Genomic DNA, 57,671 nt, shown 5'->3' on the forward strand with positions numbered 1-57,671 from the left:
ATTGGGTTGATAGGCCGGAGATGGAAGACCAGTAATGGTTGGAGTTGACCGGTACTAATAGGCCGAGGACTTGTCATGAAGACGCTACGCATCCACTGTGCGGTTCTGAAGGAACCGAACCGACCATCACCGGTCGCTGACTGATCCCCTGGTTGGGGGGTTGGGCGCGACAGGGTGGTGCTGTGTGGTTGGTTATCTTCATAGTGTTTCGGTGGTCATTGCGGTTGGGGAACACCCGGTCCCATTCCGAACCCGGTAGTTAAGCCTTCCAGCGCCGATGGTACTGCACTCGTGAGGGTGTGGGAGAGTAGGACGCCGCCGAACATTCTTTCCCTGTGGGGGTGCACGGTTTTCCGTGCGCCCCCACAGGGCTTTTTTGCGTTAACCTCCCTGTTCATGGTCGACGTGGTGGTGCACGAAGATCCCGCCGGGTTCTGGGCGGTGGCCGGGGACTTCTTCCGCGCCGATCCCGTCCGGCACACCGTGCCCATCGCCGTGGTCGAGCAGTGCTTGCGCCAACCCGAACGCCCGTCCGTCGTGTGCGTCACCGTCCACGACGACGGGCAGCTCGTCGCGGCGGCCGTGCGCACCCCGCCGTGGGGCGTGAACCTCAGCGGGGTCCCGGCGCCGTGGGCCGACCTCGTCGCCCAGGCCTACGCCGAGCGCGGCGACCTGCCGGGCGCCGGTGGGCCGCGCGAGCACGTCGAGGCGTTCGTCCTGTCCTGGTCGGTCCGCACCGGGGCCAGCGCCTACCAGGCCAAGGAGCTGCGGCTCTTCCGGCTCGACGCGCTCACGCCGCCCGACGTGCCCGGTGAGGTGGCGGTCGCCGACGAGTCGGACTTCGACCTCTTAGTCGGCTGGCGCGCCCGGTACGCCGTGGAGATCGGCGAGGCCGACCTGCACGACGAGGAGGCCGCCGCCAAGGCCATCCGCCACCGGGCAGCTGCGGGCTACACCGACCTGCTGTGGCGGCACGGGGGCGAACCGGTCTCCTGGGCCGCCGTGAACCCGCCCAGGGCGGGCATGTCGCGCGTGGGCCCCGTCTACACGCCGGTGGAGCACCGCGCGCACGGCTACGCCTCCGCGATCACCTCGGCGGCCTCGGCCTGGGCGCTCGACCGGGGCGCCGAGCACGTGCTCCTGTTCACGGATCTGGCCAACCCGACCACCAACTCGATCTACCCCGGGCTCGGCTACGAGCCGGTCCAGGACGCGGTGGACTTCGTGTTCTCCCCGCGCCGCCCCTGAACGCACCCACCGTCCTGAACGCACCCACCGCCCTGGGCGACCCCACCGGCCCGGACGTCCCCACCGGCCCCGGTCTGCCCGCGCCACCCCGGATCGGTCCCGCCCCCCGGACTCGCTGGCGTTCCAGACCGCCCGCGCTCCCCGAACGGCCCCCACCGTCTTCGGACCCGCTGAAGCCCCAATCCGCTCGCGCCACCCGGACCGGTCCCACCACTCTCGAACCCGCCGGCGCTCAGGACCGGCTCCGCCACCCCCGGACCCGTTGGTGCTCAGGAGCGGTCCCCACCCTCGGACCCGTTGGCGTCCGGGATCGGCCCCCATCCCTGCCCTGTCCCACCGTCGCCCAGGACCAGCCGCCCCACCGCCGTCGCGGCTAGTCCACCACCACGTCCGCCGCCGTCGCCCTGGTGATCGGCCGGTTGCGGGCGTGCGAGGAGAACACCAGGGACGTCGTGGTCTCCCCGTAGCGCAGGGCCAGCTCCACGAACACCTCCAGCTCCGCCATCGACCGGCACACCACCCGCAGCAGCCAGCAGTCGTCCCCGGTCACGTGGTCGGCGTCCCGGACCTGCGGCATGGTCACCACGCGCTCGCGGAACCGGGGCGTGTCCAGGCTCCGCACCCTGACCCGCACCACCGCCTCGATCACCAGCCCGAGCCGCTGGGGGTCCACGGTCGCCGCGTAGCCGGTGATGATCCCGGCCTGCTCCAGCCTGCGCACCCGCTCGGTCACGGCGGGCGCGGACAGCGACACCCGGCGGGCCAGCTCGCTGAACGAGGTCCTGCCGTCCTGCTGGAGCAGCTCCAGCAACTTCCAATCCAGATCGTCCGGTTCCACCGGGGAATCGTAGGCGTCCGGCCGAGAACGCCTGGGTTTCCGCCTGGGCTCCACGGGGTCCGCGCGGGGAGGATTTCCCCATGTCGAACGCACTGCGCTTCCCGCCCGCCGACCCCGCCACCGCCGCCGCCTTCTTCGCCGCCGAACTCGCCTTCGAGGCCGACCCGGACGACGTGGCGCGCGACCTGGCCGCAGGGACCGCCACCGGCTACCGGCTCGTGGAGACCAGGAGCGCGGAGCGGTTCGCGGAGCTGCGCGTGCCCGGCGCGGTCAACCTGCCGCACCCCGAGATCACCGCCGAGACCACGGCGGACTGGGACCGCGACCTGGTGTACGTCTGCTACTGCGAGAGCAGCCAGTGCAACGCGGCCACCAAGGGCGCGCTGAAGCTCGCCGAACTGGGCTTCAGGGTGAAGCGCCTGTCCGGCGGCATCACCGCCTGGCGCGCGGCGGGCTTCCCGGTCGAGGGCGCTGCCGTCGGGAACTCTGCCGTCGGGAGCGCTGCCGTCGAGAGCGCCGCTCCTGCGGGGACCGCCCCCGGTGAACCTGCCGAACCAGCCGGACCGGCCCCGGTCCTCGCCTGCGGCTGCTGACCTGGGCGCCCGCCCCGCGCGGGCGCCCAGCGCGCCCGGTTCGGCGGCGGCCCGGACCGGTGCTCCCGATCTCCCCGCCACAACCCCCGGTCACCCCCTGACTAACCTCGTCCGGGTGACCCGAATCCTCGTGATCCAGCCCGGCGCCGACGACCCCCTCGGCCCGCTCGGCGACTGGATGCAAGCCGCAGGCGCGGAACTGGACCTGGTCAAGCCGTACGAGCAGCCCGTTCCCGCCCTCGACGGCTACCGGGCCGTGGTCTGCCTCGGCGGCGCGATGGGACCGCTGGACGACGTCGACCACCCGTGGCTCGCCGACGTCCGCAAGCTGCTGTCCGGCGCGGTCGCCAAGAAGGTGCCGGTGCTGGCGCTCTGCCTCGGCGCGCAGCTGCTCGCGGTGGCCACCGGCGGCCAGGTCCGGCGCGCCCCCTCCGGTCCCGAGGTCGGCCCGCAGCTGGTGGCCAAGCGCGACTCGGCGGTCCGCGACCCGCTGTTCGCCGACCTGCCGTTCACGCCCGACGTGATCCAGTTCCACCGGGACGAGGTGGGCCTGCTGCCGCCGTCCGCCGAGCTGCTGGCGTCCTCGCCCAAGTGCGACAACCAGGCGTTCCGGGTCGGGCAGAGCGCCTACGGCCTCCAGTTCCACATCGAGACCACGCCCGAGGTCGTGCTGAGCTGGGCCGAGGGCTCGCCCGAGGTCGCCGACAGCGGCCGTCGCGGCTGGCAGGACCCCGTGCGGCTGGCCGAGGCGCACGCCGACGTCGCCGAGGTCTGGCAGCCCTTCGCCGAGCGCTTCGTGCGGCTGGCGTCCGGCGAGCTGACGTCCGCCGTGCCCGGTATGCCGCTTCCGCTGGTGTGACGAACATCGGCCGACGCACGAGTTAACGGAGTGTGCATGTAGCGTTCACCCGCAAACCCTTACGCAACCTAATCGGTTGAGCCGAAGGACTTTACGGGTGGACGTCTCACTCCTCGTCGTCACCGTCATCGTGACCGCTCTGGTCTTCGATTTCACGAACGGCTTCCACGACACAGCCAACGCGATGGCCACCTCGATCGCCACCGGAGCGCTCAAGCCGAGAACCGCGGTCGCGCTGTCGGCGGTGCTGAACCTCGTCGGCGCCCTGCTCTCGGTGGAGGTGGCCAAGACCATCTCCGGCGGCATCGTCGACGACGCCATGATCACACCGGCGGTGGTGTTCGGCGGACTGGTCGGGGCGGTGCTCTGGAACCTCGTCACCTGGTACCTGGGCCTGCCCTCCAGCTCCTCGCACGCCCTGTTCGGCGGCCTGATCGGCGCCGCCTGGGTCGCGGCGGGCGCCGACTCGGTGCACTTCGCCAAGGTCCTGGACAAGGTGGTCGTGCCCGCGCTGGCCGCGCCGCTGGTCGCCGGGATCGTCGCGCTGCTGGCCACCAGGCTCACCACCCGGCTGACCGCCGGCGTGCGGGGCTCGGTGGCGGGCAAGGGCTTCCGCGCCGGGCAGATCGCCTCGGCCGCCCTGATGTCGCTCGCGCACGGCACCAACGACGCCCAGAAGACCATGGGCATCATCACCCTCACCCTGATCACCGCGGGCACCCTCGCGCCCGGCGCCGAGCCGCCGATGTGGGTCGTGGTGAGCGCCGCCGTGGCGATCGCGCTCGGCACCTACCTGGGCGGCTGGCGGATCACCCAGACCCTCGGCAAGGGCCTGACCACGATCGAGCCCGTGCAGGGCTTCGCCGCGCAGACCAGCTCCGCCGCGGTGATCCTCGCGTCGTCCAACCTGGGCTTCGCGCTGTCGACCACGCACGTCGCGTCCGGCGGCATCACCGGCGCGGGCCTGGTCAACGGCCGCGAGGCGGTGCGCTGGGGCGTCGCGGGCCGGATGGTCGCGGCCTGGGTGCTGACCCTGCCCGCCGCCGGCCTCGTCGGCGCGCTCGCGGGCTGGGTCGCCGACAGCGGCACGGCCGGGGTGGTGGTCGTCGCGGTCACCGCCGTGCTGGTGTCGCTGGGCATCTACGTGCTCTCGCGCCGGGAGCCGGTGCTGCCGGAGCAGATCGTGGACGAGGGCCCCGCCTCCGCGCGGGAAGTGGGAGGGGTGGCGGCGTGACGGTCGACTGGGGAGCGCTCGGCTCCGTCTTCGGCGTGAGCCTGGTGGTCGTGCTGGGCCTGGTGGCGCTGTTCTCCGCCGCGCTGCGCGGGCTGTCCGCGCGGGAGGTCGCCCGCGAGGGCGGTGGCAGCGGCGCGCCGGGCCTGTCCGTGGCCGTGACCTGCTTCGCGGCCTGCGCGGCCGTGGTGCTGTTCGGGATCTACTTGATCGTTGCGCGCTGATCCCGCTGCGCCGGGCGACGACGGGACTACGGTGTGCTGCGATGACCGATCCAGCCCGCTCCTCCACGTCGCCCGCGCGCTTCGGGCTCACCGACCCGCGCAGCGGTGAACACCTGCGCGACGCAGGCTGGTGGGACGACCGAGGTCCCACCGGCGGCGTCGACCCGGTCCTGGCCGCGCTGGCCCGCAGCCCCGACCCGGACCTGGCCCTCCTGGGCGTCGACCGGCTCCGCTCCTCGCTCGGCGACCGCTGGCCCGCGCTCGACGCCGCGCTGCGCGCCGACGAGGTGGTGCGCGGCAGGCTCCTGGCGGTGCTCGGCTCGTCCACCGCGCTGTCCGACTTCCTCGCGGCCAACCCGGACCGCTGGACGGCGCTCGCGGGCGCCGACCCGGTCGACCAGGCCTCGTTCGTCCCGGCCCTGGTCCGGGTGGTCGGCGCGGACGACCCGGTGCGCGAGCTGAAGCTGGAGTACCGGGCGCTGCTGTGCCGGATCGCCGCCGAGGACCTGGCGCACGTGGTCGAGCCCGAGCTGGCGTACGTGCCGTACGACGACGTCGCTGGCCTGCTGTCCGACCTCGCCGTCGCCGCGCTGCACGCCGCGCTGGAGGTCGCCCGCACCAGGGTGCCCAGGGCCGACGAGTGCAGGCTGGCCGTGATCGCCATGGGCAAGTGCGGCGCGCGGGAGCTGAACTACGTCAGCGACGTCGACGTGGTGTTCGTCGCCGAGGGCGACACGGGCGTGGCGACCCGGCTGGCGAGCACGCTCATGCAGGTCGCGGGCAAGGCCTGCTTCGAGGTGGACGCGGCGCTGCGGCCCGAGGGCAAGGCGGGCGCGCTCGTGCGCACCCTCGACGGGCACGCCTCCTACTACCGGCGGTGGGCGCGCACCTGGGAGTTCCAGGCGCTGCTCAAGGCCCGGCCGGTGGTCGGCGACGCCGAGCTGGGGCAGCGGTACCTGGAGGTGGTGCGCCCGCTGGTGTGGACGGCCGCCGAGCGCGAGGACTTCGTGCCGGACGTGCAGGCCATGCGGCGGCGGGTGGAGCAGCACGTGCCGGTGGGGCTGGAGGAGCGCGAGCTCAAGCTCGGCCGGGGCGGGCTGCGGGACGTCGAGTTCGCGGTGCAGCTGCTCCAGCTCGTGCACGGGCGCGGTGACGAGGAGCTGCGCATCCAGGCCACCACGCAGGCGCTCGCCGCCCTCGGGCGCGGCGGGTACGTGGGGCGGGCCGACGCGGCGGACTTCGGCCGCGCCTACCGGTTCCTGCGCACCCTGGAGCACCGGTTGCAGCTGCAGAAGCTGCTGCGCACCCACCTGTTCCCGGCCGAGGGCGACGAGGCGGCGCTGCGCTGGCTCGCCCGCGCCTCCGGGCTGCACGCCGAGGGCGGGCAGTCCGAGTCGCAGGTGCTGCTCGGCGAGTTCCGCAAGCGCGCCAACCAGGTGCGCAGGCTGCACGAGAAGCTGTTCTACCGGCCGCTGCTCCAGGCGGTGGCGAACGTGCCGACCGAGGCGCTGCGGCTGACCACCGGCGAGGCGGTCAACCGGCTGGCCGCGCTCGGCTACACCGCGCCGGACGGGGCGCTGCGGCACATCGAGGCGCTCACCAAGGGCGTGTCGCGGCGGGCCCGCATCCAGGGCGCGCTGCTGCCCGTGCTGCTCGACCAGCTCGCCGAGACCCCCGACCCGGACGGCGGGCTGCTGTCGTACCGGAAGGTGTCCGAGGCGCTCGCCGAGACGCCCTGGTACCTGCGGCTGCTGCGCGACGAGGGCGCGGTCGTCGACCGGCTGGCGGCGCTGCTCGGGTCCTCGCGGCTGGTGCCCGACCTGCTGGTGCGGGCCCCCGAGGTGCTGCGGCTGCTCGCCGACACCGAGGCCTTGGTCGGGCGGGACCCGATGACCGTGGGCAACCCGCTGCGCAGCACGGTGTCCCGGCACCACGACCTGGAGCGGGCGGTGACGGCGGCGCGCTCGCTGCGGCGGCACGAGCTGCTGCGGGTGGCGTGCGCGGACCTGCTCGGGCTGGCGACGCTGCGGACGGTGTGCGTGTCGCTGTCCGAGGTGTGGGTGGCGGTGCTGGAGGCCTCGCTCGACGCGGTCGTGCGGGCGGCGGGCGAGCCCAGGGCGCGGATAGCGGTCATCGGGATGGGCAGGCTCGGCGGGCGGGAGCTGGGGTACGGGTCGGACGCGGACGTGGTGTTCGTGTGCGAGGCGGTCGGCGGGGCGAGCGACTCCGAGGCGGTGCGGTACGCGAACGGCGTGGTCGAGCGGGTGCGGCGGCTGCTGAGCGCGCCCAGCCAGGACCCGGCGCTCCAGGTCGACGCGGACCTGCGGCCCGAGGGCAGGCAGGGGCCGCTGGTGCGGACGCTGGAGTCGTACCGGGCGTACTACGCGCAGTGGGGCGAGCTGTGGGAGTCGCAGGCGCTGCTGCGGGCGCGGGTGATCGCCGGGGACGCGGAGCTGGGGGCGCGGTTCGTCGAGATGATCGACCCGGTGCGGTACCCGGAGCGCGGGCTGGACTCCGGGCAGGTGCGGGAGATCCGGCGGATCAAGGCGCGGGTGGAGGCCGAGCGGCTGCCGCGCGGGGCCGACCCGTCGACGCACACCAAGCTGGGGCGCGGTGGGCTGGCGGACGTGGAGTGGACGGTGCAGCTGCTCCAGCTGCGGCACGCGGCCGAGGTGCCGGAGCTGCGGACGCCGTCCACGGTGCGGGGGCTGCGGGCGGCGCAGGAGGCCGGGCTGGTGTCGGCGGAGGACGCGGAGGTGCTGCGGGAGTCGTGGGTGCTGGCGACTCGGGCGCGGAACGCGGTCGTGCTGGTGAAGGGCAAGCCGGGTGACCAGCTGCCCACGGTGGGGCGGGACCTGGCGGCGGTGGCGGCGGTGATGGGGCACGCGCCGGACGACGCGGGGGAGTTCCTGGACTCCTACCGGCGGGCCACGCGGCGGGCGCGGGGTGTGGTGGAGCGGGTGTTCTACGGGTCGTGAGGCGGGCGGGGCTCGTTCGGCGGGCACGGCGGCGGCGGGACTGCGGTCCGCTCGCGCCCCGGAGCGTTCCGGCGCCCGGCCCCGACTCCCGACCCCCGACCCCCGACCCCCGACCTGGCCCCGGTGGTGCTCCGCCGCGTTCCGGTCTCGATCGGTTCCGTAAGCCTCGACCACGATCCGTCCCGCGCGAGGGCTGGGGCCGTGGGGTGACTGCTGCCACACTCGGGGTGTGGAAGCGATCACGCAGAGCGAGTTCGGCGACGCGGACGTCCTGCGCCTGAGCGAGGTGCCCGACCCGGTGATCGGCCCCGACCAGGTCCTGGTCGAGGTGCGCGCGGCGGGGGTGAACCCGGTGGACCGGCTGGTGCGGGCCGGGCTGCTGCGGGACGTGGTGCCGCACCACTTCCCGCTGGTGCCGGGGTGGGACGTGGCCGGGGTGGTGCGGCGGGTCGGCCTGGCCGTGGAGGGGTTCGCGCCCGGTGACGAGGTGTTCGGCTACCAGCGCAAGGACCACGTGCAGCACGGCGCGTACGCGGAGCTGATCGCGGCGCACGAGCGCGGGCTCGCGCACAAGCCCGCCGGGTTGTCGTTCGAGGAGGCCGGCGGGCTCGCGCTGGCCGGGTCGACCGCGCTGCAGGCGCTGCGCCGGATCGGCGTGGGGCCGGGCGACCGGGTCCTCGTGCACGCCGCGGCGGGCGGGGTCGGGCACCTGGCGGTGCAGGTGGCGCGGCTGCTCGGGGCCGAGCGGGTGCTGGGCACGGCGTCGCCGCGCAACCACGCGTTCCTGGCCGGGCTCGGCGCGGAGCCGGTGGCGTACGGGGACGCGCTCGTGGACAACGTGGCCGAGGTGCTCGGCGGGGACGCGCGGGTGGACGCGGTGCTGGACTGCGCGGGCGGCGCGGCGCTGAGCGACTCGTGGGCGCTGGTGCGCGACCCGGCGCGCGTGGTGTCCGTCGTGGACCTGAACGTGGTCGCGCTCGGCGGGCTGTACGCGTACGCGAAGCCGGTCGCCGACGACCTGCGCTGGCTGGCCGACCGGGCGGGCGCGGGGGAGCTGCGGGTGGAGGTGCAGCAGGTCCTGCCGCTGGCGCGGGCCGCCGACGCCCACCGGCTCATCGAGGGCGGGCACGTGCGGGGCAAGGTCGTGCTCGCGGTGGGGTGAGGTTCAGCGGGGTGAGGCGTGGTGGGGTGAGGCGCGGGTGCGCGCTGCTCGAACGTGCGCTGCTCGAACGCGCGCTGCGGTCACCCGCTCCCGCGCGGGCGGTGGTTGTGGGGCGGGTCCTGCCGACGTCGGACCCGCCCCGCTGAACGGCTGGTCACGCCTCGTCGGGCGCCTCGTCGGCGGTGGGGACGGTCGCGAGCAGGTCGACGACCCACTCCTCGACCAGGGTGTCCTCCTCGCCTTCCTCTTCCAGCACGAGCCGGTTGAACACCCGGACCCCGAGTCCGAGCACGTCAGCCGCGGCGATGGCCTCGATGGCCTCCGCGGCGGAGTCGTAGATGTTGGTGGACAGCACCTGCGCGGGGGTAGCGACGTCTTCAGACACGGCGTGACAGTAGCCCGCCGGGCCGCCCCTGGCGCGGTTCGCCGCGCAACGACTTTGTGTGGGACTGCGGTGACGCGCTGTACAACTGGGGTCGTTTCCAGGGCACTCAGCATTGACTGAGAGTGATTTCGACCCGACACTGAAGGTCCCTCTGCTGGGTGACACCCATGCGCCCGAACGAAGGACGCTATGAACCGAGAGCAGACTTCGCACCACCGGAAGAAGGGTGGCGCGGCCCTCAAGACCACTTTCGCCGCACTGGGCGTCCTGGTGCTGCTGGGCGTGGTCCAGGCCGCCACGGCGGGCACCGTGGGCGTCGGCGCGCTGAGCGTGGACCTGCGCGGTTCCGCCACCCCGCCCACGTCCGCCGCCGCTCCGGACACCCCCGAGGCCCTGCTGCCCGCGAACACCCCGGCCGAACCGGGCCCGAACGCGGAGACCAAGGCCGTCGAGGGCTCGTGGAAGCAGTCGAGGGGCCTGCTCACCGCCGAGATCACCAAGGTCGAGACGGTCGACGGCCGCGTCCGCCTGCACCTGACGGCGGTGAACGCGAGCACGGCGAAGATGGACATCCCGCTCACGTCGATCACCGCGAAGGACGACGCGGGCGCCGAGTACGCCGCCACCCCCACCAGCCGCTGGTCCGGCACCCTGGCCAAGGGCGCGACCACGACGGGCCAGATCGACCTGGACGAGCCGAGGTCCCCCGGCGCGACGGCCCTGACCGTGACCCTGTCGGACATCGTGGGCCCCCTGGCCCCGACCGGCGGCGCGATCGCGGTCCAGAACGTCCCGCTGCCGTAACCCCCCCGCCAAGGCCCCGCCCTCCCCGGAGAGCGGGGCCTTCACGCACCCCCGGAAACCCCCCCGAACGCGGAACGGCCCGCCAACCACGAGGGCTGACGGGCCGTCCTGCTGCCGGGACCCGCTGGGCGCGGGAACCGGTCACACGTCGTAGTACAGCGCGAACTCGTACGGGTTCGGGCGCAGGCGCAGCGGGTCGATCTCGTTCTCGCGCTTGAACGCGATCCAGGTGTCGATCACGTCCGGCGTGAACACGCCGCCCTCCAGCAGGAACTCGTGGTCCGCCTCCAGGCTGTCCAGCACCGCGTCCAGCGTCGCCGGGACCTGCTTGACGTCGCGAGCCTCCTCGGGGGGCAGCTCGTAGAGGTCCTTGTCGATCGGGGCGGGCGGCTCGATCTTGTTCTTCACGCCGTCCAGGCCCGCCATCACCATGGCCGAGAAGGCCAGGTACGGGTTGCCCGACGAGTCGGGGCAGCGGAACTCGATGCGCTTGGCCTTCGGGTTGTCGCCGGTGATCGGGATGCGCACGCACGCCGACCGGTTGCGCTGGGAGTAGACCAGGCTGACCGGGGCCTCGTAGCCGGGCACCAGGCGGTGGTACGAGTTCACCGTGGGGTTGGTGAAGGCCAGCAGCGACGAGGCGTGGTGCAGGATGCCGCCGATGTAGTGGCGCGCCGTGTCCGACAGGCCCGCGTAACCGGACTCGTCGTGGAACAGCGGCTGGCCGTCCTTCCACAGCGACTGGTGGGTGTGCATCCCCGAGCCGTTGTCGCCGAACAGCGGCTTCGGCATGAAGGTGACGGTCTTGCCCGCCTGCCACGCGGTGTTCTTGATGATGTACTTGAACAGCATCAGGTCGTCGGCCGCGTGCAGCAGCGTGTTGAACTTGTAGTTGATCTCGGCCTGGCCGCCGGTGCCCACCTCGTGGTGCGCCCGCTCGACGGTGAAGCCCTGGTCCTCCATGTTGAGGACCATCTTGTCGCGCAGGTCGGCGTAGTGGTCGTTGGGCGAGACCGGGAAGTAGCCGCCCTTGTACTTGACCTTGTACCCGCGGTTGCCGCCCTCCTCCTCGCGGCCGGTGTTCCACCAGCCGGAGATCGCGTCGATCTCGTGGAAGGAGGCGTTCGCGGTGGTGTCGAAGCGGACGGAGTCGAAGATGTAGAACTCCGCCTCCGCGCCGAAGTACGCGGTGTCCGCGATGCCCGACTCGGCGATGTACTGCTCGGCCTTGCGCGCGATGTTGCGCGGGTCCCGGCTGTACGCCTCACGGGTGAACGGGTCGTGCACGAAGAAGTTCACGATCAGCGTCTTCTCGATCCGGAACGGGTCGAGGCGCGCCGTGAACAGGTCGGGCAGCAGCAGCATGTCCGACTCGTGGATGGACTGGAAGCCCCGCACCGACGAGCCGTCGAACGCCAGGCCCTCGCTGATCGCGTCGGCGTCGAACGCCTTCGCGGGCAGGGTGAAGTGCTGCATCACGCCGGGCAGGTCGCTGAAGCGGACGTCGACGAACTTCACGCCCTCGTCGGAGATGAACTTCAGGACCTCGTCGGGATTCTTGAACACCCTCGTCGACTCCTTCTTCTGCGGTGGGGGCGTGGTGTGACGCCGCTGGTCAAGGCGGCCTACCCATCGGGCGCGACGCTATGGCCGGGGTGTTGCCCGGCAGTCACCCTCGTGTTTCGCCAGTGTTAACGGGCCCGCCGGGCGGGGCAACCCGACCTCGACACCCTCACCCGCTGAGCACGCCCTTACTCTGGTGGGGTGAGCAGGTGGACCGGTTCGTGGCTGTCAGGACCCCGCGCGGCACTGGAGCCGGGCGCCGACTCCGGCGACGGGACCGGGCAGCGCTGGAAGGGCGAGCGCCTCGGCCTGCCGGAGTCCGGGCCGGGCGCGGTGGCGGGCACCGGGCGCAGGGCGATGGCCATCCTGGTCGACTTCGCGCTCTCCGCGGGCGTCGCGGGCCTGCTCACCTACCCCGACCTGCCGCGCAACTGGAGCCTGCTGGCCTGGTTCGCGATCACCGTCGTCGCGGTCGGGTTCTTCGGCTTCACGCCGGGGCACGCGCTGTTCGGCCTGCGCGTCGCGCGCGTGGACGGCGCCGCGCTGGTCGGCCCGCCGCGCGCCGCGCTGCGCACCGCGCTGATCTTCCTGGTGGTCCCGGCCGTGGTGTGGGACGCCGACGGGCGCTGCCTGCACGACAAGGCCTCGGGCACCATCGTCATCCGGGTCCGCTGACCGCGCGGATCACCCGTTCCGGTCCTCTTCCCGCCGCTTTCCCGTCCCGGAAACACCTCGGCCGTCCCTGCGGGAAACCGCAGGGACGGCCGAGGTGAGCCGGAGGAGCGGAGGATCAGCGGCGGCGCATCGCGCGCTGGATGTTGCGCATCTTCGCGCCCTGCGGGACCGGGCCCTTGGGCATCGCGGCGCCCCGGCTGGCCAGTGCGGTCAGCCGGTTCTCCACGGTGTCGACCTGCGCGGTCGAGATGTTGCGGGGGAGCTTCATCAGGTGGCCCTGCAGCTTGCGCAGCGGCACCTGGCCCTCCTCGTGACCGACGATCACGTCGTAGATGGGGGTCTCGCCGATGACCCGCGCCACGCGCTTCTTCTCCTGCGCGAGCAGGCCCTTCACCCGGTGCGGGGCGCCCTCGGCGACGAGCACGATGCCGGGCCTGCCGATCACCCGGTGCACCATGTCGCCGCTGGTCGTGCCCGCGACCGCCTGGGTGACCCGCCACTTGCCGCGCAGGTTGTCCAGCGCCCACGCCGCCGCGCCCGGCTGCCCGTCCGCCTTCGCGAACACGTTCCGCTGAACGCGCCTGCCGAAGATGACGATCGCCAGCAGCGCGCCGACCGCGATGCCCATCGGGAGGAACACCCAGTGCATGTCCCAGATGAGACCCAGCAGGAACGCCGCGGCCGTCGCACCGAGCAGCGCCAGCAGCATGAGCGGCACCAGCGCCTTGTCCTCGCGGCGCTGCATCTTGAACGCCTCGAAGATCTGCCCGCGCTTGGCCCTTGATTCGGCGCGCCTGGCCTTCGCCGCTTCCTTAGCGGCGGCCTTGTCCTGCTTTCCAGCCATGCGGGCAAGGATACGGCGCGGCGCGCGGGGCCAGCACGGGACTGCCCAGCGGCAATGCGAGGATGCAGCGCATGGACCGGCTGCTGGAGGGACTGGACCCGGAACAGCGGGCGGCCGTCGAGGCCCCGAGGGGGCCGGTGTGCGTGCTCGCGGGCGCGGGCACGGGCAAGACCCGGACCATCACGCACCGCATCGCGCACCTGGTCGCACGCGGTCACGTGGCCGCCGGGCAGGTGCTCGCGGTGACCTTCACGGCCCGCGCCGCAGGCGAGATGCGCACCCGGTTGCGGGCGCTCGGCGTGCCGGGAGCGCAGGCCAGGACCTTCCACGCCGCAGCGCTGCGGCAGCTCAGGTACTTCTGGCCCAGGGTCGTCGGCGGCGACCAGTGGCAGCTGATCGACGGCAACAAGCTGCGCATGGTCGCCCAGGCCGCGAACCGGGCGGGCCTGTCCACCGAGTCCGACTCGCTGCGCGACCTGGCGAGCGAGATCGAGTGGGCGAAGGCGTCCCTGATCGCCCCGGACGACTACCCGGCCGCCGCCGAGCGGACCCAGCGCGACACGCCCGCGCCCGCGCCGCAGGTCGCGCGGGTGTACCAGGGGTACGAGCGGATCAAGAACGAGGCGCGGCTGCTCGACTTCGACGACCTGCTCCTGCACACCGCCGCCGCCCTGGAGGAGCACGGCGCGGTGGCCGAGGAGTTCCGCGACCGCTACCGGTGCTTCGTGGTCGACGAGTACCAGGACGTGACGCCGCTCCAGCAGCGCGTGCTCGACGCGTGGCTAGGCCAGCGCGACGACCTGACCGTGGTCGGCGACGCCAACCAGACCATCTACTCCTTCGCGGGCGCCTCCCCGCTCCCGCTGCTGAACTTCGCCCGCCGCTTCCCCGAGGCCGCCGTGGTCCGCCTGGAGCGCGACTACCGCTCGACGCCGCAGGTCGTGGCGCTGGCCAACGACGTGATCAAGTGGGCGCGCGGCAGGCCCGCGGGGTCGCGGCTGAAGCTGATCGGCCAGCGCCCCGACGGCCCGGACCCGGTGTTCACCGAGTTCGACGACGAGCCGGGCGAGGCGGGCGCGGTCGCGCGGCGGGTCCGGGAGCTGCTGGACGGCGGGGTGTCGGCGAGCGAGATCGCCGTGCTCTACCGGGTCAACGCCCAGTCGGAGGCCTTCGAGCAGGCGCTGGCCGAGGTCGGCGTGCCGTACCAGGTGCGCGGCGGCGAGCGCTTCTTCCAGCGCCCCGAGGTCAGGCAGGCCGTGCTGGCCCTGCGCTCGGCGTCGACGGGCGGCCGGTACGCGGCAGGGCTGGGCAACGGTGGCGCTCCGGCCACAGGTGCCGGGCCGGGCCCGGTTCCCGGCGCCCGGCCGGGGACAGACGCCGGTCGGGTGTCACCGCTCAGGACGGGGCAGGCCGCAGCAGGCGTCTCGACCCAGGGCCTTCCCGCCGCCGATGCCCCGACTCCCGGTGGCGTCCCGGCTCCCACCTACGCCCCGGCGCCCGGTGACGCCTCGCGTCCCGGCGCAGCCTCGGCCTCCGGCGCCCCTCAGACCCGCTCCCAGGTGTCAGCGCCCGCGCCCGCCTCCGCCTCCGCCTCCGCCTCCGCCTCCGCCTCCACCTCCACCTCCACCTCCACCTCCGCCTCCGCCTCCGGTCCCGTTCCCGCCGCGTCGGCGCCTGTTTCCGGCTCCGCGTCCGCCCCCGCTCCCGCTTCCGCGCCCGCGCCAGTTCCCCCCGCCTCCAGGTCGAGCGAGCTGCCCGGCCTGGTGCGCCGGGTGCTGGCCGTGGTCGGGCTGACCGACGAGCCGCCCGCCGGTGGTGGGGCCCAGCGCGAGCGGTGGGAGTCGCTGCTCGCGCTGGTCGAGCTGGCCGAGGAGTTCGCGTCCGTCGTGCCCGACGCCGACCTGCGCGCCTTCGTCGCCGAGCTGGACGTGCGTGCCGAGGCGCAGCACCCGCCGACCGTCGAGGGCGTCACCCTGGCGTCGCTGCACGCCGCCAAGGGGCTGGAGTGGGACGCGGTGTTCCTGGTCGGGCTGGTCGACGGGACCGTGCCGATCCAGCACGCCGACGGCGACGAGGCCGCCGTCGAGGAGGAGCGCAGGCTGCTCTACGTCGGCGTCACGCGCGCCCGCGTGCACCTGTGGCTGTCCTGGGCGCTGTCCCGCGCCGCCGGTGGCCGCCGGTACCGCAGGCGCAGCCGGTTCCTGCACGCGCTCGTGCCCGAGGGGCACCCGGCGTCGCGGGTCGCGGCGGAGCCGCGCGAGCCGGTGCAGCGCAAGCCGAGGCCCGAGTGCCGGGTGTGCGGGTCGGCGCTGACGGACTCGCGGGCGGTGAAGCTGGGGCGCTGCTCCTCGTGCCCGTCCGACGTCGACGAGGAGCTGCTGGTGAAGCTGCGCCGGTGGCGGGCCGGGCGGGCGCGCGAGCTGAAGGTTCCCCCGTACGTGGTGTTCACCGACGCGACCCTGCTGGCGATCGCCGAGCAGCGGCCGGAGGACGTCGCCGGACTGGTCTCGATCGCGGGCATCGGCGCGTCCAAGCTCACCCGCTACGGCGACGACGTTCTGGCCCTTGTCCTGGGGAAACGCTGATTCGTCACACGATCGACAGGGATTTTGGAAAATCGGTTGCACCCGTCGCGCACGGGGTCATAACCTGCTCAGGCCAGGCGCGAGAGCGCCTGCTGGGGACCTGAACCACTCACGACGCCTGAGGCGTCCCGCACGCACCGAGGGAGGTGGCCATTGTGAAGACCCTGATGTTCCTCACGATCCCGAGCCGCCTCCTGCCCGCCGCTGTCGAGTGCACTGCCATGCCCTCGACCGCTGCCCCCGCAGTTCTGGTGGATTCGATTCGTGAGCGCCGGTCACGTCGTGGCTTCGCACAACTGAGCACCCAGCGTGTTCTGGGCTTTGCCATGAACGTCGAGGCCGTTCTGCCAAACGGCGCCCCCACCCCGAACGAGTACAAGCACGTCGCGACGTCCGCACCAGGGCGATGTACCTGACACAGGTGTAGTCAGGGCACTCAGCTCACAAAGGCCGCGGACCAGCGACATGGTCCGCGGCCTTTGTGCTGTTCACAGCAGTTTTCGTCAACCCCATGAGCAAGACCTCGACAGGAGTCCACCAGATGTTGACCGCGACCGTCCCGACCATAAGCGGGACGAGCACCAGCGAGTCCGACCTCACCGGAGCGGGCGTCGCGACGCTGATCGACACCGCTCCCGACGCAGGCCTGGAGCTGCCCTGCCGCACCAACAACCCCGACCTGTGGTTCGCCGACGCACCCGTCCAGCTGGAGGAGGCCAAGAAGTTCTGCGCCGCCTGCCCGGTGATCGCGGAGTGCCTGGCGGGCGCCCTGTCCAGGCACGAGCCGTGGGGCGTCTGGGGCGGGGAGATCTTCGAGCGCGGCGCGGTGATCGCCCGCAAGCGCCCCAGGGGCCGTCCGCGCAAGGACGCCACCCCGGTCGCGCCCGCGGCCGTCGTCCCCGCCCAGAAGCCCGCGACCGTCACCCGTCGCGCCGCTGACCAGGAGGTCGCAGCGTGACCGACTACCCGAAAACCAACGACACCCGGACAACGACCGACCCGGCCGTTGAGCTGAACACCAGGGGGAATCCGATGCTGCTCGAAGAGACGCTCGCCAGATCCAGGATGAGGGATGCGGAGGCCTTCGCCCGACAACACAGGCAACACCGCCAAGCCCGCCGCGCCTCGACCGCCGCGAGGTGGCGCAGGCTGGCGACCTGGGCCGACCGCAGGGCGGCGAACACGGCCTGACCGGCGGCGCGGGGCGAGGGCGGCGAGTTGTGCCCGGTGGACTCGGGGGAGACCACCGACGGGCACGCACACCAACCTGAGCCCCGCGCGCCCGGACCAGCCCGGTCATGACCGGGCTCCCGCACGACCGGGAACCGGACATCGGCGGAACAGCACCTCACGCCCTGCGGGCAGACCAGAACGCGACCGACCCCCGCAGGGAACTTGCCCGGTGAGGGCGCTGGAAAGCCGGTGTCCGGCTCCGACTCCCCGGCCACCGAGCCGTGTTCAAGCGCGCGTGCCCACGTCCGCGCGCTCATGCGCCCATCCCGCCCGTCCGTGCTCATGCCTACTCGCGCCTGTCCGCCCGTGCTGCTGCTCAGGCCGGGTGCGGGTGTTCGCAGGCGCCCGCGCGACCGCAGGCGTGCCCACCCACAGGCGTGTCCATCCGCAGGCGTGCTCCACAGACGTGCAGAGACTTGCCGCTTCGCGCGGCTGCCCAAGACCGGCCCCGGTGTGTTTGCCTGGGGTCGGTTTTGCCTTGCCCTGGGTGTCTCGGGACTCCTGCGGTGGGCTGCTGCGTTCGCTCCGGCTCGGTACCGTGCGGGGTGTGGCCGCTCACACAGCTGATGGAATCGATTGGAACTCCCGTCTCGCTGACCTGCGTCGGGCCGATGGGTTGCAGGCTGACGCCGCGCGCCTCGTCGCCGCTCGGCTCGTCGACGGGCTGCCCGACGCGCCGACCGTGGTCGACGTCGGTTCCGGCGCTGGTGGGATGGCGCTGGTGCTGGCCGAGGCGCTGGCCGCCCGAGGTGGTGGCACGCTCGTGCTGGTCGACGCGGTGCCCGAACTGCTCGACGCCGCCACCGCCGCCGCCCGCACGGCCGCCGCCTACGAGACGGACTCGCCCACCACCTCCGTCCGGGTCAAGCCCGTGCTCGGCGACCTCACCTCCGAACAGCCCTCCTCCTTCCTGCCCACCGCCGACCTGGTGTGGGCCTCCGGCGTCGTCCACCACCTGCCCGACCAGGCGGCCACGGTGTCGGCGCTCGCCGCCTCGCTCGCGCCCGGCGGACTGCTCGCCCTCGCCGAAGGCGGCTTGGACGCGCGCTTCCTCCCCTGGGACATCGGGGTCGGCAGCCCTGGGCTGGCCGACCGGCTCTCCGCCGCGCGCGGGGAGTGGTTCGCGCGGATGCGCGAGAACATCCCCGGTTCGGTCCGGCTCACCAAGGGGTGGGGAGCCGTCCTCACCGCCGCCGGACTGCGCGACGTGCAGGCCTTCAGCCACCTCGTCGACCACCCGGCGCCGACCACGCCACAGGTCCGCGACTGGGTGCTCGCGCACGTCCGGCGACTCGCCGAGTCCTGCGGCGAGCGGTTGCACGCCGCCGACCGGGCGGTGCTCCGAGACCTCCTCGACCCTGGGCACCCCGCCTACCTCGGGGCGCGCGACGACCTGTTCCTCTTGAGCGCCAACACCGTCCACACCGGGCGCAGGTCATGACCCCGGCGCCGGTCTGCTCCCGCTGCGGCGCGCAGCGGGTGGACGACTCCCCGACCGGGGAGGCGCTCGCCTGGGTGCGCGAGCAGGAGCGGGGGAGGGAGCGCTGGCTGTGCCCCGACTGCGCGCGTGCGCACGTGCGCGACATCGAGGCCAAGCTCCCCACCGAGTACTGGTGACCGCACCCCCTGACGCCCCTGCCGGAACACCTCCTGGAACACCTGCCTGACTGGAACACCTGCCTGAGTCGAGCGCGAACGTCCCGCAGCAAGTCGGTGAACGTGCAGGGAAGTCGGTGAACGTGCCGGGAGGGCGGCGCACCACCCGGAACCCGGTGACACGCACCGGGTTCGGTGCCGGGACCGGAATGAGGGGTGGAGCGCGGAACCGGCGGTCGGCCTGCAGAACCGATCGCCGGTCCACGTCCACGTCCACGTCCACTTCGGACTGCGGGGCGGTGCCAGTTGCGACCGAATCCACGGACCCGGCCCTGACCACCTGCGAACCCGAACCCGGCCACGGATGACCAGGGCCATCCCCAACCCAACCCCTCCCCGAACCACCGCGCGGCTTCAGGTCGCTGGCAGCAGGGTGTGCAAGGTCGCTCTGGGCGCCGCCGTGCCCCGCCTGCTGCCCGCGTCCAGTTCGGTCAGCAGGGCTTGCGCCGTGCACAGGCCCGCGTGGACCACCGCCGCCAGCAGGTGGTGCAGGCGCAGCGGGTGCGGCTCGCGGCGGGCCGCGTCCAGGACCGCCCTCGCCGGTGGGGCCAGGGACAGGCCGTGCCCGCGCACCGGCTGCGGTAAGCGGGTGGTGCGCTCCAGGAACACGTAGTCGTAGCCGGTCAGGCGGCGGGACTCCGGTTGCAGGACGTGCACGCGCCCGCTGTCCGGCAGACCCCGCACGCCCTGCGCGCGCAGCGCCGCCACGCCCGTGATCACCGAACCCGGCCCCGCGTACGCCTGGGCCGCGCGCAGCCGTTGCAGGAAGGTCGGCGGATCGGCGCTCAGCAGCACCACGCCGGGCAGCACGCGCTGCCACCGGCCACCCGGCCTGCACCGGGCCTCGATCACGTGGCTCGGCACCCCGGACGCCCGCAGGTCCACCGTTCGGATCACGTCTTCGCTGGTCATGACTTGATCCTGCGGGACGGGAGGAGCGGGGGCCAGGAGGAGGACCGGGGGCTGTGGACAAGTGGTCGGGCTGTGGAGAACCGGTTGGCCGACCGTGCGGGAGGTGCTAGGTCAGTCCGCGAAGCCGGGCTGCCAGCGCGCGACGATCGCCCGCGCGGGCACCTCGGCGTCCAGCTGGCACAGGATGCCCGTCGCGCCCAGCGTCACCCGGTGGATCAGCAGGTACTGCGGCGGCAGGTTCAGCGAGCGGCCCGTCTGCGAGTCCGGGTTGCGCAGGTCCGCCACCCGCTCCGCCTGACCGCGCAGCCACGTGCGGGTGAAGTGGAAGACCTCCTCGCGCAGCGGCTCCACGAACGGCCCCAGGAACGCCTGGATCTCCTCACCGGGCAGCGTCGTCCCCGGCCGCACGAAGTGCTCGCGGCGCAGCACCCCCAGCAGGTCCTCCGGCCGGTTCTCCAGCGCCAACCTGGTCAGCTCGCCGAGCGTGCGCGGCAACCCCTCGGGCAGCCTGGCCACGGCGCCGAAGTCCAGCACCCGCAACCGGCCGTCCGCGCCCAGCATGAAGTTGCCGGGGTGCGGGTCGGCGTGCAGCAGGCCGGAGCGGCTCGGCGCGGAGAAGTGGAACCGGGACAGCAGCGTGCCCGCCAGGTCGCGCTCCTCGCGCTCGCCCTCCAGGATGATCCGCGCCAGCGGCTTGCCCTCGGTCCACTCGCTGACCATCACCTTCGGCGAGCTGGCCACCACCTTGGGCACCAGCACCTCGTCGTCGCCGTCGAACGCCTTGGCGAACGCGCGCTGGTTGTCGGCCTCGGTGCGGTAGTCCAGCTCCTCGACCATGCGGTCGTGCAGCTCCTCCAGCAGCGGCTTGACCTCCGCGCCGGGGATGATCGCCTGCATGAGCCTGCTGAAGCGCATCAGCTGGCGCAGGTCCGCGCGCAGCGCCTCGTCGGCGCCGGGGTACTGGACCTTCACGGCCACCTCGCGGCCGTCGTGCCACACCGCGCGGTGCACCTGGCCGATGCTGGCCGACGCCGTGGGGGAGTCGTCGAACTCCGCGAACCGCTTCCCCCAGGACGCGCCGAGCTGCTCGGCGAGCACCCGGTGCACGGTGCGCTCAGGCATCGGCGGCGCTGCGGACTGGAGCTTCGTCAGCGCCTCGCGGTACGGGGCGGCCAGCTCGTCGGGCACGGCGGCCTCGAACACGCTCAGCGCCTGGCCGAACTTCATCGCCCCGCCCTTGAGCTGCCCCAGCACGGCGAACAGCTGCTCGGCGGTCTTCGCGGACACCTCGGCGTTGACGTCCTCGGAACTGCGGCCCGCGAGCCGCTTCCCCCAGCCACCCACCACGCGGCCCGCCACCCCGATCGGGAGGCTGGCCAGCTTGGCGGTGCGTTGCACGGCCTTGCGCGGGATCTCGCTCACCGGGTGACTCTCTCCCTGGCCGGTCTGCGGTGCGCCGTGTTGCGCGCCCAACCCAAAACCTACACAGGGGGCGTGTGAGGCACCGGGAAAGTCGGCGGACGCGCACCGCCAGATAGGGGGTGGGGGAGAGGAAAGCGCAGGTGGGGGCGGGGTGCGCGCAGGGTGGTGCGCGAGATCGGGCGAATGCGGCGGAACGCGCGAACCCGGCGGTGGCGGGGGGCTGCCGGGGACCTTCGGGCGAGTGGCGAGCGGTGGGGGACGAGGCGGTGCGCGGGGACCGACGAGCGTCCCGGCGCGGACCAGGGCCCGCCGACCCGCGCGTGCCACCGCCCCCGCAGGCCGCCACCGGCGTCCCCGCCGACCGCCACTGCCTCACCCACCCGGACCGCTCCGCGCGAAGCCGCCCCAGGTGGACTCCAGCCCCCTCACCCGGACTCCCCACCTCCCCCGCGCGCACCGCCCGACCCGCAGCGGTGAACGGTCCCGGCCAGGCGGAATGATCTTCGTTCGCTTCCCCCGGACGGGCGCGTCCCTCCGGGGCGCGGGCCCGCGCGAAACACCACCTCACGGACCACGCGCGCTCCGGACGGACGCGCCCCGGCGGGTGTCACTCGGGCCCCCCGAACGGCCCGCGCCCGTCCGGGGTCCTGGTGTGGCAATAGCAGCGCGGATGCGGTGGGGCGGGCACCCGCGTCAGCACGCCCCCGTACGCGTCGACCTCCAGCACGTGGTCCCACGTCGGCGGACGGCCCGAGGCCTGCTCCTCCCCGTCCAGCGCGAGCAGCGCCTGCGCCGCCGCCACGCCCGCCGTCGCCCCCGTCGTGGCCAGGTCGGCCAGCTGCGGCCGGTCCACCAGCTGCGCCAGCAGGTCCGGCCAGTCCCCGTCCTCCTCGGCCTTGCGCAGGTCCCCGCACCGCACGCAGCTCGACCGGCCGGGCACCACCAGCGGCCCCACCAGCCCCACCCCCTCGCGGGCCCGCGCCACCAGGTGCGGCGTGCCCTCCAGCAGCAGCGCGTGCAGCACCTCCGGCGGCGGCACCAGCGCGTCGGCCAGCACCACCAGATCGGGCTGCCCGGTCACCACCCCGCCCCGCACCGAGGGCTCCGCCCGCCGCACCGCCTCCCACGCCGCCTCGCCGCGCGGCCTGCCCACGTCCGCCGCCCGGTACCCGCCGCCGCCGACGTCCCCCGCCGCCACGACGCCCCGCGCCACCACCTGCACCCGGCCCACCCCGGCCGAGGCCAGCAGCGCGGCGATCGCCACCGCCAGCCGCCCGTCGCCCCTGACCACCACCGCCAGCCCCGCGCGGGCCTCCACCAGCCCGGCCGCCGGGCGACGCCCCCGCAGCGCCCACGTGGTCGCCTCCGGGACCAGCCGCTCGTGCCGGTGCGGCACGGCCTCCTCCACCAGCCCCCGCCCGGCCAGCGCGCCCAGCACCTCCAGCAGGTCGTCCCGCTCCCCGCCCACCCGCTCGCCCAGCTCGGCCGAGGTGCGCTCGCCCCGCAGGTCGAGCAGCACCTCGAACAACCCCCGCCCGACCTCCCCCAGCACCACCCCGTGCCTGGGGTCGGTGCCGATCTGGAGCACGTCGGCGGTGCGGCGCAGCACGGGCAGTCCGGGGAGCACGCGAGGGCGGTGCGGAACGGTCATGCCACGAGCCTGCCCGGCCCGCTGACCTGCGCAAAAACCTCTGTCCACAGGTCCTTCGGCCATCCACAGGCCACGATCGGGCGACTTGACGCCGAACCGGGAGCCGGGCTCGGCCGAAAGCCGAACCGGGTGGGAAGCGGCCCGTCGAGCGGCCGGGTGGCCGGGACCGGCCCGCCCCGGCCACCCGGCGGTCAGACCTGGGCCTTGCCGAGGATCCTGGTCACCGTGGTGCCGCACACCGGGCACTTGCCCTTGGCCATCCGGCGGTTGTTGCTCTCGCTGACCTCACCCGTGAAGTCGCGCTTCTCCCGGCACTTGACGCAGTAGCCGTTGTAGCTCTCGGCCACGGCTTCCTCCCTTGCTTCGAGAGTGCGGGCGATCTGCGCCACACTCGGGGGTGGGTGGCACGCTACCTGCGACTCCCCTCGTCCGCGCACGTCAAGACCCGCGTGTCCAGCCGCCTTTTGGGGTAATTCGATCAGCCGCCCCCGGACGCACCGCCGCTTGGCCGCCGCGAATTGTCGGTCCGTGGGCTTACCGTGAACGCCATGCCCGAACCGCAGGTGGAGGTGCGGCGCAGCGCCCGGCGCCGCCGAATGGTGAGCGCGTACCGCGAGGGGGACACGGTCGTCGTCCTGCTGCCCGCACGCATGAGCAAGACCGAGGAGAAGCACTGGGTGGCGGAGATGCTCAGCCGCCTCCAGCGCAGCGAGACCAAGCGCCGGTCACCCACGCGGGTGTCCGACGCGGCACTGGCGAGCCGCTGCGCCGAGCTCGCGGGCCGCTACCTGGACGGCCTGGAACCGACGAGCGTGCGCTGGGTCCCGCCCATGCGCACGCGCTGGGCGTCGTGCACCCCCAGCGAGGGCACGATCCGCATCAGCGAACGCCTGCGCGACGTGCCCCCGTGGGTGCTCGACTACGTCCTGGTGCACGAGCTCGCCCACCTGCACGTGCCGGGGCACGGGAAGGACTTCTGGGAGCTGGTGCACCGGTACCCGAGGTCGGAGCGGGCGATGGGCTACCTGGAAGGCCTGTCCGCCGCCGCCGGCCTCGGCATCACCGAGGAGGACTGACCCCTACTCGCCGCGCCCGCCCGAACCCGAGGCGCCGTCCTCGGGCTCGGAGGGCCCGGTGCCCTTCCCGCCCGAGTCCTCCGCACCGGAGTCCTTCGCGTCGGAACCGGCGCCCGGCTCGCGCATCGCGCGCTCCAGCTCCTCCATCGGGTTCTCCAGCGCCGCCCGCGTCCTCCCGAACCGCTCCGCGAACTCCATCGGGTCGTCCAGGTCGGCGGCCGTCGGCACCAGGTCCGGGTGCTCCCACAGCGAGTCGCGCGCCTCCAGCCCGTGCTGGTCGCCCACGAGCTTCCACAGCGCCGCCGCCGAGCGCAGCCTCCGGGGCCGCAGCTCCAACCCCACCAGGGTCGCGAACGTCTGCTCCGCCGGACCACCGGACGCGCGCCGCCGCCGCAGCGTCTCGCGCAGCGCCTCCGCGCCGGGCAGCCGCTCGCCAACGGCCTCGGCGACCACCACGTCCACCCAGCCCTCGACCAGCGCGAGCAGCGTCTCCAGGCGCGCCAGCGCGGCCTTCTGCTCCTCGGTGGTCTGCGGCTCCAGCATCCCGGACTTCATCGCCTCCTCGAAGCTCGCCGGGTTGGCCGGGTCGACCTGGCCCGCCAGCTGCTCCAGGGCCGAGGTGTCGACGGTGATGCCCTTGGCGAACTCCTCCACCGTGTCCAGCAGCCGCTGCCGCAGCCACGGCACGTGGCTGAACAACCGCTGGTGCGCCGCCTCGCGGGTCGCCAGGAAGACCAGCACCTCGCTGGAGGGCCGCTCCAGGCCCTCGGTGAACTTCTCGATGTTCGCGGGCAGCAGCGCCGCCGTCCCCTCGGGACCCAGCGGCAGCCCCACCTCGGACGAGGTCAGCACCTCGGAGCCCAGCTGGGCCAGCGCGCCGCCCAGCTGCGAGCCGAACGCCATCCCGCCCATCTGCCCGAGCATGGACAGCAGCGGCCCCGCGGCCTGCTTCGCCTCCTCGGGCATCGCCTCGACCCACGCGCCGGACACGCGCTGCGCCACCGGGTCGCACAACCGCTGCCACGTCGGCAGGGTGCGCTCGACCCACTCGCGCGCGGTCCAGCTCTGCACCACGCGGCTCGCCGAGGGCAGCGCCGTCGCCGGGTCCAGCCACATCTCGGCCAGGTGCACCGCGTCGGACACGGCGCTGCCCTGGTCGGGCCCGAACCCGACCGAACCGCCCTTGCCCGCGAGCTGCTGGAAGGCGATCTGCTTGGCCAGGTCGTAGTTCACCGGCCCGGACGTGCTGCTCGCGTTGCTGAACATCGCGCCGAGCTGGCTGAGCATCGCGCCGAGCTGGTTGAAGTCGAAGGGGTTGCCCGCGCCCCCCTGGTCCTCGGGTTTGCGGCCTCGGTCATCCGGGTCCTGCGGGCTGAACCCGAAGGGCAGGTCACTCATACCACCACGGTACGCGGGCCCGGCGTGCCGCGCGGTGCCGGTTCGCGGAGGGCGAGCGCGGTGCCCGTACGCTGGGGCGGTGAGCGAGCGCAGCGACACCGGACACGACAGCGCGCCCGAGGAGACCCTCCAAGCCGACCGCCCGCCGGTCGAGGAGGCCCCACCGCCGCCACCGCCGCCGCCCGTGCCCGGCGCCCCGCTGCCCCCGCGCAGGACCGGTCTGACCAGGCGCACGTGGACGCTCGTGATCAGCCTCGTGCTGGTGCTCGTGCTCGGCCTGCTCGGCGGGTTCGCCCGCGTCCCCTACGTCGCGCTCGGCCCCGGCCCCACCTACGACACGCTCGGCGAGGCGGGCGGCCACCAGGTCGTGTCCGTCGACGGCCAGGAGACCTTCCCGACCGGCGGCACGCTCACCATGACCACGGTCTCGCTCACCGACGACGTGTCCCTGTTCGGCGCGCTCGGCCTCTGGCTCAGCGGCCGGTACGCGCTCGCCCCGCGCGAGGAGTTCTTCCGCCCCGGCGAGTCCGAGCAGCAGGTCCGCGACGAGAACACCCGCGCGTTCAAGGACTCGCAGAGCAGCGCCGAGGTCGCCGCGCTGAGCTACCTCGGCTACCCCAAGAAGGTCCTCGTCGCCGAGCTCACCAAGGGCACCCCGGCCGACGCCGCCCTCCAGCCCGACGACCAGCTCGTCGAGGTCAACGGCAGGCAGATCACCGCGGCCGACCAGGTGCGGCCCGCGCTGGAGTCCACCAAGCCCGGCGACCAGGTCGACCTCGTCTTCCTGCGCGACGGCGAGCGCAAGACCGCGCGCGTCACCCTCGCCCAGGCGGGCGACCGCGAGACCGGCTTCCTCGGCATGGTCCCGGCCGACCGCGCCGACGTGCCGTTCGACATCACGATCAGCCTGTCCGACGTCGGCGGCCCCTCCGCGGGCCTGATGTTCGCGCTGTCCATCGTGGACAAGCTGACCCCCGGCGAGCTCAACGGCGGCAAGCACGTCGCGGGCACCGGCGAGATCACCCAGACCGGCGAGGTCGGCCGCATCGGCGGCATCCCGTTCAAGATGGTCGCCGCGCGCGAGGGCGGCGCCGAGGCGTTCCTCGTGCCCGACGGCAACTGCGAGGAGGCCAGGCAGAACGCCCCCGACGGGCTCCGGCTGATCAGGGTCAAGACCCTGCAGGACGCCGTGACGTCGCTGGAGGCGCTGGCCAAGGGCGAGGACGCGCCCGGCTGCTGACCCCGAGCACGCCGAAGGCCCCCGGTCGGTCCGACCGGGGGCCTTCGGGCGTCACGGGCAGGTCAGGGGCGCAGCGTCTCCAGCAGCGCGCTGGTCAGGTTCGGGGCCAGCTCGGGGTGCTCCACGACCTCCTCGGGCACCTCGGTCGTCCCGCGCAGCCGCAGCACGCACGCCGCCGAGCCGTCCCGCAGCACCGCGGCGACCAGGCGGGCCTCCCGCCGGTCCGGGTGCGCGGCGGCGAACTGCTTCGCGGCCTCGTCGTCCAGCTGGCCGGAGGACAGCTCCTCCTCGGCGGCGGGCGGCAGCACCACGATCTCCTGGGCGATCGCGCACCCGGACACCACGTCCGGCCACTCGATCCCGGCCAGCGCCCGGTCGAGCTCCGAGTCGGGCAGCGAGTCCTGGGCGATCGGGGTCAGCGGCGAGGCCTCCGGGTCCAGCTGCCCGGCGAGCTCCGGCTGCTGCGCGAGCAGCGCGGCCGTACTGACCAGGGCGAACAGCTGCACCGGCTGGTTCCAGCCCCCGGTGGAGACGAACTCCTCCACCTCACGGGCTACTGCGGGCAGGACCACGGGCGGGGTTTCACTGGCAGGCACGCGGGCCATGGTCGCATCCGCCCAATCGGTCGACCGAACGGGGAACCCCGCGCCACCTCCGTAGAGTTGGACAGAACGTACGCAACGCCACAACCCGCGATACCCAGGAGTGTGCCACGTGGCCACACGGCCCCCGGTCGGACTGCCCAGGCTGTCCCGTCGCAGCCGGATCCTCCTCATCATCGGCGCGGTGGTCCTGGTCGGTCTGATCACCGGCTCAAGGCTGCTGGGCACCTACGTCGAATGGCTCTGGTTCGGCGAAGTCGGCTTCCGCAACGTCTTCACGACCGTCCTGCTGACCCAGTTCGGCCTCTTCGCGGGCGTCGGGCTGCTGGTCGGCGGACTGCTCGCGGTCAGCCTGATCGTCGCCTACCGGACCCGCCCCGTCTTCGTCCCCGTCGCAGGCCCCGACGACCCCGTCGCCCGCTACCGGTCGGTGGTGTCCAGGCGGCTGCGCCTGTTCGCCATCGCCATCCCGGTCGTCGTCGGCGTGGTCGCGGGAACCTCGGCGCAGGCGTACTGGCAGGAGTTCCAGCTCTTCCTGAACGCCACGCCGTTCGGGTCCACCGACGCCGAGTTCGGCCTCGACATCGGCTTCTACGCCTTCAAGCTCCCCTTCTACACGTGGCTGCTGTCCTGGCTGTTCATCGCCACGGCGATCGCGTTCGCGGGCGCGGTGGTGGCGCACTACCTGTTCGGCGGCATCCGGCTCGCCGGTCGCGGCGGCCAGCTCTCCGCCGCGGCCAGGGTCCACCTCGCCGTCGTCGCGGGCGTCTTCGTGCTGCTGAAGGCGGTGGCGTACTTCCTCGACCGGTACCAGCTGCTGTTCTCGGACCGGAACGACAAGTTCGACGGCGCCACCTACACCGACCTCAACGCGGTGCTGCCCGCCAAGCTGATCCTGCTGTTCATCGCGGTCTTCTGCGCCGTGGCGTTCTTCGCGGGCGCGGTCATGCGCAACCTCCAGCTCCCGGCCATCGCGACCGTGCTGCTGGTGCTGTCCAGCGTCCTCGTCGGCGCGGCCTGGCCCGCCGTGCTGGAGCAGTTCTCGGTGCGCCCCAACGCCATCGAGAAGGAGGCCGAGTCGATCAGCCGCAACATCGCGGCCACCAAGGAGGCCTTCGGGCTCACCGACGACAAGGTCGAGACCAAGCCGTACGAGGGCAAGCAGAACGTCTCCCTGGAGGAGCTGAGGGCCGACCAGGCCACCCTCGGCAACATCCGCCTGCTGGACCCGGCGGTCATCTCCAAGACCTTCACCCAGTTCCAGCAGCTGCGACCGTTCTACGCGTTCCCGGAGAAGCTCGACGTCGACCGGTACAAGGTCGAGGACGAGATCCAGGACTACATCGTCGCGGTCCGCGAGCTGAACACCAGCGGCATCCCGCAGGGCCAGCGCGACTGGATCAACCAGCACCTCATCTACACCCACGGCAACGGCATGGTCTTCGCCGAGGCCAGCGTGGTGAACTCGCCCGCCGACGAGAACGGCAACGGCGGCAACGGCGGCTACCCGGTGTTCGAGGTCGCCGAGGTCAACCAGCAGGGCGAGGTCACCCCCAGCAAGTTCGGGGTCGAGCAGCCGCGCACCTACTACGGCGAGCTGGGCACCAGCACCGACTACGCGATCGTCGGCGGCCGGGGCGCGGGCGCGCCGAGCGAGTACGACACCGACGGCACCCAGTACAACTACACCGGCCAGGGCGGTGTGCGGATCGGCGGCATCTTCAACAAGCTGGCCTTCGCCGCCTACTACGGCGAGCGGAACATCCTGTTCAACTCGGCGGTCGGCGAGGACTCGCGGATCATCTTCAACCGGAACCCGCGCGACCGCGTCGAGGACGTGGCGCCGTGGCTGACCGTCGACAGCGACCCGTACCCCGCGGTCGTCGACGGCAAGATCACCTGGATCGTGGACGGGTACACCACGCTCGACAACTACCCGTACGCGCGCAAGACCGCGCTGGGCGACGCCACCAACGACTCGCTGCCCGGCGTGGCGCAGCAGCCGAACCGCGAGATCAGCTACATCCGCAACTCGGTCAAGGCCACCGTCGACGCCTACGACGGCACGGTGACCCTGTACGAGATGGACGAGAGCGACCCGGTCCTGAAGACCTGGATGGGCGTCTTCCCCGGCTCGGTCAAGGCCAAGAGCGAGATGTCCCAGTCGCTGCTGGAGCACCTGCGCTACCCCGAGGACCTGTTCAAGGTCCAGCGGGACACGCTGACCCGGTACCACGTGTCCGAGCCGCGCGACTTCTACTCGGGCGTCTCGTTCTGGGGCGTGCCGTCCGACCCGACGGTCGACAACGCCATCACGGTCGACCAGCAGCAGAGCAGCAACCAGCAGGCGCGCGACCAGCAGCCGCCGTTCTACGTGGTGGCGGGTGATCCCACCGGCGACCCGAACAAGGTGAGCTTCCAGCTGACCAGCTCGCTGGTGCGGCAGAACCGCGAGTTCATGGCCTCGTACGTGACGGTCCGGTCCGACCCGGACAACTACGGGAAGATGAGCGTGCTGACGCTCAACAACGAGGCGAAGGGCCCGCAGCAGATCCAGACCCAGTTCCTCACCTCGGCCACGGTCAGCTCCGAGCTGAACCTGCTGACCCAGCAGAAGACGAAGGTGGTCTACGGCAACCTGCTGACCCTGCCGGTCGGCGGCGGCCTGCTGTACGTGGAGCCGGTCTACATCGAGCGGGCCAGCCAGAACACCCAGTACCCGCAGCTGTCCAAGGTGCTGGTGAGCTTCGGCGACAAGGTGGGCTACGCGTCCACCCTCAAGGAGGCGCTGGAGCAGGTGCTGTCCGGCGCGTCCCAGCAGGTCCCCGACCTGCCCGGCACGAACAACGGCCAGTCGCCGTCGACCTCGAACCCGCCGTCGACGCCGAACGCCGACGGCGGCAACCAGACGTACACGCCGGAGATGCAGCAGGCGGCCAGGGACATCCGCAGCGCCCTCGACCAGCTCAAGTCGGCCCAGGCGAGCGGTGACTTCGCCGCGCAGGGCAACGCGCTCAAGGCGCTGGACGAGGCGAGCCGGAAGTTCGACGAGGCGAGCAAGGCGGCCCCGTCCACCCCGTCGTCCTCGGTGACCTCGTCGCCGACGCCGACGAACTGATCCGGTCGGACCGCGCCTGAAAAGGCGCTGACCAGCGAAATCGGGTGTCCCCGCCACGGCGGGGGCACCCGATTTGCATTTCCCGTCCGCTTCCGCGTAGAGTTCACCTTACCGACGCGGGGTGGAGCAGCTCGGTAGCTCGCTGGGCTCATAACCCAGAGGTCGCAGGTTCAAATCCTGTCCCCGCTACAAAGAGGAAAAACCTCTCACCGGATCTCCGGTGGGAGGTTTTTTCGTTTTCCGGTCGGGCGTCACGCGAAAATCCCATTGCTGTGGTTCGCGTCACAAAGATCCCCGGCAGGGTGCTGGAGCCCCGAATTTCCGCTCCGTGAAACAGGGGGTGAACAGGGGTTTTCCCGATTTCCCCCGGCGGGTGGCGAGGCGATTTGGCTTCTTCCCCGCTCCTGTGTAAAGTAGCTATCACAACAGCAGCGCGGGGTGGAGCAGCTCGGTAGCTCGCTGGGCTCATAACCCAGAGGTCGCAGGTTCAAATCCTGTCCCCGCTACTGAATGAAGAAGACCCGGTGCGCCTCGGCGCACCGGGTCTTCTTGTCGTTCCCGCGCTCCCTCGGGGCTCAGGACATGTTCTCCGCCCAGTACTGGGCGCAGGTCAGGGAGCAGACCCGGCCCTCGCCGCTGACGGTGCGGTGCCTGCGGATCTGCTTCCCGCACACCATGCACTCGTCCTTGGCCCCCTGATCGGGTCCGGTGCCGCTGGCCCACGCACGGGCATTGCGGACGACCTTGGTGCTCGTTCCAGCCCACTTGAAGCCCACAGCTGTCAACCTCCTCGTGCCGAACGGCCTCCGCCCGACCACGGGCGCACCTGCGGTAATGGTCCCACCGGAGGCCGGGTCCGCCAGTGTGCGGAGCGGGGATCACCGGGTTGTGCTAACGGCGGTCGGGCGACCCCGGTCGCACCGATGCAGCCGGTGAGTGGGCCGGGTCGGGACACTGCCGTTCGGGTGATCACCGGGGCCGGTCGCGAACGATCTTGAGTATTCCTCGTGATGGTGATTGCGTTGCGCCCCAAAGGTTTCCACTCCACCTGGGAAATCTCGATCAAGCGGCCGAAAGGGTGGACCGCTCCCGGTCGATGGTCACTCTGCGGAGCTTCCCCTTGCTCCGCATGGACCAACGCCGCTAGCCCGTGATCAGCCACAGTGGACAGAACGGCTGACCATTGTGGACACCTGCCCGTGGTCGTGGCACGGTTGACGTTGTGTCGGACCTCAACGCGACGGCAGCGGCCCTCCTCGGTCTGCTGCACGACGGACCCAAGACCGGCGGCCAGCTCGTTGCGGAAGCGGGAGAGCGCTTCGGCGCGTTCTTCAGCGTCACCCGCAGCCAGGTGTACCGCGAGCTCCCCGCGCTGGCGGAGGCGGGCCTGCTGCGCCTCGGCAAGCAGGGCCCCCGCTCCAGCCAGCAGTACGTGCTCACCGCGGCGGGCAAGAAGGCCTTCAAGAACTGGCTGCTCACCGAACCCGGCCCCGACCACCTGCGCAGCCCCCTGATCCTGCGCATGGTGCACGCGGGGTCGCTGACGCCCAAGCAGCGCCAGGGCCTCGTGGACACCGCCCGCGCGACCTACGGCGCCGACCAGGAGGCCGCCAGGACCGCCGTGAAGACCGCGGAGGACGCCTACTCCAAGGCCGTCGCCGAGTTCGCGCTCGCGCACGCCAAGGCCGTCCTCAAGCTCCTCGACGCCATTCCCACCGGATGAGGCCGTCTCCACCGGCCCCGCGCGCGCAATCCGGTCGCGCTGCGCGACCGGTGCCGGCGTAACCTTCTGCCGTGAACTTGGACGTCGAGGCAGACATCAAGGACCTCTCCGCCACGCTCGCCAGCATCGAGGCGGTGATGGACCTCGACGCTCTGCGGGCCCAGGTCGCGGAGCTGGAGGAGCAGGCGGCCCGACCCGACCTGTGGGACGACCAGGAGAAGGCGCAGCGCGTCACCAGCCAGCTGTCCCACAAGCAGGGCGAGCTGCGCCGGGTGACCGCGCTGCGCAACCGGCTGGACGACCTCGGCGTGCTCTACGAGCTGGCCGAGGACGAGGGCGACGAGGGCAGCGCCGCCGAGGCGGACGCCGAGCGGGCCAAGCTCCGCGAGGAGATCTCCTCGCTGGAGGTCCGGACCCTGCTCTCCGGCGAGTACGACGCCCGTGACGCGCTGGTCACGGTGCGCGCCGAGGCCGGTGGCGTGGACGCGGCGGACTTCGCCGAGATGCTGCTGCGCATGTACTCGCGCTGGGCCGAGCGGCACAACTACTCCGTCGACGTCTTCGACACCTCGTACGCCGAGGAGGCGGGCATCAAGTCCGCCACCTTCCGCGTCACCGCGCCCTACGCCTACGGCACCCTCAGCGTCGAGCAGGGCACGCACCGGCTGGTGCGCATCTCGCCGTTCGACAACCAGGGCCGCCGCCAGACCTCGTTCGCGGGCGTCGAGGTCGTGCCGGTGGTCGAGCAGACCGACCACGTCGACATCGACGAGAAGGACCTGCGCGTCGACGTCTACCGCTCCTCCGGCCCCGGCGGCCAGGGCGTCAACACCACCGACTCGGCCGTGCGCCTGACGCACATCCCGACCGGGATCGTGGTGTCCTGCCAGAACGAGCGCTCGCAGCTGCAGAACAAGGCGACCGCGATGGCCGTCCTGCAGGCGAAGCTGCTGGAGCGGCAGCGCCAGGAGGAGCAGGCCAAGATGGACGCCCTCAAGGACAGCGGTTCCAGCTGGGGCAACCAGATGCGCTCCTACGTGCTGCACCCGTACCAGATGGTCAAGGACCTGCGCACCGAGCACGAGGTCGGCAACCCGTCCGCCGTGCTCGACGGCGAGATCGACGACTTCCTGGAGGCGGGCATCCGCTGGCGCAAGCAGCGGCAGAGCGCCTGATCGCAGCGACCCCGCGACGGCGGGCGGGCCCCGCGCCCGCCCGCCGTCGTCGTGTCCGGGGCCACGTCCGCCGCCACGGCCACCGCCACGTCCGGGTCATGATCGGGTAACGGCGCCGGTCGCGATCACCCAGCGTGCCACCGCTGATCACCGGCGGGATCACCCTCCGTACAGGGGTGGGCCGATACGTGACCGTTACCTGTGCCGCTTGTAGACTCCCCCCGTGATTCGCCTCGAACACGTGTCCAAGGTCTACAAGACCTCAACGCGCCCCGCGCTCGACAACGTTTCAGTCGAGGTGGACAAAGGTGAGTTCGTCTTTCTCATCGGGGCTTCCGGGTCCGGCAAATCGACTTTCCTGCGCTTGCTGCTGCGGGAAGAGGTGCCGAGCAAGGGGCGCGTCTACGTCTCCAACTTCGACGTGGCCAAGATGGCAAGGCGCCGGGTCCCGCGCCTGCGCCAGTCCATCGGCTGCGTCTTCCAGGACTTCCGGCTGCTGACCAACAAGACCGTGGCGGAGAACGTCGCGTTCGCGCTGGAGGTCATCGGGAAGCCGAGGAACACCATCGTCAAGGTCGTCCCCGAGGTCCTGCAGCTGGTGGGCCTGGACGGCAAGGCCGACCGGATGCCGCACGAGCTGTCCGGTGGCGAGCAGCAGCGCGTGGCCATCGCGCGCGCGTTCGTCAACCGGCCGCTGATGCTGCTGGCCGACGAGCCGACGGGAAACCTGGACCCCGACACCAGCCACGACATCATGCTGCTGCTGGAGCGCATCAACCGCACCGGGACGACGGTGCTGATGGCCACCCACGACCACTCGATCGTCGACTCGATGCGCCGCCGCGTGGTCGAACTGGACCACGGCCACATCGTCCGCGACGACAAGCGGGGCGTCTACGGCGTGGGCCGCTGACCTCCACCCAACCCCGACCCTGAGGAACGTTCCCCCCGATGCGTACCAGCTTCGTGTTCAGCGAGGTCGTCACCGGCCTGCGCCGGAACGTCACGATGACGATCGCGATGATCCTCACGACCGCGATCTCCCTGTTCCTGCTCGGTATGGGTCTGCTCGTCGTCCGGATGGTCGACAAGATGCAGGCGAACTACCAGGGCAAGCTGGAAGTCGCGGTCATGATGACCAACGACGTCAGCGCCAACGACAAGGACTGCACGCAGGACCCGTGCTCCGGACTCCGCAGCAAGCTGGAGAGCACCTCCGGGGTCGAGTCCGTGGTGTACGAGAACCGCGAGCAGGGCTACGAGCGGTTCAAGACGATCTTCGAGGCGCAGCCCGAGCTGGTGAAGCTCGCCCGCCCCGAGGCCATCCCCGCGACCTTCCGCGTCAAGCTGGAGGACCCCGACCGCGCCGACGTGATCGTCAAGGCGTTCACCGGCGAGGCGGGCGTCAAGTCGGTCAGCGACCAGGGCGAGTTCCTGTCCCGGCTGTTCGACGTCCTCAACGGCGTGCGCGACGGCGCCCTCGGACTCGCCGCGCTCCAGGCGTTCGCCGCCCTGCTGCTGATCTCCAACACCATCCAGGTGTCGGCGTTCACCCGCCGGACGGAGGTGGGGATCATGCGGTTGGTGGGCGCGACGCGCTGGTACACGCAGTTGCCGTTCCTCATCGAGGCCGTGGTCGCGGGCATCATCGGCGCCGTGCTCGGCGTCGCCTGCCTGATGCTCTTCAAGGTCACCGCGCTCGACTCGGTGCTCGGCGACCTGTTCACCTCCGGCATCCTGCCGCAGCTCGGGATGCTGGACATCATGGTCATCTCGCCGGTCCTGCTCGGCGTGTCCGTGCTGATCTCGGCGCTCACCGGCTACGTCACCCTCCGGTTGTACGTGCGCCTATAACCGCTGGCCCGCTCGCGTAAGGTCTTCAGCATGGTCAAGGAACGCGGTCAGAAGGTGATCGCGTCGAACCGCAAGGCTCGGCACGACTACACCATCCTCGACACCTACGAAGCCGGCGTCGTGCTCGTCGGCACGGAGGTCAAGAGCCTGCGCATGGGCAGGGCGTCGCTGGTCGACGCCTTCGGGCAGGTCGACGACGGCGAGGTCTGGCTGCACGCGCTGCACATCCCCGAGTACGTGGCGGGGACGTGGACCAACCACGAGGTGCGGCGCAAGCGCAAGCTGCTGCTGCACCGCCAGGAGATCGAGAAGCTCATCGGCAAGACGAAGGAGAGCGGCCTGTCGCTCATCCCGCTGTCGATGTACTTCAAGGACGGCTACGTCAAGGTCGAGCTGGCGCTGGCGAAGGGCAAGAAGTCCTACGACAAGCGCCAGGACCTGGCCAAGCGCGACGCGCAGCGGGAGATCGCCAAGGCCCACGGCCGGGCGCTCAAGGGCAAGGGCGGCCGGTACTAGGCCCCGACCTCTTCCGCGCAGGCACGCCGAAGCGCCCCCGGACTCCTCCGGGGGCGCTTCTCGTCTTCTCGGGCCCGTTCTCAGGCCCGGCGTCTCAGGCCCGGCCGAGGTAGGTGAGCACGGCCCGCACCCGCCGGTGTTCGGCGGTGCTCGGCTCCAGGCCCAGCTTGCTGAAGATGTTGCCGACGTGCTTCTCCACCGCGCCGTCCGACACGGTCATCTCCGCCGCGATCGCGGTGTTCGACAGGCCCTGCGCCATCAGGCCCAGCACCTCCCGCTCCCTCGGCGTGAGCGAGTCCAGCGGGTCGCGCTTGCTGCGCACCATCAGCTGGGTGATCACCTCGTGGTCGATGCTCGTGCCGCCCTCCGCGACCCGGCGCACCGACGCGACGAACTCCGCCACGTCCGCCACCCGCTCCTTGAGCAGGTAGCCGACCCCGCTCGCGCCGCCGACCAGCAGGTCGACCGCGTAGCGCTCCTCCACGTACTGCGACAGCACCAGCACCGGCAGTCCGGGGACCAGCCTGCGGGCCTCGATCGCCGCGCGCAGGCCCTCGTCGGTGAACGTCGGCGGCATCCGCACGTCCACCAGCGCCAGGTCCGGCCGGTGCTCGCGCACGGCGTCCAGCAGCGCCGCCCCGTCCTCGACGGCCGCGACGACCTCGATCCCCTCGTCCTCCAGCAGCCGCTGCACCCCCGTCCTGAGCAGCACCGAATCCTCGGCGATCACCACGCGCACGGCAGCTCCGTCCTGATCGATGTGGGGCCGCCGACCGGGCTCACCACGGTGACGACGCCGTCGATCGTCGCAGCCCGGTCGGCCAGCCCCGCCAGGCCGCCCCCCTGGCGCACCGAGGCGCCGCCCCGGCCGTTGTCCACGACCTCCACCACGACGGACGTGTCGGTGCGCGAGACCGCGACCCGCGCCCGCGTGGCGCCGGAGTGCTTGGTGATGTTGGTGAGCGCCTCGGCGACGGTGAAGTAGGCGGTGCTCTCCACCGCGGTCGGCGGGCGCGGCTCCACCTTCACCGACACCTCCACCGGCACCGAGCAGCGGGCCGCCAGCGAGGACAGCGCCGCGTCCAGGCCCCGGTCGCCCAGCACCGACGGGTAGATGCCGCGCGCGAGGTCCCTGAGCTCCGAGATCGCCAGCTTCGCGTCCGCGTGCGCCTCGTCGATCAGCGCCCGCACCGCCTCCGGGTCGCTGCCCAGCTTGCTCTTGGCGCGGCCGAGGCTCATCGCCACCGACACCAGCCGCTGCTGCGCGCCGTCGTGCAGGTCCCGCTCGATGCGCCTGCGCTCGGCCTCCGCGGCCTCGACGCCGCGCGCCCGGCTCGCGTGCAGCCGCTGCGCCTCGGCGGTCAGCTCCGCCGTCCGCGACGGCCCCAGCAGCACCCGCACCAGCCAGCCCTGCCAGCGCGCGGCCGTGCGCAGGCCGTGCAGCAGCACCAGCCACAGCAGCCCGCCCAGCAGCGCGGCGGGCAGGCCCGAGTACCAGGAGTCGATCAGCCACTCCCGGCCGCCGCCCAGGTCGACCGCGATCGCGAACGGCAGCCAGAGCGTGGCCAGCGGCAGCGCGACCAGCACCACCGCCGCCACCGACGCGGCCAGCAGCACGACGAACTGCACCACGCGCGGCAGCAGCACCAGCACCTGGAACAGCAGCGCCCGCCACGCGGCGGCGTCCCGCACCGGCCCCCACACCCACCAGAACCGCCCGGACGGGCGAAGTCGTGGCGCGGGCGGGTGAACGTCGACCCCCAGCACGGCCCTGGCCAGTCCGCGCTCCGAACCCCCGCTGGCCCGCGCCAGCACCATCGCGAGCGCCAGCAGCGGCAACCCGACCAGCACCGGCGCCGTGGCCACCCCCACCAGGACCAGCGGCACCAGCAGCAGGCACCACACCACCCCGGTCACCGGGGCCAGCAGGAAGTACCCCGCAGCCCGACCCGCGTCCGGTCTCACCCGCGCCGTCATCAGCTCCCCGTCCTCGGCGGTCCGCTCCCGGCGGTCCGCTGACCCCAGCCTGCGACCCCAGCCTGCCCCCTCCGACCAGCCGGAACCATGAGGCGCACCGCCGCTTCGCGGTAGGGGCAGCCCCACCGGGGCACGGGGAATGAAATCAGTGGCGCGGGGCGTTATGATGGTGGAGTCAGGTACCCGACCAGGGGGTGAACGGTTTCGACTTTGTACGTCGATTCAAGGGAAGCGTGCCGGTGCAGGCGAGAGACCACCGCAAGCGTCATCGCAAACCAATAAGCGCCAAGTCTAACGACCAGCGCGCGTTCGCCCTCGCCGCCTGAGGCTAGGAGCAACGCTGTCGGCCCGGAGGAGCCTCCGCTCCGGTCGCCGGCATCAGCTAGGAGGCTTCACCTCCGTTCCCGGTCACGGGGAGCGGTTGGGACACCCACAGTGACTGGGCCTGTCACGACGTCTTGTCCGCGTGATCGTCGGGGCCGAGCAGAGGCATAGCGGACTGCGCACGGAGAAGCCTTGATGAGCCGGCAGAGGACCCGGGTTCGATTCCCGGCACCTCCACTCGGTGGATGGCGAGTGCTCGTACTCTTCGAGCACTCGCCATTCCTCGTTCCGGGTGTTTTCCGGGGGCCGAGCCCCCGGACCCCGGCCGGGCGGCTTCGCCCCCGGACCCCCTTGCGGTGGTGCGGTGAGCGGTTATCTCCGGGCGGGTGGGGCTGTCATCGGGTCTTCGGGCCAGCGGTGTTTCGGATAGCGGCCACGCAGTTCCGCTCTCACTTGCGGGTAGCCCGTTTTCCAGAAGGACTCCAGGTCTCCCGTCACCGCCGTCGGACGTCCCGCCGGGGTGAGCAGGTGCAGGACCACGGGAATTCCGGCGACCGTCGGGGTTTCGGTCCAGCCGAAGACCTCCTGGACCTTCACCGGCAGAGTCGGCGGGGTGGTGGAGTAGTCGATGGCGATCTTCGAGCCGGACGGGACTTCCAGGCGGTCCGGGGCCAGGGCGTCGAACTTCGCCGCCGCTGGCCAGGGCATCGCGGCTTGCAGCACGTGGTCGGCTTTCAGCTTCCCCAGGTCGGACTTGCGGCGGGCGTTGCCCAGGTCGACCAGGGGCAGCAGGGCCTCGTCGGTCACCTCCGGCCACGGGGCTCCCAGGACCTCGTGCAGGAACGCCAGGCGCTGCCTGGTTCGGAGTGCCGCAGGTGTCCACGCCAGCAGACCCAGGCCCTCCGCCGCCAAACCCGCCCGCAGCGCCTGCTGGAGGTGCGCGGTACCGGTCAGCTGGGTGGTGGACAGCGGGATCGCGCCCAGGTGGCGCACTCGCCTGGCCACCACGTCGCCGTCCCAGGCGATCTCCTCGCGCTCGCCCAGCAGCGCGGGCGCCGCCTGCACGGCCAGCTGCTCGTCCGCCCGCGCGGCCAGCCTGATCCGGGCGTGGGTCCGGCCCGGCTCGCGGTCGGCCACCGCGATCGCCAGCCACTCCGCGTCCGCCAACCGGCTGCCCTGCGGCAGTTCCGCCGCCGTGCCGCCCGCCATCAGGTAGACCGGGCTGCCCGGCGCGCGCCTGCGGGCCAGGCGCTCCGGGTGCGCCAGGGCCACCACCAGCGCCTGGTCGCCGTTGCCCGACGTCCTCGGGATCAGCTTCGACAGCCTGCCCACCTCGCGGCGGTCCGCGACCCGGCCGGTGATGTCCTCGCCCGAGCCCCGGTCCTCGTCCAGGATCGCCACCACCTCGGTCGCCGTCGCCGAACCGGCCAGCTCGCCGCCGTCCAGCAGCGCCCGCGCCAACCTCGGGTGCAGGCCCAGCGCGGACATCCGCGTGCCCCGGTCGGTCACGTGGCCGTCGCGCAGCGCGCCCAGGTTGCGCAGCACCGACTGCGCCGCGTCCAGCGCGCCCCTCGGCGGCGCGTCCCACCAGGACAGGCCCTCGCCGTCCGGGGTGCCCCAGCACGCCAGCTCCAGCGCCAGCGAGGTCAGGTCCGCGCTGCGGATCTCCGGCTCCGGGTAGCGCGGCAGGGTGGACTGCTCGTGCTCCGGCCAGCACCGGTACGCCCGCCCCGGCGCCTCCCGGCCCGCCCGGCCCGCGCGCTGGTCGGCCACGGCCGCGCTCACCCGCACGGTCGCCAGCCCCGCCAAGCCCCTGCGGTGGTCCACCCTCGGCACCCGCGACAGGCCCGCGTCCACCACGGCGCGCACGCCGGGCACGGTCAGGCTCGACTCGGCGATCGACGTGGACAGCAGCACCCGCTGCTCGCGCCCGACCCGCAGCACCGCGTCCTGCGCGGCGGCGGTCAAGCGGCCGTGCAGGACGTCCACGCGCAGGTCACCGCCCCGGAACAGGGCCGCCACCCGGCGGATCTCCGGCACGCCCGGCAGGAACACCAGCACGTCCCCCGGCGTCTCCGCGACCGCCTTCCGGATCGCGCGGGCCACCAGGGCCTCCGAGCGCTCGTTCTTCTGCGGCGGGACGTGCAGCAGCTCCACCGGGTGCGTCCTGGCGTGCGCGGTCAGCACCGGGACCCCGCCCATCAGCTCCGCCAACCGGTCCGCCGCGACCGTCGCCGACGTCGCCAGCAGCCGCAGGTCCGGGCGCAGGCCCGCGCGGGCGTCCAGGAGCAGCGCGAGCAGCAGGTCCGCGTCCAGGTGCCGCTCGTGGCACTCGTCCAGCACCACCGTGCCCACGCCCGACAGCTCCGGGTCGTGCTGCAACCGGCGCACCAGCAGGCCCGAGGTGACCACCTCGATCCTGGTCGACTTCGAGACCTTCCGGTCGCCGCGCACCGAGTACCCGACCGTCGCGCCCACCGGCTCGCCCAGCAGCGCAGCCATCCGGGCCGCCGCCGCCCGCGCGGCGATCCGGCGCGGCTCGGCGATCACCACCCGGCCCTCCAGCGCCAGCGGCACCAGGGTGGTCTTGCCCGTGCCCGGCGGGGCGACCAGCACGGCCGCGCCCCACCCCGACAGGGTCTCGATCAGTTCGGGCAGCACCGCTCGGACCGGAAGATCTGGCAACTCCACGGGGGTGAGTCTGCCAATGTGGGAGGAGGGGGTGGTCGACGTGGGGATCAGGGGAGCGCTCGCGGTCGCGTTAGCCGGGACCGGCGTGGTCAGGGCGGTGGGCACGGCCGCCGCGTGGCGGAAGGTCGAGCGGTTGCCCGCCGGGGTCGTGGACGAGGCGCTGGTGACCGTCGTCGTGCCCGCGCGGGACGAGGAGGCCAACCTCGACCGGTGCCTGCGGGCGCTGCGCGCGCAGGCGCACGAGCGGTTGCGGATCACCGTGGTGGACGACGGGTCGACCGACGCCACGGCGGCCATCGCGCGCCGCCACGCCGAGGCCGACCCGCGCGTGCGGGTGATCGGCTCGGCCGGGCCGCCGCCGGGGTGGGCCGGGAAGGTGCACGCGCTGCACGTGAGCGCGCGGGCGGCCGAGGGTGAGTTCCTGCTGTTCCTGGACGCCGACACCGAGCCCGCGCCCGAGCTGGTCGGCAGGCTCGTCGCGGCGGCCAGGCGGTGGCGGGTCGACCTGGTCTCGGTCGCGGGCCACCCACCCGCGCGCGGGCACTCCTGGTGGTCGCTGTTCGCGCCCGTGACCGAGTCCCTGATCACCGTCGCCTCACCGGACGGCTCGCGCGGGCGCGCGCTCGCCGTGGGGCACTGCGTGCTGGTCAGGCGGGTCGCGCACGAGCGGTCCGGCGGGTGGGAGGTGATCCGGGGCACCGGGGTGGACGACCTCGGGTACGCCTCGCTCGTGCGCGACACCGGCGGGCGCACCCGGTTCGCGGACGCGTCGGGGGCGCTGCTCGTGCACGGCGTCGACGGGGTCGGGGCGGCCTGGAGGTCGGTGACCAGGAGCTCCGTCGCCCTGGTCGCCGAGACCGGGGGAGGGGCGGTGCTGTTCGGGGCCGCCGCGCTCGCCCAGCTCGGGCACGGGGCGCTGCCGGTGCTGATGGCGGTCCGGGGGCGCGGGGCGGTGCGCTGGGCCGGGCTGGTCGCGTGGGCCGCGCAGGCCGCCACCACCGCGATCTACCTGCGGCGGGTCGGGCAGCCGGTGGCGCGCGCGGTGCTCGCCCCGGTCGGCACGACCGCCTTCGGCGCGCTGCTGGCGCGGGCCACCTGGCTGGCCGGTCGCGGCGGTGCGCTCTGGAAGGGGCGCGACGTGCGAGGGTGAGGGGGTGGTTGACCCGTTGCACGACCCCGACGACCCCGAGCTGCTCGACCCGTACCGGGCCCGTGACCTGGCCGGACTCGTGGAGAACGCCCGCCTCGCCTCCGGCGCCGTGCGCTACGGGCGGATCGGCGCGGTCGGCTGCGCGCGGGTGGTGGTGAACCCGGACAACCCGCTGCCCGGCGGCAACCACGCGTGCGCGCTCGACGGGACGTCCGCCGAGGTCGCGGGCACGCTCCTGCGGCTGGAGCGCAGCTTCGCCGACGTCGGGCGGGCCGAAGCTGTGGTGTACGCCTCACCCACGACCGTCGCCGAGATCGAGGGCATCGCCGACGACGCGGGCTGGTACGCCGTCGAGGAGCTGCTGACCGTCGTGCACCGCCGCCGTCGCGCGGCGCTCTCGGGGTCCGCGCAGGTCAGGACCGCCGTGGACGCCGACCTGCCTCAGCTCGCCGAGCTGCTGGCCGATGACCTGGGCATGGGTGGCAGCCACAAGCTCGTCCGGCACCTCGGGCAGCGGCTGGACGACCCGCGCTGCGCGCTCCTGGTGGTCGACGACGGCGACCGGGTCGGCGGGTTCGCGGCCGGGTTCGGCGAGCACCGCGTCGGGCTGGTCGAGCAGGTCGTGGTGCGGCCCGCCCGCAGGCGGCGGGGCATCGGGTCCGCGCTGGTGAACGGGGTCGTGTCGGCCCTGTGGGACGCGGGCGCGCTGCTGGTGTCCGCCCAGGTCGCCGAGGGCGGCTCGGGGGAGCGGTTCGCCGAGGCGTGCGGCTTCGAGGCGGCCTACCCCGTCACGGCGTACGCCCGTCGGGTGGACGAGCTGCTCGACTGACCGGGGGAGCGCTCTCCGGAACAGGGGCCGTTCAGGGGCGGGGTCGCCACCCCGACGAGTGAACTGTCACATATCCTTAGGGCAGCTAATAAAAACCAAAGATCGAGAAAGAGGCGCTGCTGTGCTGGGGAGAACGACGGAGCGGACAGCGCAGCGGCTGCCCGCCGAGGTGTGGGTTCTGGTCGTGGCGAGCTTCATCATCGCCATCGGCTTCGGGATCGTCGCACCGGCACTCCCGATCTTCGCTGACAGCTTCGGCGTCGGGTCCACCGCCGTCGCGCTCGTGATCAGCTCGTTCGCGGTCGTGCGCATCCTGTTCGCCCCGGTGAGCGCCAAGCTCGTCACCCGGTTCGGCGAGCCCAAGACGTACATCGCGGGCATCATCATCGTCGCCCTGGGCACCGCGGCCTGCGGTTTCGCCGTCACCTACTGGCAGCTGCTGTTCCTGCGCGCGTTCTCCGGCATCGGCTCGACCATGTTCACGGTCGCCTCCGTCGGCCTGCTCATCCGCATCACCCCGCCCGCCCAGCGCGGCCAGGCCACCGGTCTGTGGTCCACCGGCTTCCTGCTCGGCAACATCTTCGGCCCGATCATCGGCGCCGCCCTCGTCGGCGTGTCCGTGCAGCTGCCGTTCGTCAGCTACGCCGTCGCCCTGCTCGTCGCCGCCGCGTTCGTGTGGTGGTTCCTGCGCAAGTCCACGCTCGCCGCGCTCGACCCCTCGGCCCAGCCGGAGAGCCCCGTCACCGTCCGCCAGGCGCTGCGCAACAGCTCCTACCGCGCGGCGCTCGCGTCCAACTTCGCCAACGGCTGGGCGGTGTTCGGCCTGCGCGTGTCGATGGTGCCGCTGTTCGTGGAGAAGGCGCTGCACGGCTCGCCCGAGATGGGCGGCATCTCGATGTCGGTGTTCGCGGTCGGCAACGTGTGCACGCTCATGGTGTCCGGCAAGCTCTCCGACCGCATCGGCCGCAAGCCGCTCGGCATCGCGGGCCTGGCCATCTCCGCCGCGGGCACCCTGTGGTTCGGGTTCAGCACGAACGTGCCGGTCTTCCTGGTCGCCTCGTTCGTGGCGGGCCTGGGCGCGGGCCTGCTCAACCCGCCGCAGAACGCCGTGGTCGCCGACGTCATCGGCCCCAAGGGCAAGGGCGGGCCGCTGCTGGCCACGTTCCAGGTCATCGCCGACCTCGGCGCCATCGTCGGGCCGCTGCTCGCGGGCCTGCTCGCGGACAACTTCTCCTACACGACGGCGTTCACCGTGACCTCCGGGATCATGGTGGTCGCCCTGCTGATGTGGATCACCATGCCGGAGACGTTGGTCAAGGAGAGCACGACGGCGGAGACCGTCGCGGCCGAGTCGGGCACCCTGGACGAGGGGCCGGAGGTGCCCACCGGGGAGCGCGTCGCCGGACGTCCCAGGCAACCAGAGGCCTAGGGCTCAGGTTCCACTCAGCATCCCCGGCTAACCTGCGACGCAGGTCGTAGCGGGAAGGACGTGCTGACGTGGGTGGGGCTGAGCGCAACGCTCGGAAGAAGAAGCAGGCCCAGCGGGCGGCGGCCTCGGCCGTCGCCGCCAGCCGCAAGGCGAGTGACCGGAACAAGGTCGTCGCCGGGGTCGCGATCGTGGTGGTGCTGGCGCTGGTGGTCATCGGCGGCGTGATGTGGCAGGGGGCCTCCAAGTCGACGGAGAACGCCCAGCTCGTCGCGACCGGGGCCAAGGGCACCAACGCGCCGGTGGAGCGCGAGGGCGGTGTGGTGACCGTCGGCAAGCCCGACGCGAAGGTCACCATCGACGTCTACGAGGACTTCCTCTGCCCGGTGTGCGGCGTGTTCAAGGAGAAGTACGCCGACCAGATCCGCACCCACGTCGAGGCGGGCGAGCTGCGGGTGAACTACCACCTGCTGCCCATGCTGATCCGCATGTCCTCCCCGGAGGGCTACTCGCGCGACGCGGCCAACGCCGCGCTGTGCGTCGCCGACGAGGGCAAGTTCTCGGAGTACCACGACCGGCTGTACGCCCAGCAGCCCGAGGAGGGCGAGGCCGGGTGGACCAAGGACCAGCTCAAGCAGCTGGCGGTCGACCTGGGCGTGACGTCGGAGGACTTCAAGTCCTGCGTGGACAGCGGCAAGCACGAGGCGGACGCCAAGGCCGAGCTGGACAAGGCCAACGCGACGGACTTCTTCAAGGGCACCCCGACCGTCACCAAGGACGGCCAGGAGCTGGACGCCCTCGGCGACTCGGAGTGGCTGTCGAAGCTGTTCGCCTGAGTTCTGGCTTCTAGGCCCTAGAGGCCCGGCACCGGCGGCTGTCCCGCGCTCCAGCGGGCCAGCCGCCGCGCTTTTCCGGTCTCCGACCGGGGCACCGCGCCGTGCGCCACCACGTGCACCGCGCAGGTGAGCCCGAGGCGGGCCTTGAGCCTGGTCTCCAGGTCGTCGGCCACGTCGTGCTCGCTCTCGACCACGACCCGCAGCTCGGGCCGCTTCTCGACCCGCCGGTCGTCCACGACGAGGTAGTGCGGGCTGACCCGCTCGTCGGCCAGGACGACCGCCTCGACCTCGCTGGGGAACACGTTGACCCCGCGCACCACCAGCATGTCGTCCCGCCTGCCGAGGGGCTTGCCCATGCGGCGGAGCGTGCGCGCGCTGCGCTGGGCGGGCCCCGCGAGCACCGCGACGTCCCCGGAGCGGTAGCGCAGCAGCGGCATCCCGGTCTTGGTGAGGGTGGTGAACACCAGCTCGCCGGGCGTGCCGTCCGGCACCGGCAGCCCGTCCTCGTCCACCGCCTCCACGAGGAAGTGGTCCTCGGCGACGTTGAGCATCCCCTCGGAGTCGAGCGACTCGCAGGCCACACCGGGCCCGATCACCTCGGACAGCCCGTAGACGTCGAGTGCCCTGACCCCCAGCAACTCCTCGATCTTGTCCCGCATGGCGTCCGTCCAGGGTTCGGCCCCGAAGAGCCCCACCCGGAAGCTGCTGGGCACGTTGGCCTCCCTGAGCGCCTCACCGAGGTGGATGGCGTAGGAGGGCGTGCAGCAGAGCACGTCGGGCCGGAGGTCGGCGACGAGCCGAACCTGCCGCTCGGTCATGCCACCCGACAGCGGGATCACCCGCGCGCCCAACCTGAGCCCCCCGTGGTGCACCCCGAGCCCACCGGTGAACAGCCCGTACCCGTAGGCGTTGTGGACGGTGCTTTTTGCGGTCACCCCCGCTCCGCCGAGCGCACGGGCCATCACCTCGGCCCAGACGCTGACGTCGTTGGCCGTGTACGGGATGAGCGTGGGCCGTCCCCCGGTCCCGGAAGACCCGTGCACGCACACGATCCGGTCATCCACCTGGAACCCGAACGGGTAGTGGTCCCAGAGGTCCTGCTTGGACACCGTGGGGAGGAGGTGGAGCTGGTCGAGCGAGATGTCGTCGGCGTCACACAGCCCGGCGTCCCGCAGTCGGGCGGCGATCACCCCGTCGGCGCGGAGGAGCCGCCGAACGAGCTCCCGCAACCTGACCTGCTGCATCTCCCGCCGGAGGCCGGGGTCCATCCCCTCGGCGCCGGGCTGGACGAGGACGGCGGGGGCGTGCGCGTCGCTGCTCACGCGTACCGGTCTAGCAGCCGAAATGGGGTGGGGGTACCCCCGATTTTTCTTCTGGTGGGTGCATGATGTACGGTATTGACACACGGGAACGGCGGGGCCAACCGGCCGGGAACGTGGAGTAACGAGCACGGGGCTGTGGCGCAGCTGGTAGCGCATCACACTGGCAGTGTGAGGGTCAGGGGTTCGAGTCCCCTCAGCTCCACAAATGAATATAGCATACAAATCGCCCGCTGACCTGCGGTAATGCAGGTGGCGGGCGATTCTGTTTTTGTGTCTACTGTGGACTGCCGGTGCCGCTCTGGAGCAAATCTGGAGCAGGCGGTCGCTCCGCACGAAATGTTGTCAGCTTTGTGCTCCAGGTCTCTGTGACCCGGTCGGGTGGTTCTGCCCAGGGGGACTTTCGGTCGCCGTAGCCACCCCAATGTTCGACGCTAGTACAGATGCCCAGGATGGTCCTGTGGGACTGTCAGCGGGCGCCTGGTGCCCGAACCCATGGTTGGTCGGTCCCTGAGCGTCCGTTCTGCGCCATGTGTTGTCGTCGGCCCCTTGCCGCCCCCTCGAGCGCGCCGAGCCGCGCCCCCTCGGGAAGCGGTTGCTTGGCCGACGCGCGCTCGGTGACCTCCCCGAGTCGGTACGACGAACTCACGAAACATATGACTGATGCTCATGTAAATAATGTGGCGTTTGGAGAAACTTTTTCGTCCAACTGCGCGATACAGCCCTCGACAGCACAGCGAACGAGGTGGTCCACATGGGTGTCGAGGCCTTCGGTATCGAGAAGGAGTTCCTGAAGGACCTGCTCACCCAGGTGGACAGAGGCGAAGCGCAGCTTCCCGAGTTCCAACGCGGCTGGGTGTGGCCCGACCGCAACATCGCCAGCCTGATCGCCTCGATCTCGCTGGGCTATCCGGCGGGCACCGTCATGATGTTGAAGCAGGGTGGCGACGTCCGCTTCAAGACCCGTTCCGTCGAGGGAGCGCCGCAGGCCAGCGCCGTACCCGACCGGCTGATCCTGGACGGGCAGCAGCGGTTGACCTCGCTCTACCAGTCGCTGTTCCGCGAGGCCCCAGTGGAAACCCACGACGTCCGCGGCAACACCTCGCGCGGCTGGTTCTACATCGACATGGAGAAAGCCCTTCTGGGAGACGGTGATCGCGAGGAGGCCGTGGTCTTCGTCCCCGAGACCAAGATCCGCCTGGACTTCCGTGGGCAGGCCCTGTTGGATCTGTCCACGCAGGAGCAGGAGTTCACGCATCGCATGTTCCCGTGCACCGCTGTGTTCCACTCGATGCAGTGGATGATGCGGTTCATCCAGCACTCGCCCGAGCGCCAGTCGGAGAACCTGGAGCTGTGGAGCAAGTTCCACGAGGTCGTGGTCAAGCGGTTCGAGCAGTACCAGCTGCCGGTGATCGAGCTGGGCAAGAGCACGCCTCGCCAGGCGGTGTGCCAGGTCTTCGAGAAGGTCAACACGGGCGGCGTCACCCTGACCGTCTTCGAGCTGCTGACCGCCACCTTCGCGGCCGATGACTTCGACCTCCGCCAGGACTGGGCCGACCACCGTGCGCAGTGGGCCGGCAAGTACGGCCTCCTCTCCGAGGTCGCCAACACCGACTTCCTGCAAGCGGTCACCCTGCTGGCCACGTACGAACGCCACCGCGCCGCCGTCGAGACCGGTCGGGACGAAGCCGCCGTCCCGCGCATCGGCTGCCGGCGGGCGGACATGCTCAACCTCACGCTCCCCGAGTACCGCAAGTGGGCGCCTGCCGTGACGGACGGCCTCAAGTCGGCCGCCCAGTTCCTGCACTCCCAGCACATCTTCGACACCAGGTTCCTGCCCTACGGCAGTCAGCTCATCCCCATGTCCGCCATCTTCAGCCTGCTCGGCACCAAGGCTGAGACCGTCGGCGCACGACAGAAAATTTCGCGTTGGTACTGGTCCGGTGTGTTCGGCGAGCTCTATGGCGGCACGACCGAAACGCGCTTCGCGCGCGACGTGCCCGAGGTCGTGGCCTGGGTGACCGGTCAAGGGGACGAACCCCGCACTGTTCAGGAGGCCCAGTTCTTCTCCAGTCGCCTCTGGTCCCTGCGGACCCGCGGCTCCGCCGCCTACAAGGGCCTCTACGCGCTGCTGCTCAAAGCAGGGCCGGTCGACTGGGGCACTGGGTCCGACATGTCTGACGAGAACTACTTCGACAATGCCGTCAACATTCACCACGTGTTCCCCAAGGCGTGGTGCGAGAAGCAGGGGATCAGCCCTGCCGATTACAACTCCATCGTCAACAAGACGCCGCTGACCGCCCGCACCAACCGGATCATCGGCGGCCGGGCACCTTCCGTGTACCTGCGTGGACTCGCCAAGACCGCGGACGCCACACCTGAACAGGTGGACCGGAACGTGGAGTCGCACCTGATCTCGGCGACCGACCTGCGCAACGACGACTTCGACGCCGCGATGAGGGCTCGGCAGAGGGCTCTGCTCACCCTCATCGGCGAAGCCATGGGCAAAGGCGCGCAGATCGACACCGAATAACGCGACTCCGTCGATCATTTCGTGGTTCATCCTCTGTCGGTGCGACTTAACTCACCGGTAATTGAAGGGCAACACCCATGAACATAACCATGCCGACCAGCGCTGTCGAAGGAATCCAGCTGACGGTCACCCCGTTCCGCCCGGACGCGGTGATCGGCACGATGGGGCTGCCCACGCTCCTGCAACTCGTCCCCTCACCGAAGACCGAGGAGGATGCTCGCGCGCTCAAGTACGCCTCGGGCGTCCTGCGCAGGCACGCAGAGGTGCGAGGCATGGTGCAGCGGATGTTGAAGGCCACTCAGAAGGGGCGCAACGTCACTTCCTACGCCTCCTACATCGCTTCCGGTGTGAACGGCGATCACGGCTCCGCCTGGTCCACCCCGCCGATCACGCTGTGGCTGGATGGCAAACCGGGCGCGATCAGCGATGAGCTCGTGCCGGGCACCGGGATCAGCACCATCACCGTCGTCGCGGGCTCGCCGGTCGTCGCCATCGACGGGGAGACGCAGGTGACCGCCTGGCACGAGCTGTACGACGACCCTGAGCGCTTCGGCTGCTCCTACGAGAAGCTGAACGTGGTCCGCGTGCCGTTCGAGTTGTACTTCGGGTTGAGCGTCGAGGACGCACGGCAGATCTTCTACGACCGCAACGTCGAGGGCGTGCCGGTGGCCAAGAACCTGGCCATGTCCATGGACCAGCGAGACATCGGCACGCAACTCGCCAACCGCGTCGCCGAGGCCGTCAAGGTCGAGCACGAGGGCAAGATCGTGCCGTTCAGCAAGCTCGTGCAGGCGCGCAAGCGGCAGCTGACCAAGCGCGACCCCGAACTCGTCACACTTTCCGCCATGCGAGTGCTGGTGATCACCGCGTTGCACGGACGCGGGGGACTGGCTCTGTCCTCGTCGACCATCTACGAGAACGACCTGCCGAGTGGAGTCTCGGCCCGGCAAGCAGAAGAACAGCTCGTTCCACTCCTCTCCCGGGTCATCAGCGCCCTGTATCCGCACTTCGCCTCCAGGAGTGCCGTCTCCGCTCCGGCTGTGCTCGCGGGGTTGGGGATCGCCGTGCACCAGGCCACCGGGTGGTCCACCTCGGGAAAACTGCTGACCGTCGACGAACTCACCGAGCTGCTGGAGTCTGTGCACTGGGAGCGTGAAGCTCGCTACTGGGATGGTGTAGCTGCCAGTGCCAACGCCAGCGGAGTGCTCAACTTCGGTGGAGGTGCGAAGGACTCCGGTGGGCGTGTCGCAGACGCCCTCCTGCACCCCGACACCGAGTACGGGCGCAAGGTCCGAGGCTGGTCGACTGCCTGAGCAGAACTTCTGCCAAAGCAGGACGCGTCAACGTTCATTTCGGTGCATCCACTTCGCCACCCCGGCGGGGTGGGTGTGCCGGGGAGGTCACATCGGCATCATGGGTGACCCTCAACCCCACCTTAGGGAGCCTCGCCGTGATCGTGTCCTCGGTGATGACCGACCATCCCTCCTGGCTGTCAGCAGGTGCCACCACCTACCGCGCCGTCCGTTTTGGAGGCTCCTCCTGGGTGCTGACCTGCACGCCCACCAGAACCGGTGAGCACCGGGCAGAGGCTCATCTCGTGTCCGGTGCGGGGGACGCCCCGGTGCTCGACGTCGTCGATCCTGCCGGGCTGACCGGGGTCGATGACGTGGTGGATGTGCTGCGCGCCGCGGGCACGGTGGGGCGTTGGCGCAACCCGGACCTGTGGGACGCCCTGGCGACGTCGATCGTCCGGCAGGTGATCCGGGCCGGTCAGGCGCGCAAGCTCTACCGGGCGTTCTGCGAGGCGCACGGCGAGAAAGTCCTCACGCCTCACGGGCCGGCGTGGCTGTTCCCGACACCTGAAGCCGTCCTGTCGCTCCCGGACGACGAGTTCACCGCCATGGGTATGGCCTTTAAGCGCCGTCCGTTGAAAGCCGTCGCCGAGGCAGTGCTCGAGTTCGGCCCGAAGTGGGCCGAACTCGATCCGCCCGTGCTGCTGGACGAGGTGCAGAGCGTGCCTCGAATCGGCCCGTGGACCGCAGGTGCGACCGTCGCCGACCTCACCAACGACTACTCGCTGTACCCGTATGCCGATCTGGCGGTGCGCACCTGGGCGAACCGCCTGCCGACCGGGCGAACCTGGCCCGAAACCGAACCGGAGTTCGCCCGCCGCTGGGCACGGTTGGCGGGGAAGGAACTGTCCGCCTGGACGCTGCTCACACTCGCATGGGGAGTACGTCATGCCAACACCACAGGAGCCATTGCCATCTGACCCACCCGCAGCGCTCATCACCGGCGCGAACCTCAAGCACCCGCTCGACGCGCTGTTCGTCAATGCGCCCTTGCGTGACTACGCCGAGCGGCCTCGCGTGAATGACTTCACCCTGCCCGTGCTCGGTATGGGCTACCTGGCCACCTACGCCGCCTCACAGGGCTTCAACGTCGGCGTCCTGGACGCCGAGGCCCACGGCCTGGGCATCAACCATACCATCGACATCGTCAACCAGGCCGCTCCGCGCTGGAGCGCAACGACCGCAAGCAGACCGGCGAGCTGGCGACGATCGCGGCCCTGTTCAGCCGGGACGTGCTCATCCCCGACGGGGAGAGCTCCCAGCCGCTGATCGACACCTTCCTCAAGGCGTCCTCGGACAACGCGGTCGGCGTGTCGGGGGAACTGCGGGACGGGTTGCAGCGCTCGGTCGAGATCATCGCCAACGAGGTGCTGGCCAGGCTCGACCAGGCCGGGGTGGAGCCGGTTCTGCTCGAAGGGCCGAGGATGCCCATCGCCAAGGAGCTGACCCGCGAGTCTCTGCGCTACCTGTACCGGGTCCTGTTCCTGCTCTACGCCGAGGCACGGCCCGAACTGGGCATCCTGCCCGCCGACGACAGCTCGTACGAGGCCGGGTACTCCGTCGCCAGGCTCCGCGCGCTGGTCGAGCGGGACGAGCAGTTGGCGGAGGAGGAGGCCAAGCAGGGGTTCCACCTGTTTGAGTCGCTGGACCTCCTCTTCAGGAAGGTCAATGACGGACACCGGCCTCAGGGCTCGGAACCGGAAGACCTGTCTGCCGGTGCAGGTGGCGAGGACGAGCACGCGGCGTCGGAGCAACTGCTGGGCGAGGACCGGGGGCTGAGGTTCGAGCCCCTGCGCAGCGAGCTGTTCGAGCCGAAGGCGATCCGGCTCATCGGGCGCGGGGTGGACGACCCGGACGAGGAGGGGCGGAAGCTCGACCTGCGCCTGCGCAACGAAGCCCTGCACGAGGTGCTGCGCCTGCTCACGATGAAGAAGGGCGCGCGCAGCGGCGACCGGGGCGGGTTCATCTCCTACCGCAACCTCGGCATCAACCAGCTCGGCGCGGTGTACGAGGGGCTGATGTCCTACACCGGCATCATCGCCGACGAGGAGCTGTGCGAGGTGGCAAGGGGCGGAGACCCGGCACAGGGTTCCTGGCTGGTCCCAGCGCATCGGCAGCAGGACTACCCGGAGAGCACGCTCGTCACCTACGACGAGCACGACGCGCGCAAGGGGCATCGCGGTCCGAAGCGCTACCCGCGGGGGACGTTCGTCTACCGCCTCGCCGGGCGCGACCGTGAGACGTCGGCCTCGTACTACACGCCTGAGTCGTTGACCGAGGTGACCGTTGAGCTGGCGCTCAAGCACCTGCTCGACCAGGAGCGGGACGCCGACGGGAACACGATCAAGACGCGTGCTGCGGAGCTGCTGAAGTACCGGATCTGCGAGCCCGCGCTTGGCTCTGGGGCGTTCCTCAACGAGGCGATCGACCAGGTCGCCGAGGAGTACTTGCGGCGGCGTCAGGAGGAGCTGGGGACGTCGGTCCCCACAGCGGACGCGCTGACCGAGAAGCAGAAGGTCAAGGCGTACGTCGCGCTGCACAACGCGTATGGCGTGGACCTGAACGAGACCGGTGTCGAGCTGGCCGAGGTGTCGCTGTGGCTCAACACCATGCACCCCGGTATGCGGGCCCCGTGGTTCGGTCTGCACCTGCGGCGAGGCAACTCGCTCATCGGTGGGCGACGGGCGGTGTACTCGGGTGAGGACGTCGCGTCGCCGGAGAAGGCGTGGCTGAAGGCGAAGGGCGGACTGGGGCCCACGCCACTGCCGTTTCTGAAAGACGGTGAGCAGCAGGAGTTGCCGCAGGACGCGGTGCACCAGTTTCTCCTGCCCAGTCCTGGATGGGCGGCGATCACCGGCGCCAGTGAAGCCAAGGCCCTCGTGGGGGACGAGGTGGCACAGCTGGTGACTTGGCGGCGGGGTGTGCTCCAGCGGCCGAAGCGCAGTACGGCGCACCTGAACCAGAAGACCGGCGAGCCCAAGATGGAGAAGGGCAAGCCGAAGGTAGAGACGCAGTCCCAGTTCACCCGGCTGCGCGATGCCGCGCGGCGGGTGGAGTTCCTGTGGTCGCTCGTCGTCAAGCGCATGGAGATCTCCGAACAGGCGATCGCGCGCCGGATCGATGTCTGGGGTGCCGACCCGGCTGAGCCCGAGTACGGCTTCCTGCGCCGCCCGGAGCACGCGGTGCCCAAGGAACAGGTCCTCGAAGACCTCTTCAACGCCATCGACACGCCCTACTGGCGGTTGAAGACCGTCATGGACGCCTGGTGCGCGCTGTGGTTCTGGCCGGTGGACAAGGCCGCGCTGCTCGACGGCACTGATGAGGTGTACGAGGAGGCGGTGACCGTGGACACCGCCACGGTCACCGCGCTGCTCGGTGAGACGCCTGTCGTCGCTGAGCAGGTGATGTCCCGCATCGAGCAGCACTACGTGCTGTTCAATGCGGGACCGGAGCAGATGTCGCTCGCCGACCTGGACACCGAGGACCGGGTGATCAAGCCGAAGAACCCGCCGAAGGCCAAGGCGAAGGCACCTTCCTTGCGGGACGTGATCCCGTTGAAGGACCTCGATGACTGGTTGGACTTCCTGGAAGCCATGCTCGGCACGCATGATGTGGCCGAGGATGAGCTGATCAGCCAGTTCAACAACCTGGATGAACTGAAGGGCTTCGAGAACGACCTGCCAAAGTTCATGGGCATGGACCAGGGGAACCCGGAGCAGCGTTTCCCTTGGCTACACGTGGTGCGCGACGTCGCGAAGCGGCAGGGTTTCCTGCACTGGGAACTGGAGTTCGCCCTTATCTTCACCCAGGGTGGCGGCTTCGACCTTCAGGTCGGCAACCCGCCATGGGTGCGCCCACAATGGAACGAGGCCGCCGTCCTTGCGGAGCACGAGCCCTGGTTCGGTCTGGAAGACAAGGCCTCGGCCTCCGTCAAGGAACGCCGTCGAGCGAAGCTACTACAGGACCCGAGGACGCTGCAGTACTTTCTCGATGAGCTTACCAACACGAGTGGACAGCTTTCCCTATTCGGTTCCCCTCAGGTGTACCCACTTTTGGTGGGTACTCGTGCGAACTTGTATAGAGCTTTCATGGCTCAAGTTTGGGCGCATTCCTCTCGAAAAGGGAGTTCAGGTCTCGTTCACCCGGATACCCACTTTACGGGCGATCGGGAGGGGGGACTTCGCAGGGCTGCGTACTTTCGTCTTCGTGTGCACGGCGACTTTTTTAACCCTGGGCACCGGTTTTTTCAAAAGCCCGTAGGTGAGTCAAGTCATTTTGGTGTGCATATTTATGGAAATGTGCAAAAGATTAGTTTTTGGCACCTGTCTTGGCTGGTTTCTGTTGAAGCTTTCAGAAAATCTTTCGATCATGACGGTTTTGGCGACCTTCCGGCGATTCGTCGTAATGGTGGAGAGTTTGACGAGCGTCCGCACAAGAGTCGGGCGGTTTTGGTTGATCTGAATCAGCTCTCGACCTGGCGGCATCTGCTCGATGGGGAAGGGGGGGCTATCGAGCAGGCGCGATTGCTGTTCCCGGTCAGCGTGGCGGAAGCGTCTGCCATCGGAGCCCTTGCTGGTTATCCATTGCGATTGGGGTCGTTGGCGCCGCAGATTAGTTCTGGATATAATGAGACCAATGCCAAGAAAGGTAACCTGATCGACTATAATCGTCAAGAAGTCGCCGTCGGGCATGAGTATCGGCCTGAACGGTGGCGTAGGGTAATCCTTAAGGGAACGCAGTTGAGTGTTGCCACTTCGGTGTTCAAGCGGCACGATGCCAACAGTAACGATCCGTATGGAGTCGATCTCGTTAGTCTTGCGGCAGACTTCATTCCCGGCACGGAGTATGTGCGGGTGGAGGGGCGAACGCGGGAATACCTTGCGGCGCAGGATCGTTGGGTCGACCACCGCGCGCTTGCTTGCCTTCGGGCAGATGAGAAGGCGATCGTTCGTGCGCGAAGCCATGTCGCGTCGGTCGAAGGTGTCGAGGAGAGTGAGGTTGATCCTGACAAGATCGATGCTCTGCTCGCGGCCAGAGCGCGACGGAGGTACGCCACCTTCTACCGGCTCGCGTGGCGATGTATGATCGCGCCTGACACTGAGCGATCGCTTTATGCCGCATTGATTCCTCCTGGTGTAACGCATATCGACAATGTGAATAGCCTTGCTGGAATTTCGCTTGAAAGTACGGTTTTGACCGCAGGTTTTTGGGCCTCATTGCCGGTCGACTACCTTTTGCGTGTAACTGGACGAAGTCACTTGCGAGGAAGTAGCGCAAGGGCTATGCCTGCACCGGCTCCCGGCCACCCCCTCGCCGCCAGCTTGCTGCTGCGCACCTTGCGTCTGAACTGTCTCACCGACGCCTACGCGAAGCTGTGGGCCGAGCTGCACGACCCCACCTGGCAGGGCACCGAACACTGGGCGCGCGACTGGCCTGGCCTCCAGCCGCTCCACGACATCACCCCCACCTGGCAGCTCGATACCCCACTGCGCACCGAACGCGCCCGCCGCTCCGCGCTGGTCGAAATCGACGCCCTGGTCGCCGTCTGGCTGGGCATGAGCGCGGACGCCCTCATCGCCGCCTACCGGGGTCGCTTCCCGGTGCTGCAGAAGTACGAGGCCGTTACCTGGTTCGACGCCGACGGCTGGAAGCTCGCTGGCAACGCCCGCACGATCGGCCAGCGGCAGTCCAAGGAGACCTGGAATCAGTTCCAGGCCTACCTCGAAGCCCCCGACACCACCCCCGTCCCCGACGGCTACACCGCACCGTTCCACAAGGCCGACCGCGAAACCGAGATGCGCGAAGCGCACGCCGTGTTCCAAGCTCGCCTCGACGCCGCCGTGGCACGCGGCGAGTGGGACCCGGTCAAGCAGGAGGTGCCCCAGCCGTGAGGCCGACCCTGGAAGCGCGTGGGCTGAAGGAGAGCCTGCTCCAGTACCTGTCGACCACCTACGCCCTCTCCGACGAGGGCGCCCGTGAGTCGCTGCACCGGTTCCTCGGCGACGAGACGACCGGCATGTTCCGGGGACCGTTCCTGCGCATCAGGCCGCCCTTCACGCCCGCCGACGACACGTGGCGCGACCTGCTCGACTGGGCCCCGGAGAACTGGACCCCCTACGCGCACCAGGCCAAGGCCTTCGCCCGGCTCAGCAGCGCCAACGACCACGTCCCGCAGCCGACCCTGATCACCACCGGCACCGGTTCCGGCAAGACCGAGGCGTTCCTCTACCCGATCCTCGACCACTGCCTCCGGGCACGGGCCGCTGGCGGTCAGGGGATCAAAGCTGTCCTGCTCTACCCGATGAACGCCCTGGCCACCGACCAGGCGCACCGCATCAGCGACCTCCTCGACAACGACAAGACCCTCAACGGCCTCACCGCGGGCCTGTACATCGGCGATCGGCCCGCCACCACCCACAACCGGGTGTACACCCGCCGCTCCGACATGTGGGTGTCCCCGCCGGACATCCTCATCACCAACTACAAGATGCTGGACCTGCTCCTCCAGCGGTCCGCCGACAGCGCCCTGTGGCAGGACGCGGACATCCGCTACGTCGTCGTCGACGAGTTCCACAGCTACGACGGCGCCCAGGGCACCGACGTCGCGATGCTGCTGCGCAGGCTCGCCGCCGCCGTTGGCTCGCCCGAACCGGACCGACCACTCGGTCCGATGTGCCCGATCGCGACCTCCGCGACCCTCGCCTCGGGGACCGGACCCGGCGGGGGCGAAGCCCTCGTCAAGGTGGCCACGGAGGTCTTCGGCACCCCGTTCACCGAGGACGCCGTGATCGGCGAGCACCGCCAGGGGATCGACGAGTTCATCCCCCCGGACAGCTTCGGGCTGGAGATGCCCGCCCCGTCGCCGGAAGAGCTCGCGGGCCTCATCGACCCCACCCGTGACGCGGAAGCGTGGGACGACCTCGTCGAAGCGGCCACCGGTAAGCGCGGGCTGGACCCCTTCGAGCTGGGCGCGCAGCTCAAGAAGAGCCCCCTGACCTACGCGGTCATGCGCGCGCTCGAAGGCGGTGCCGTCTCCTCCGGTGAAGAGGTCCTGGGGACGATGTGGCGGTACAACGCCCACCACTGGGCCAGGACCATCGCGCAGCAGCCCGAGGTCGCCGCGAAGGCCCTCGCCCGGTTCGTCGCCCTGCTCTCGGTTGCCCGCGCACCCGAGTCCACGCCGAGCCACCCCCGTCCGCTGGTGCACGTCGAGATCCACCAGTGGGCCAGGGCGGTCAGCCGGATCGGTCGGGGCGTCCTGCCCTGGCCGAAGGCCGAGTTCCGCTGGGACACCGCCGGGACGTCCGACCCGCACAGCGGCGCCCACGCCAGGACGACCCCCGCGACGGCGGCCACCAGCGGACAGGCGCCCAACCTCTTCCTGCCCGCCATCTACTGCCGCGACTGCGGTCGTTCCGGCTGGGCGGTGTTCTCCCCGGAGAGCGACGACCAGGAAGTCCAGTTCGACTCCCAGAAGATCCGCCGGTCCTCCACCGGTCAGGACAAGGTCCGGGTGCGCAACCTGATGGCCGCCACCGACCTCGAAGCGCGGGAGGGTTCCGGGACGGGAGCGGTGCCGGTTTCGCGACGCTCGGAGGCCGACCGGGCACCGCGCGCGCACGAGTCGAGCGGCTTGCTGATGGTTCTCGACGGCCAGTCCGGTCGGCTG

At 71.2% G+C, this 57,671-nt stretch carries 48 protein-coding genes, 3 tRNA genes, 1 rRNA gene and 1 other RNA gene (1 of these 53 running past the window's edge); 38 read left to right on the forward strand and 15 right to left on the reverse strand.

The window, feature by feature from the left end; translation table 11 throughout:
* Positions 1-207: 207 nt before the first annotated feature.
* Positions 208-324 (forward strand): 5S ribosomal RNA (rrf, locus tag LV78_RS03295).
* A 72-nt stretch (positions 325-396) separates the two neighbouring features.
* Positions 397-1,248 (forward strand): GNAT family N-acetyltransferase, encoded by an 852-nt coding sequence (locus LV78_RS03300; protein WP_253843251.1) that lies wholly within the window; start codon positions 397-399, stop codon positions 1,246-1,248.
* 373 nt (positions 1,249-1,621) lie between these two features.
* On the opposite strand, the gene LV78_RS03305 is transcribed toward LV78_RS03300, so the two are convergent.
* Positions 1,622-2,086, reverse strand: coding sequence for an Lrp/AsnC family transcriptional regulator (locus tag LV78_RS03305; RefSeq protein WP_253843253.1), 465 nt, complete (start codon positions 2,084-2,086; stop codon positions 1,622-1,624).
* 80 nt (positions 2,087-2,166) lie between these two features.
* Here LV78_RS03305 and LV78_RS03310 point away from each other — a divergent pair, with 80 nt between their 5' ends.
* The 6 genes from LV78_RS03310 (at position 2,167) to LV78_RS03335 (ending at position 9,133) form a co-directional block, all read left to right on the forward strand.
* Entirely contained in the window at positions 2,167-2,679 is a 513-nt protein-coding gene (locus LV78_RS03310) for a rhodanese-like domain-containing protein (RefSeq protein ID WP_253843255.1), read from the forward strand.
* Positions 2,680-2,794: 115 nt separating this feature from the next.
* A complete protein-coding gene (locus LV78_RS03315; protein ID WP_253843256.1) occupies positions 2,795-3,538 on the forward strand; it encodes a type 1 glutamine amidotransferase in 744 nt (247 codons plus the stop codon).
* A 97-nt stretch (positions 3,539-3,635) separates the two neighbouring features.
* Positions 3,636-4,772, forward strand: a complete 1,137-nt coding sequence (locus LV78_RS03320; RefSeq protein WP_253843258.1) for an inorganic phosphate transporter — start codon at positions 3,636-3,638, stop codon at positions 4,770-4,772.
* The gene (locus LV78_RS03325; RefSeq protein WP_253843260.1) at positions 4,769-4,993 is read left to right on the forward strand and encodes a hypothetical protein; all 225 of its coding nucleotides are present in this window, start codon (positions 4,769-4,771) and stop codon (positions 4,991-4,993) included. The genes LV78_RS03320 and LV78_RS03325 overlap by 4 nt, the downstream gene beginning before the upstream one ends.
* Before the next feature lie 41 nt (positions 4,994-5,034).
* Positions 5,035-7,971, forward strand: coding sequence for a bifunctional [glutamine synthetase] adenylyltransferase/[glutamine synthetase]-adenylyl-L-tyrosine phosphorylase (locus LV78_RS03330; protein ID WP_253843261.1), 2,937 nt, complete (start codon positions 5,035-5,037; stop codon positions 7,969-7,971).
* 229 nt (positions 7,972-8,200) lie between these two features.
* On the forward strand, positions 8,201-9,133 hold the full coding sequence (locus LV78_RS03335; protein ID WP_253843262.1) for an NADP-dependent oxidoreductase: 933 nt from the start codon (positions 8,201-8,203) through the stop codon (positions 9,131-9,133).
* A 154-nt stretch (positions 9,134-9,287) separates the two neighbouring features.
* Here LV78_RS03335 and LV78_RS03340 read toward each other — a convergent pair whose 3' ends face one another.
* Positions 9,288-9,518, reverse strand: a complete 231-nt coding sequence (locus LV78_RS03340) for a hypothetical protein (protein ID WP_253843263.1) — start codon at positions 9,516-9,518, stop codon at positions 9,288-9,290.
* A 189-nt stretch (positions 9,519-9,707) separates the two neighbouring features.
* Here LV78_RS03340 and LV78_RS03345 point away from each other — a divergent pair, with 189 nt between their 5' ends.
* A complete protein-coding gene (locus LV78_RS03345) occupies positions 9,708-10,322 on the forward strand; it encodes a hypothetical protein (RefSeq protein ID WP_253843264.1) in 615 nt (204 codons plus the stop codon).
* 141 nt (positions 10,323-10,463) lie between these two features.
* Here the strand turns inward: LV78_RS03345 and glnA are convergent, their stop codons facing one another.
* Positions 10,464-11,888, reverse strand: a complete 1,425-nt coding sequence (gene glnA, locus LV78_RS03350) for a type I glutamate--ammonia ligase (RefSeq protein ID WP_096491641.1) — start codon at positions 11,886-11,888, stop codon at positions 10,464-10,466.
* Positions 11,889-12,086: 198 nt separating this feature from the next.
* On the opposite strand from glnA, the gene LV78_RS03355 reads away from it, so the two are divergent.
* Positions 12,087-12,560: an RDD family protein gene (locus tag LV78_RS03355; RefSeq protein ID WP_118945399.1), complete on the forward strand. Its 474-nt coding sequence runs from the start codon at positions 12,087-12,089 to the stop codon at positions 12,558-12,560.
* Between the two features lie 115 nt (positions 12,561-12,675).
* On the opposite strand, the gene LV78_RS03360 is transcribed toward LV78_RS03355, so the two are convergent.
* The gene (locus tag LV78_RS03360; RefSeq protein ID WP_253843265.1) at positions 12,676-13,404 is read right to left on the reverse strand and encodes a DUF4191 domain-containing protein; all 729 of its coding nucleotides are present in this window, start codon (positions 13,402-13,404) and stop codon (positions 12,676-12,678) included.
* Between the two features lie 62 nt (positions 13,405-13,466).
* Between LV78_RS03360 and LV78_RS03365 the strand changes: the two genes are divergently transcribed.
* The 6 genes from LV78_RS03365 (at position 13,467) to LV78_RS03390 (ending at position 18,839) form a co-directional block, all read left to right on the forward strand.
* The gene (locus LV78_RS03365; protein ID WP_372494773.1) at positions 13,467-15,989 is read left to right on the forward strand and encodes an ATP-dependent DNA helicase UvrD2; all 2,523 of its coding nucleotides are present in this window, start codon (positions 13,467-13,469) and stop codon (positions 15,987-15,989) included.
* A gap of 155 nt (positions 15,990-16,144) precedes the next feature.
* Positions 16,145-16,405 (forward strand): hypothetical protein, encoded by a 261-nt coding sequence (locus LV78_RS03370; RefSeq protein ID WP_253843267.1) that lies wholly within the window; start codon positions 16,145-16,147, stop codon positions 16,403-16,405.
* Between the two features lie 125 nt (positions 16,406-16,530).
* Positions 16,531-16,947 carry a WhiB family transcriptional regulator gene (locus tag LV78_RS03375; RefSeq protein ID WP_253843754.1) on the forward strand — a complete coding sequence of 139 codons (417 nt, stop codon included), beginning with the start codon at positions 16,531-16,533 and terminating at the stop codon, positions 16,945-16,947.
* The gene (locus LV78_RS03380; protein ID WP_253843268.1) at positions 16,944-17,180 is read left to right on the forward strand and encodes a hypothetical protein; all 237 of its coding nucleotides are present in this window, start codon (positions 16,944-16,946) and stop codon (positions 17,178-17,180) included. Before LV78_RS03375 ends, LV78_RS03380 begins: the two co-directional genes overlap by 4 nt.
* 589 nt (positions 17,181-17,769) lie before the next feature.
* The gene (locus LV78_RS03385; RefSeq protein ID WP_253843269.1) at positions 17,770-18,663 is read left to right on the forward strand and encodes a class I SAM-dependent methyltransferase; all 894 of its coding nucleotides are present in this window, start codon (positions 17,770-17,772) and stop codon (positions 18,661-18,663) included.
* Positions 18,660-18,839, forward strand: a complete 180-nt coding sequence (locus LV78_RS03390; protein WP_253843270.1) for a hypothetical protein — start codon at positions 18,660-18,662, stop codon at positions 18,837-18,839. The genes LV78_RS03385 and LV78_RS03390 overlap by 4 nt, the downstream gene beginning before the upstream one ends.
* 393 nt (positions 18,840-19,232) lie before the next feature.
* On the opposite strand, the gene LV78_RS03395 is transcribed toward LV78_RS03390, so the two are convergent.
* The 4 genes from LV78_RS03395 to LV78_RS03410 form a co-directional block, all read right to left on the reverse strand.
* On the reverse strand, positions 19,233-19,790 hold the full coding sequence (locus tag LV78_RS03395; RefSeq protein ID WP_253843271.1) for a hypothetical protein: 558 nt from the start codon (positions 19,788-19,790) through the stop codon (positions 19,233-19,235).
* Between the two features lie 111 nt (positions 19,791-19,901).
* Positions 19,902-21,212 (reverse strand): ABC1 kinase family protein, encoded by a 1,311-nt coding sequence (locus tag LV78_RS03400; RefSeq protein WP_253843272.1) that lies wholly within the window; start codon positions 21,210-21,212, stop codon positions 19,902-19,904.
* A gap of 607 nt (positions 21,213-21,819) precedes the next feature.
* Positions 21,820-22,863, reverse strand: a complete 1,044-nt coding sequence (locus tag LV78_RS40540) for a TOMM precursor leader peptide-binding protein (RefSeq protein ID WP_301305822.1) — start codon at positions 22,861-22,863, stop codon at positions 21,820-21,822.
* A gap of 191 nt (positions 22,864-23,054) precedes the next feature.
* Entirely contained in the window at positions 23,055-23,210 is a 156-nt protein-coding gene (locus tag LV78_RS03410) for a DUF5679 domain-containing protein (RefSeq protein ID WP_012783557.1), read from the reverse strand.
* 201 nt (positions 23,211-23,411) lie between these two features.
* Between LV78_RS03410 and LV78_RS03415 the strand changes: the two genes are divergently transcribed.
* The gene (locus LV78_RS03415) at positions 23,412-23,939 is read left to right on the forward strand and encodes a M48 metallopeptidase family protein (protein ID WP_253843273.1); all 528 of its coding nucleotides are present in this window, start codon (positions 23,412-23,414) and stop codon (positions 23,937-23,939) included.
* A 3-nt stretch (positions 23,940-23,942) separates the two neighbouring features.
* On the opposite strand, the gene LV78_RS03420 is transcribed toward LV78_RS03415, so the two are convergent.
* Positions 23,943-25,337: a zinc-dependent metalloprotease gene (locus LV78_RS03420; RefSeq protein WP_253843274.1), complete on the reverse strand. Its 1,395-nt coding sequence runs from the start codon at positions 25,335-25,337 to the stop codon at positions 23,943-23,945.
* Between the two features lie 79 nt (positions 25,338-25,416).
* Between LV78_RS03420 and LV78_RS03425 the strand changes: the two genes are divergently transcribed.
* Positions 25,417-26,577, forward strand: a complete 1,161-nt coding sequence (locus tag LV78_RS03425; RefSeq protein ID WP_253843275.1) for a YlbL family protein — start codon at positions 25,417-25,419, stop codon at positions 26,575-26,577.
* Positions 26,578-26,639: 62 nt separating this feature from the next.
* On the opposite strand, the gene LV78_RS03430 is transcribed toward LV78_RS03425, so the two are convergent.
* A complete protein-coding gene (locus LV78_RS03430) occupies positions 26,640-27,182 on the reverse strand; it encodes a PPA1309 family protein (protein WP_253843276.1) in 543 nt (180 codons plus the stop codon).
* Positions 27,183-27,291: 109 nt separating this feature from the next.
* Here LV78_RS03430 and LV78_RS03435 point away from each other — a divergent pair, with 109 nt between their 5' ends.
* The 3 genes from LV78_RS03435 (at position 27,292) to LV78_RS03445 (ending at position 30,803) form a co-directional block, all read left to right on the forward strand.
* Positions 27,292-30,297 (forward strand): UPF0182 family protein, encoded by a 3,006-nt coding sequence (locus tag LV78_RS03435; RefSeq protein ID WP_308208671.1) that lies wholly within the window; start codon positions 27,292-27,294, stop codon positions 30,295-30,297.
* Between the two features lie 115 nt (positions 30,298-30,412).
* Positions 30,413-30,486, forward strand: a tRNA-Met gene (locus tag LV78_RS03440).
* 243 nt (positions 30,487-30,729) lie between these two features.
* Positions 30,730-30,803, forward strand: a tRNA-Met gene (locus tag LV78_RS03445).
* A gap of 69 nt (positions 30,804-30,872) precedes the next feature.
* On the opposite strand, the gene LV78_RS03450 is transcribed toward LV78_RS03445, so the two are convergent.
* The gene (locus LV78_RS03450) at positions 30,873-31,073 is read right to left on the reverse strand and encodes a hypothetical protein (protein WP_012783563.1); all 201 of its coding nucleotides are present in this window, start codon (positions 31,071-31,073) and stop codon (positions 30,873-30,875) included.
* Positions 31,074-31,519: 446 nt separating this feature from the next.
* Here LV78_RS03450 and LV78_RS03455 point away from each other — a divergent pair, with 446 nt between their 5' ends.
* From LV78_RS03455 to smpB, 5 genes are all read left to right on the forward strand, one after another.
* Positions 31,520-32,020, forward strand: coding sequence for a PadR family transcriptional regulator (locus tag LV78_RS03455; RefSeq protein ID WP_253843277.1), 501 nt, complete (start codon positions 31,520-31,522; stop codon positions 32,018-32,020).
* A gap of 71 nt (positions 32,021-32,091) precedes the next feature.
* Positions 32,092-33,195, forward strand: coding sequence for a peptide chain release factor 2 (gene prfB, locus LV78_RS03460; RefSeq protein ID WP_253843278.1), 1,104 nt, complete (start codon positions 32,092-32,094; stop codon positions 33,193-33,195).
* Positions 33,196-33,418: 223 nt separating this feature from the next.
* Entirely contained in the window at positions 33,419-34,108 is a 690-nt protein-coding gene (gene ftsE, locus LV78_RS03465) for a cell division ATP-binding protein FtsE (RefSeq protein ID WP_012783566.1), read from the forward strand.
* A 38-nt stretch (positions 34,109-34,146) separates the two neighbouring features.
* Positions 34,147-35,049 carry a permease-like cell division protein FtsX gene (gene ftsX, locus LV78_RS03470; protein WP_253843279.1) on the forward strand — a complete coding sequence of 301 codons (903 nt, stop codon included), beginning with the start codon at positions 34,147-34,149 and terminating at the stop codon, positions 35,047-35,049.
* A 30-nt stretch (positions 35,050-35,079) separates the two neighbouring features.
* Positions 35,080-35,565 carry an SsrA-binding protein SmpB gene (smpB, locus tag LV78_RS03475; RefSeq protein WP_012783568.1) on the forward strand — a complete coding sequence of 162 codons (486 nt, stop codon included), beginning with the start codon at positions 35,080-35,082 and terminating at the stop codon, positions 35,563-35,565.
* A gap of 94 nt (positions 35,566-35,659) precedes the next feature.
* On the opposite strand, the gene LV78_RS03480 is transcribed toward smpB, so the two are convergent.
* Both LV78_RS03480 and LV78_RS03485 read right to left on the reverse strand, forming a co-directional pair.
* Positions 35,660-36,304, reverse strand: a complete 645-nt coding sequence (locus tag LV78_RS03480; protein WP_253843280.1) for a response regulator transcription factor — start codon at positions 36,302-36,304, stop codon at positions 35,660-35,662.
* The gene (locus LV78_RS03485) at positions 36,292-37,542 is read right to left on the reverse strand and encodes a sensor histidine kinase (protein ID WP_253843281.1); all 1,251 of its coding nucleotides are present in this window, start codon (positions 37,540-37,542) and stop codon (positions 36,292-36,294) included. Before LV78_RS03485 ends, LV78_RS03480 begins: the two co-directional genes overlap by 13 nt.
* 190 nt (positions 37,543-37,732) lie before the next feature.
* Here LV78_RS03485 and ssrA point away from each other — a divergent pair.
* Positions 37,733-38,106, forward strand: a transfer-messenger RNA (tmRNA) gene (gene ssrA / locus LV78_RS03490).
* 132 nt (positions 38,107-38,238) lie between these two features.
* On the opposite strand, the gene hrpB is transcribed toward ssrA, so the two are convergent.
* Positions 38,239-40,557, reverse strand: coding sequence for an ATP-dependent helicase HrpB (gene hrpB / locus LV78_RS03495; protein ID WP_253843282.1), 2,319 nt, complete (start codon positions 40,555-40,557; stop codon positions 38,239-38,241).
* Positions 40,558-40,588: 31 nt separating this feature from the next.
* Between hrpB and LV78_RS03500 the strand changes: the two genes are divergently transcribed.
* The 4 genes from LV78_RS03500 to LV78_RS03515 all read left to right on the forward strand — a co-directional run bounded on the left by LV78_RS03500 (position 40,589) and on the right by LV78_RS03515 (position 44,798).
* Positions 40,589-41,707, forward strand: coding sequence for a glycosyltransferase (locus LV78_RS03500; RefSeq protein WP_253843283.1), 1,119 nt, complete (start codon positions 40,589-40,591; stop codon positions 41,705-41,707).
* 4 nt (positions 41,708-41,711) lie between these two features.
* The gene (locus tag LV78_RS03505) at positions 41,712-42,536 is read left to right on the forward strand and encodes a GNAT family N-acetyltransferase (protein ID WP_253843284.1); all 825 of its coding nucleotides are present in this window, start codon (positions 41,712-41,714) and stop codon (positions 42,534-42,536) included.
* A 121-nt stretch (positions 42,537-42,657) separates the two neighbouring features.
* Positions 42,658-43,965: an MFS transporter gene (locus LV78_RS03510; RefSeq protein ID WP_253843285.1), complete on the forward strand. Its 1,308-nt coding sequence runs from the start codon at positions 42,658-42,660 to the stop codon at positions 43,963-43,965.
* A 68-nt stretch (positions 43,966-44,033) separates the two neighbouring features.
* Positions 44,034-44,798, forward strand: a complete 765-nt coding sequence (locus tag LV78_RS03515) for a DsbA family protein (RefSeq protein WP_253843286.1) — start codon at positions 44,034-44,036, stop codon at positions 44,796-44,798.
* 17 nt (positions 44,799-44,815) lie between these two features.
* Here LV78_RS03515 and LV78_RS03520 read toward each other — a convergent pair whose 3' ends face one another.
* Positions 44,816-46,120, reverse strand: a complete 1,305-nt coding sequence (locus LV78_RS03520; RefSeq protein WP_253843287.1) for a phenylacetate--CoA ligase family protein — start codon at positions 46,118-46,120, stop codon at positions 44,816-44,818.
* A 129-nt stretch (positions 46,121-46,249) separates the two neighbouring features.
* Between LV78_RS03520 and LV78_RS03525 the strand changes: the two genes are divergently transcribed.
* The 7 genes from LV78_RS03525 to LV78_RS03555 form a co-directional block, all read left to right on the forward strand.
* Positions 46,250-46,322: transfer RNA gene (locus LV78_RS03525), tRNA-Ala, on the forward strand.
* A gap of 549 nt (positions 46,323-46,871) precedes the next feature.
* Entirely contained in the window at positions 46,872-48,650 is a 1,779-nt protein-coding gene (locus LV78_RS03530) for a GmrSD restriction endonuclease domain-containing protein (protein WP_253843288.1), read from the forward strand.
* 77 nt (positions 48,651-48,727) lie between these two features.
* Positions 48,728-49,963, forward strand: a complete 1,236-nt coding sequence (locus LV78_RS03535) for a DNA sulfur modification protein DndB (protein WP_253843289.1) — start codon at positions 48,728-48,730, stop codon at positions 49,961-49,963.
* Between the two features lie 137 nt (positions 49,964-50,100).
* The gene (locus LV78_RS03540) at positions 50,101-50,922 is read left to right on the forward strand and encodes a DNA glycosylase family protein (protein WP_253843290.1); all 822 of its coding nucleotides are present in this window, start codon (positions 50,101-50,103) and stop codon (positions 50,920-50,922) included.
* On the forward strand, positions 50,891-51,271 hold the full coding sequence (locus LV78_RS03545; RefSeq protein WP_253843291.1) for a hypothetical protein: 381 nt from the start codon (positions 50,891-50,893) through the stop codon (positions 51,269-51,271). Before LV78_RS03540 ends, LV78_RS03545 begins: the two co-directional genes overlap by 32 nt.
* Positions 51,235-55,893, forward strand: a complete 4,659-nt coding sequence (locus LV78_RS03550) for a class I SAM-dependent DNA methyltransferase (protein ID WP_253843292.1) — start codon at positions 51,235-51,237, stop codon at positions 55,891-55,893. The genes LV78_RS03545 and LV78_RS03550 overlap by 37 nt, the downstream gene beginning before the upstream one ends.
* A protein-coding gene (locus LV78_RS03555; RefSeq protein WP_253843293.1) for a DEAD/DEAH box helicase crosses the window boundary here: on the forward strand, positions 55,890-57,671 show its 5' end (the start). 4,944 nt of this gene lie beyond the right edge of the window; the window shows 1,782 of its 6,726 coding nt (coding positions 1-1,782); the start codon lies at positions 55,890-55,892; its stop codon lies off the right edge, out of view. The genes LV78_RS03550 and LV78_RS03555 overlap by 4 nt, the downstream gene beginning before the upstream one ends.

Origin of the sequence: Actinosynnema pretiosum (assembly GCF_024171695.1) — a bacterium.
GTDB classification, from domain to species: Bacteria; Actinomycetota; Actinomycetes; order Mycobacteriales; family Pseudonocardiaceae; genus Actinosynnema; species Actinosynnema pretiosum.

Bases quoted from the DNA above. Each gene is read 5' to 3' on its own strand.
- LV78_RS03300 (WP_253843251.1), top strand. From the start codon at position 397: ATGGTCGACGTGGTGGTGCACGAAGATCCCGCCGGGTTCTGGGCGGTG.
- LV78_RS03310 (WP_253843255.1), top strand. From the start codon at position 2,167: ATGTCGAACGCACTGCGCTTCCCGCCCGCCGACCCCGCCACCGCCGCC.
- LV78_RS03330 (WP_253843261.1), top strand. From the start codon at position 5,035: ATGACCGATCCAGCCCGCTCCTCCACGTCGCCCGCGCGCTTCGGGCTC.
- LV78_RS03345 (WP_253843264.1), top strand. From the start codon at position 9,708: ATGAACCGAGAGCAGACTTCGCACCACCGGAAGAAGGGTGGCGCGGCC.
- LV78_RS03360 (WP_253843265.1), bottom strand. From the start codon at position 13,404: ATGGCTGGAAAGCAGGACAAGGCCGCCGCTAAGGAAGCGGCGAAGGCC.
- LV78_RS03365 (WP_372494773.1), top strand. From the start codon at position 13,467: ATGCAGCGCATGGACCGGCTGCTGGAGGGACTGGACCCGGAACAGCGG.
- LV78_RS03375 (WP_253843754.1), top strand. From the start codon at position 16,531: ATGTTGACCGCGACCGTCCCGACCATAAGCGGGACGAGCACCAGCGAG.
- LV78_RS03390 (WP_253843270.1), top strand. From the start codon at position 18,660: ATGACCCCGGCGCCGGTCTGCTCCCGCTGCGGCGCGCAGCGGGTGGAC.
- LV78_RS03395 (WP_253843271.1), bottom strand. From the start codon at position 19,790: ATGACCAGCGAAGACGTGATCCGAACGGTGGACCTGCGGGCGTCCGGG.
- LV78_RS40540 (WP_301305822.1), bottom strand. From the start codon at position 22,863: ATGACCGTTCCGCACCGCCCTCGCGTGCTCCCCGGACTGCCCGTGCTG.
- LV78_RS03415 (WP_253843273.1), top strand. From the start codon at position 23,412: ATGCCCGAACCGCAGGTGGAGGTGCGGCGCAGCGCCCGGCGCCGCCGA.
- LV78_RS03420 (WP_253843274.1), bottom strand. From the start codon at position 25,337: ATGAGTGACCTGCCCTTCGGGTTCAGCCCGCAGGACCCGGATGACCGA.
- LV78_RS03430 (WP_253843276.1), bottom strand. From the start codon at position 27,182: ATGGCCCGCGTGCCTGCCAGTGAAACCCCGCCCGTGGTCCTGCCCGCA.
- ftsX (WP_253843279.1), top strand. From the start codon at position 34,147: ATGCGTACCAGCTTCGTGTTCAGCGAGGTCGTCACCGGCCTGCGCCGG.
- smpB (WP_012783568.1), top strand. From the start codon at position 35,080: ATGGTCAAGGAACGCGGTCAGAAGGTGATCGCGTCGAACCGCAAGGCT.
- LV78_RS03485 (WP_253843281.1), bottom strand. From the start codon at position 37,542: ATGACGGCGCGGGTGAGACCGGACGCGGGTCGGGCTGCGGGGTACTTC.
- LV78_RS03530 (WP_253843288.1), top strand. From the start codon at position 46,872: ATGGGTGTCGAGGCCTTCGGTATCGAGAAGGAGTTCCTGAAGGACCTG.
- LV78_RS03535 (WP_253843289.1), top strand. From the start codon at position 48,728: ATGAACATAACCATGCCGACCAGCGCTGTCGAAGGAATCCAGCTGACG.
- LV78_RS03545 (WP_253843291.1), top strand. From the start codon at position 50,891: ATGCCAACACCACAGGAGCCATTGCCATCTGACCCACCCGCAGCGCTC.